This window comes from Shewanella sp. A32, assembly GCF_029167175.1.
Lineage (GTDB): Bacteria > Pseudomonadota > Gammaproteobacteria > Enterobacterales > Shewanellaceae > Shewanella > Shewanella yunxiaonensis.
The window spans coordinates 57,672-114,358 of sequence record NZ_JARFTS010000001.1; the positions used below are offsets into that span (position 1 = coordinate 57,672).

58 protein-coding genes (1 of these 58 only partly in view) are annotated in these 56,687 nt (G+C 47.5%); 42 read left to right on the forward strand and 16 right to left on the reverse strand.

Translation table 11 applies throughout. The features are described from left to right. The 3 genes in view from traD to PY479_RS00200 are tightly spaced (at most 9 nt apart) and all read left to right on the forward strand, a layout consistent with a single transcriptional unit that may run on beyond the window. A protein-coding gene (traD, locus tag PY479_RS00190) for a conjugative transfer system coupling protein TraD (protein WP_275482481.1) crosses the window boundary here: on the forward strand, positions 1-1,776 show its 3' portion. 45 nt of this gene lie to the left of the window's left edge; only the last 1,776 of its 1,821 coding nucleotides appear in the window; its start codon lies off the left edge, out of view; the stop codon is at positions 1,774-1,776. 9 nt (positions 1,777-1,785) lie between these two features. After that, on the forward strand, positions 1,786-2,346 hold the full coding sequence (locus tag PY479_RS00195) for a conjugative transfer protein (protein WP_216506106.1): 561 nt from the start codon (positions 1,786-1,788) through the stop codon (positions 2,344-2,346). After that, complete coding sequence (locus PY479_RS00200; RefSeq protein WP_275482482.1) at positions 2,333-2,968, forward strand: DUF4400 domain-containing protein; 636 nt, start codon at positions 2,333-2,335, stop codon at positions 2,966-2,968. Before PY479_RS00195 ends, PY479_RS00200 begins: the two co-directional genes overlap by 14 nt. Before the next feature lie 26 nt (positions 2,969-2,994). Here the strand turns inward: PY479_RS00200 and PY479_RS00205 are convergent, their stop codons facing one another. Further along, positions 2,995-3,582 (reverse strand): hypothetical protein, encoded by a 588-nt coding sequence (locus PY479_RS00205; RefSeq protein WP_005396800.1) that lies wholly within the window; start codon positions 3,580-3,582, stop codon positions 2,995-2,997. Between the two features lie 288 nt (positions 3,583-3,870). Between PY479_RS00205 and traL the strand changes: the two genes are divergently transcribed. The 6 genes from traL to traA all read left to right on the forward strand — a co-directional run bounded on the left by traL (position 3,871) and on the right by traA (position 7,977). After that, positions 3,871-4,152 carry a type IV conjugative transfer system protein TraL gene (gene traL, locus PY479_RS00210; protein WP_000433889.1) on the forward strand — a complete coding sequence of 94 codons (282 nt, stop codon included), beginning with the start codon at positions 3,871-3,873 and terminating at the stop codon, positions 4,150-4,152. Further along, positions 4,149-4,775 carry a TraE/TraK family type IV conjugative transfer system protein gene (locus PY479_RS00215; protein ID WP_134817802.1) on the forward strand — a complete coding sequence of 209 codons (627 nt, stop codon included), beginning with the start codon at positions 4,149-4,151 and terminating at the stop codon, positions 4,773-4,775. Before traL ends, PY479_RS00215 begins: the two co-directional genes overlap by 4 nt. Next, complete coding sequence (locus tag PY479_RS00220; RefSeq protein WP_275482697.1) at positions 4,759-5,658, forward strand: type-F conjugative transfer system secretin TraK; 900 nt, start codon at positions 4,759-4,761, stop codon at positions 5,656-5,658. Before PY479_RS00215 ends, PY479_RS00220 begins: the two co-directional genes overlap by 17 nt. After that, a complete protein-coding gene (locus tag PY479_RS00225) occupies positions 5,658-6,947 on the forward strand; it encodes a TraB/VirB10 family protein (RefSeq protein WP_275482483.1) in 1,290 nt (429 codons plus the stop codon). Before PY479_RS00220 ends, PY479_RS00225 begins: the two co-directional genes overlap by 1 nt. A gap of 74 nt (positions 6,948-7,021) precedes the next feature. After that, on the forward strand, positions 7,022-7,594 hold the full coding sequence (traV, locus tag PY479_RS00230; RefSeq protein ID WP_275482484.1) for a type IV conjugative transfer system lipoprotein TraV: 573 nt from the start codon (positions 7,022-7,024) through the stop codon (positions 7,592-7,594). After that, a complete protein-coding gene (gene traA, locus PY479_RS00235) occupies positions 7,591-7,977 on the forward strand; it encodes a TraA family conjugative transfer protein (RefSeq protein WP_000180225.1) in 387 nt (128 codons plus the stop codon). The genes traV and traA overlap by 4 nt, the downstream gene beginning before the upstream one ends. Positions 7,978-8,017: 40 nt before the next feature. Here traA and PY479_RS00240 read toward each other — a convergent pair whose 3' ends face one another. Next, the gene (locus PY479_RS00240) at positions 8,018-8,524 is read right to left on the reverse strand and encodes a GNAT family N-acetyltransferase (protein ID WP_238795826.1); all 507 of its coding nucleotides are present in this window, start codon (positions 8,522-8,524) and stop codon (positions 8,018-8,020) included. Continuing rightward, a complete protein-coding gene (locus PY479_RS00245) occupies positions 8,515-8,781 on the reverse strand; it encodes a DUF1778 domain-containing protein (RefSeq protein ID WP_001963895.1) in 267 nt (88 codons plus the stop codon). Before PY479_RS00245 ends, PY479_RS00240 begins: the two co-directional genes overlap by 10 nt. 368 nt (positions 8,782-9,149) lie before the next feature. On the opposite strand from PY479_RS00245, the gene PY479_RS00250 reads away from it, so the two are divergent. Genes PY479_RS00250 through traN form a run of 7 tightly spaced genes read left to right on the forward strand, consistent with a single transcriptional unit; the run spans position 9,150 to position 18,919 of the window. Beyond that, complete coding sequence (locus tag PY479_RS00250; protein ID WP_275482485.1) at positions 9,150-9,842, forward strand: DsbC family protein; 693 nt, start codon at positions 9,150-9,152, stop codon at positions 9,840-9,842. After that, entirely contained in the window at positions 9,842-12,241 is a 2,400-nt protein-coding gene (traC, locus tag PY479_RS00255) for a type IV secretion system protein TraC (RefSeq protein ID WP_275482486.1), read from the forward strand. The genes PY479_RS00250 and traC overlap by 1 nt, the downstream gene beginning before the upstream one ends. Next, complete coding sequence (locus PY479_RS00260) at positions 12,234-12,581, forward strand: plasmid-related protein (RefSeq protein ID WP_275482487.1); 348 nt, start codon at positions 12,234-12,236, stop codon at positions 12,579-12,581. The genes traC and PY479_RS00260 overlap by 8 nt, the downstream gene beginning before the upstream one ends. Continuing rightward, on the forward strand, positions 12,565-13,077 hold the full coding sequence (locus tag PY479_RS00265; protein WP_188708039.1) for a S26 family signal peptidase: 513 nt from the start codon (positions 12,565-12,567) through the stop codon (positions 13,075-13,077). The genes PY479_RS00260 and PY479_RS00265 overlap by 17 nt, the downstream gene beginning before the upstream one ends. A gap of 10 nt (positions 13,078-13,087) precedes the next feature. Continuing rightward, complete coding sequence (locus tag PY479_RS00270) at positions 13,088-14,212, forward strand: TrbC family F-type conjugative pilus assembly protein (protein ID WP_275482698.1); 1,125 nt, start codon at positions 13,088-13,090, stop codon at positions 14,210-14,212. Then, a complete protein-coding gene (locus PY479_RS00275) occupies positions 14,196-15,224 on the forward strand; it encodes a TraU family protein (RefSeq protein WP_275482488.1) in 1,029 nt (342 codons plus the stop codon). The genes PY479_RS00270 and PY479_RS00275 overlap by 17 nt, the downstream gene beginning before the upstream one ends. Positions 15,225-15,226: 2 nt before the next feature. Beyond that, positions 15,227-18,919, forward strand: a complete 3,693-nt coding sequence (gene traN, locus PY479_RS00280) for a conjugal transfer protein TraN (protein ID WP_275482489.1) — start codon at positions 15,227-15,229, stop codon at positions 18,917-18,919. Positions 18,920-19,018: 99 nt separating this feature from the next. On the opposite strand, the gene PY479_RS00285 is transcribed toward traN, so the two are convergent. Then, positions 19,019-20,059: an IS481-like element ISSod13 family transposase gene (locus PY479_RS00285; protein WP_275482490.1), complete on the reverse strand. Its 1,041-nt coding sequence runs from the start codon at positions 20,057-20,059 to the stop codon at positions 19,019-19,021. A 323-nt stretch (positions 20,060-20,382) separates the two neighbouring features. Here PY479_RS00285 and PY479_RS00290 point away from each other — a divergent pair, with 323 nt between their 5' ends. The 3 genes from PY479_RS00290 to PY479_RS00300 are packed head-to-tail and all read left to right on the forward strand — an operon-like array spanning position 20,383 to position 22,267. Further along, positions 20,383-21,210, forward strand: coding sequence for an AraC family transcriptional regulator (locus tag PY479_RS00290; protein ID WP_275482491.1), 828 nt, complete (start codon positions 20,383-20,385; stop codon positions 21,208-21,210). A gap of 34 nt (positions 21,211-21,244) precedes the next feature. Continuing rightward, positions 21,245-21,841, forward strand: coding sequence for a LysE family transporter (locus PY479_RS00295; RefSeq protein ID WP_206929422.1), 597 nt, complete (start codon positions 21,245-21,247; stop codon positions 21,839-21,841). 15 nt (positions 21,842-21,856) lie between these two features. Continuing rightward, on the forward strand, positions 21,857-22,267 hold the full coding sequence (locus PY479_RS00300; protein ID WP_206929423.1) for a DUF2000 family protein: 411 nt from the start codon (positions 21,857-21,859) through the stop codon (positions 22,265-22,267). Between the two features lie 154 nt (positions 22,268-22,421). Here the strand turns inward: PY479_RS00300 and PY479_RS00305 are convergent, their stop codons facing one another. Next, entirely contained in the window at positions 22,422-23,024 is a 603-nt protein-coding gene (locus tag PY479_RS00305) for a hypothetical protein (protein ID WP_275482492.1), read from the reverse strand. Between the two features lie 367 nt (positions 23,025-23,391). Here PY479_RS00305 and PY479_RS00310 point away from each other — a divergent pair, with 367 nt between their 5' ends. From PY479_RS00310 to PY479_RS00375, 14 genes are all read left to right on the forward strand, one after another. Then, on the forward strand, positions 23,392-23,718 hold the full coding sequence (locus PY479_RS00310) for a plasmid-related protein (RefSeq protein WP_275482493.1): 327 nt from the start codon (positions 23,392-23,394) through the stop codon (positions 23,716-23,718). 15 nt (positions 23,719-23,733) lie between these two features. Next, a complete protein-coding gene (gene ssb / locus PY479_RS00315; RefSeq protein ID WP_275482494.1) occupies positions 23,734-24,153 on the forward strand; it encodes a single-stranded DNA-binding protein in 420 nt (139 codons plus the stop codon). A gap of 79 nt (positions 24,154-24,232) precedes the next feature. After that, a complete protein-coding gene (bet, locus tag PY479_RS00320) occupies positions 24,233-25,051 on the forward strand; it encodes a phage recombination protein Bet (RefSeq protein ID WP_000414662.1) in 819 nt (272 codons plus the stop codon). Positions 25,052-25,132: 81 nt separating this feature from the next. Further along, positions 25,133-25,276, forward strand: coding sequence for a hypothetical protein (locus PY479_RS00325; RefSeq protein ID WP_015066581.1), 144 nt, complete (start codon positions 25,133-25,135; stop codon positions 25,274-25,276). A gap of 60 nt (positions 25,277-25,336) precedes the next feature. Then, a complete protein-coding gene (locus tag PY479_RS00330; protein WP_275482495.1) occupies positions 25,337-26,353 on the forward strand; it encodes a lambda-exonuclease family protein in 1,017 nt (338 codons plus the stop codon). A gap of 209 nt (positions 26,354-26,562) precedes the next feature. Further along, complete coding sequence (locus PY479_RS00335; protein ID WP_025441439.1) at positions 26,563-27,522, forward strand: AAA family ATPase; 960 nt, start codon at positions 26,563-26,565, stop codon at positions 27,520-27,522. Further along, positions 27,522-28,289, forward strand: a complete 768-nt coding sequence (locus PY479_RS00340) for a hypothetical protein (protein WP_275482496.1) — start codon at positions 27,522-27,524, stop codon at positions 28,287-28,289. Before PY479_RS00335 ends, PY479_RS00340 begins: the two co-directional genes overlap by 1 nt. Positions 28,290-28,387: 98 nt before the next feature. Continuing rightward, entirely contained in the window at positions 28,388-29,341 is a 954-nt protein-coding gene (locus PY479_RS00345; protein ID WP_169666748.1) for a DUF3150 domain-containing protein, read from the forward strand. A gap of 61 nt (positions 29,342-29,402) precedes the next feature. Beyond that, a complete protein-coding gene (locus PY479_RS00350; protein WP_170355911.1) occupies positions 29,403-29,843 on the forward strand; it encodes a hypothetical protein in 441 nt (146 codons plus the stop codon). 69 nt (positions 29,844-29,912) lie between these two features. Further along, a complete protein-coding gene (locus tag PY479_RS00355) occupies positions 29,913-31,568 on the forward strand; it encodes a VWA domain-containing protein (RefSeq protein WP_275482497.1) in 1,656 nt (551 codons plus the stop codon). Between the two features lie 83 nt (positions 31,569-31,651). Next, entirely contained in the window at positions 31,652-32,149 is a 498-nt protein-coding gene (radC, locus tag PY479_RS00360; RefSeq protein WP_234609249.1) for a DNA repair protein RadC, read from the forward strand. After that, positions 32,149-32,490, forward strand: a complete 342-nt coding sequence (locus PY479_RS00365; protein WP_275482498.1) for a plasmid-related protein — start codon at positions 32,149-32,151, stop codon at positions 32,488-32,490. Before radC ends, PY479_RS00365 begins: the two co-directional genes overlap by 1 nt. A 91-nt stretch (positions 32,491-32,581) precedes the next feature. Continuing rightward, a complete protein-coding gene (locus PY479_RS00370; RefSeq protein WP_275482499.1) occupies positions 32,582-33,649 on the forward strand; it encodes a primase-helicase zinc-binding domain-containing protein in 1,068 nt (355 codons plus the stop codon). Positions 33,650-33,737: 88 nt separating this feature from the next. Then, positions 33,738-34,445 (forward strand): hypothetical protein, encoded by a 708-nt coding sequence (locus PY479_RS00375; protein ID WP_275482500.1) that lies wholly within the window; start codon positions 33,738-33,740, stop codon positions 34,443-34,445. A gap of 429 nt (positions 34,446-34,874) precedes the next feature. On the opposite strand, the gene hmpA is transcribed toward PY479_RS00375, so the two are convergent. Further along, the gene (hmpA, locus tag PY479_RS00380; protein WP_275482501.1) at positions 34,875-36,059 is read right to left on the reverse strand and encodes an NO-inducible flavohemoprotein; all 1,185 of its coding nucleotides are present in this window, start codon (positions 36,057-36,059) and stop codon (positions 34,875-34,877) included. 224 nt (positions 36,060-36,283) lie between these two features. On the opposite strand from hmpA, the gene norR reads away from it, so the two are divergent. Continuing rightward, positions 36,284-37,822 (forward strand): nitric oxide reductase transcriptional regulator NorR, encoded by a 1,539-nt coding sequence (norR, locus tag PY479_RS00385; protein WP_275482502.1) that lies wholly within the window; start codon positions 36,284-36,286, stop codon positions 37,820-37,822. Positions 37,823-37,924: 102 nt separating this feature from the next. On the opposite strand, the gene PY479_RS00390 is transcribed toward norR, so the two are convergent. The 3 genes from PY479_RS00390 to PY479_RS00400 form a co-directional block, all read right to left on the reverse strand. Beyond that, positions 37,925-39,331, reverse strand: a complete 1,407-nt coding sequence (locus PY479_RS00390; protein WP_275482503.1) for an ammonia-forming cytochrome c nitrite reductase subunit c552 — start codon at positions 39,329-39,331, stop codon at positions 37,925-37,927. Then, positions 39,328-40,539 (reverse strand): NnrS family protein, encoded by a 1,212-nt coding sequence (locus tag PY479_RS00395; protein ID WP_275482504.1) that lies wholly within the window; start codon positions 40,537-40,539, stop codon positions 39,328-39,330. Before PY479_RS00395 ends, PY479_RS00390 begins: the two co-directional genes overlap by 4 nt. Before the next feature lie 206 nt (positions 40,540-40,745). After that, entirely contained in the window at positions 40,746-40,949 is a 204-nt protein-coding gene (locus PY479_RS00400) for a hypothetical protein (protein ID WP_275482505.1), read from the reverse strand. 540 nt (positions 40,950-41,489) lie between these two features. Between PY479_RS00400 and PY479_RS00405 the strand changes: the two genes are divergently transcribed. The 3 genes from PY479_RS00405 to PY479_RS00415 are packed head-to-tail and all read left to right on the forward strand — an operon-like array spanning position 41,490 to position 47,398. Beyond that, a complete protein-coding gene (locus tag PY479_RS00405) occupies positions 41,490-42,434 on the forward strand; it encodes a thioredoxin family protein (protein WP_248349125.1) in 945 nt (314 codons plus the stop codon). A gap of 2 nt (positions 42,435-42,436) precedes the next feature. Then, positions 42,437-43,825 carry a conjugal transfer protein TraH gene (locus tag PY479_RS00410; protein WP_025441470.1) on the forward strand — a complete coding sequence of 463 codons (1,389 nt, stop codon included), beginning with the start codon at positions 42,437-42,439 and terminating at the stop codon, positions 43,823-43,825. 3 nt (positions 43,826-43,828) lie between these two features. Next, positions 43,829-47,398, forward strand: a complete 3,570-nt coding sequence (locus PY479_RS00415; protein ID WP_275482506.1) for a conjugal transfer protein TraG N-terminal domain-containing protein — start codon at positions 43,829-43,831, stop codon at positions 47,396-47,398. 32 nt (positions 47,399-47,430) lie between these two features. Here PY479_RS00415 and eexR read toward each other — a convergent pair whose 3' ends face one another. The 7 genes from eexR to PY479_RS00450 are packed head-to-tail and all read right to left on the reverse strand — an operon-like array spanning position 47,431 to position 51,106. Continuing rightward, on the reverse strand, positions 47,431-47,862 hold the full coding sequence (gene eexR, locus PY479_RS00420; RefSeq protein WP_275482507.1) for an entry exclusion protein EexR: 432 nt from the start codon (positions 47,860-47,862) through the stop codon (positions 47,431-47,433). A 57-nt stretch (positions 47,863-47,919) separates the two neighbouring features. Then, on the reverse strand, positions 47,920-48,453 hold the full coding sequence (locus PY479_RS00425; RefSeq protein ID WP_000566753.1) for a FlhC family transcriptional regulator: 534 nt from the start codon (positions 48,451-48,453) through the stop codon (positions 47,920-47,922). After that, positions 48,450-48,749, reverse strand: coding sequence for a flagellar transcriptional regulator FlhD (locus PY479_RS00430; RefSeq protein WP_000210563.1), 300 nt, complete (start codon positions 48,747-48,749; stop codon positions 48,450-48,452). Before PY479_RS00430 ends, PY479_RS00425 begins: the two co-directional genes overlap by 4 nt. Continuing rightward, positions 48,746-49,294: a lytic transglycosylase domain-containing protein gene (locus tag PY479_RS00435; protein WP_000848909.1), complete on the reverse strand. Its 549-nt coding sequence runs from the start codon at positions 49,292-49,294 to the stop codon at positions 48,746-48,748. The genes PY479_RS00430 and PY479_RS00435 overlap by 4 nt, the downstream gene beginning before the upstream one ends. Next, on the reverse strand, positions 49,281-49,943 hold the full coding sequence (locus PY479_RS00440) for a DUF6475 domain-containing protein (RefSeq protein WP_275482508.1): 663 nt from the start codon (positions 49,941-49,943) through the stop codon (positions 49,281-49,283). The genes PY479_RS00435 and PY479_RS00440 overlap by 14 nt, the downstream gene beginning before the upstream one ends. Next, positions 49,930-50,799, reverse strand: a complete 870-nt coding sequence (locus tag PY479_RS00445; RefSeq protein WP_248354947.1) for a hypothetical protein — start codon at positions 50,797-50,799, stop codon at positions 49,930-49,932. Before PY479_RS00445 ends, PY479_RS00440 begins: the two co-directional genes overlap by 14 nt. 55 nt (positions 50,800-50,854) lie before the next feature. Next, complete coding sequence (locus PY479_RS00450) at positions 50,855-51,106, reverse strand: helix-turn-helix domain-containing protein (RefSeq protein ID WP_000451746.1); 252 nt, start codon at positions 51,104-51,106, stop codon at positions 50,855-50,857. A gap of 117 nt (positions 51,107-51,223) precedes the next feature. Here PY479_RS00450 and PY479_RS00455 point away from each other — a divergent pair, with 117 nt between their 5' ends. The 5 genes from PY479_RS00455 to PY479_RS00475 all read left to right on the forward strand — a co-directional run bounded on the left by PY479_RS00455 (position 51,224) and on the right by PY479_RS00475 (position 56,458). After that, positions 51,224-51,871, forward strand: coding sequence for a LexA family transcriptional regulator (locus tag PY479_RS00455; protein WP_000854920.1), 648 nt, complete (start codon positions 51,224-51,226; stop codon positions 51,869-51,871). 256 nt (positions 51,872-52,127) lie between these two features. Further along, a complete protein-coding gene (prfC, locus tag PY479_RS00460; protein WP_275482509.1) occupies positions 52,128-53,717 on the forward strand; it encodes a peptide chain release factor 3 in 1,590 nt (529 codons plus the stop codon). 55 nt (positions 53,718-53,772) lie between these two features. After that, entirely contained in the window at positions 53,773-53,937 is a 165-nt protein-coding gene (locus PY479_RS00465; RefSeq protein ID WP_212595647.1) for a hypothetical protein, read from the forward strand. Positions 53,938-53,977: 40 nt separating this feature from the next. Then, on the forward strand, positions 53,978-54,820 hold the full coding sequence (locus tag PY479_RS00470) for a TatD family hydrolase (protein WP_275482510.1): 843 nt from the start codon (positions 53,978-53,980) through the stop codon (positions 54,818-54,820). 141 nt (positions 54,821-54,961) lie between these two features. Continuing rightward, a complete protein-coding gene (locus PY479_RS00475) occupies positions 54,962-56,458 on the forward strand; it encodes a NupC/NupG family nucleoside CNT transporter (protein WP_275482511.1) in 1,497 nt (498 codons plus the stop codon). Positions 56,459-56,687 lie beyond the last annotated feature (229 nt).

Below are 56,687 nucleotides of genomic sequence, written 5' to 3' on the forward strand. Positions count from 1 at the left end.
GCCATGGCAGCAGCAGGTTGGCTGGTTGGGGCAACTGGGGCAATTGCCGCAGAAATGCTGACAGAGTTACCACCTGAGCCATTTTGGTGGATGACAGGGATTTCCTCGGGCATGGCGTTGTATCGCCTTCCTGAGGCTTATCGCCTTTATAAGTTGCAGATGGGGCTAAAAGGCAAACCATTGGCATTTATGGAGCTGTCGCATTTACAAAAAGTGATGGCAAAACATCCTGATGAATTGTGGTTAGGGTATGGCTTTGAGTGGGATCAACGTCATGCCCAACGCGCTTATGAAATCTTAAAGCGGGATAAGCAAACCTTGCTTAACCAAGGTCACGGCAAACAAATGGGTTCGACCTGGATTCATGGTGTTGAGCCCAAAGAAGAAGATGTGTACCAGCCAGTTGGTCACACTGAGGGGCACACCTTAATTGTCGGCACGACCGGTGCCGGGAAAACCCGATGCTTTGATGCGATGATCACTCAGGCCATTTTGCGTAATGAAGCCGTGATTATTATTGACCCTAAGGGAGACAAGGAACTTAAGGATAATGCGCAGCGAGCCTGTATTGCCGCCGGTAGTCCTGAGCGCTTTGTGTATTTTCATCCGGGTTTTCCAGAGCATTCAGTACGTCTTAATCCCCTGAGGAACTTTAATCGGGGTACTGAAATCGCCAGCCGAATTGCGGCATTAATCCCATCTGAAACCGGTGCTGATCCATTTAAAGCCTTTGGCCAAATGGCACTGAATAACATCGTGCAAGGTTTGTTGCTTACGTCACAACGTCCTGATCTGAAAACACTGAGACGATTCTTGGAAGGCGGTCCAGAAGGTTTGGTAGTAAAAGCCGTCACGGCTTGGGGTGAGCAGGTGTATCCGAACTTTAGTGTGGAGATCAAGCGCTTTACCGAAAAAGCCAACACATTAGCTAAACAAGCTATGGCGATGCTGCTTTTTTACTACGAACGCATTCAGCCCGTTGCCGCCAATACCGATTTGGAAGGCCTTTTGAGTATGTTTGAGCATGACAGAACCCACTATTCCAAGATGGTGGCCTCATTGATGCCGGTGCTCAATATGCTCACATCAAGTGAACTTGGCCCACTGCTATCACCGATTGCAAACGATGTGGATGACAGCCGGTTAATTACGGATTCTGGCCGAATTATCAACAATGCCCAAGTGGCGTATATCGGCTTGGATTCATTGACCGACGCCATGGTTGGCAGCGCCATTGGTTCGTTGCTTTTATCCGATCTCACCGCCGTGGCCGGTGACCGCTATAACTATGGTGTTGAAAATCGTCCCGTAAATATCTTCATCGATGAGGCGGCTGAAGTCGTCAACGATCCCTTCATTCAACTGCTCAACAAAGGCCGTGGTGCAAAAATGCGTTGTGTGATTGCTACTCAGACCTTTGCTGACTTTGCAGCTCATACAGGCAGTGAAGCTAAGGCTCGCCAGGTGTTAGGTAACATCAACAACCTGATAGCTCTTCGGGTGATGGATGCCGAAACTCAGCAGTACATTACCGACAATCTGCCTAAGACTCGGTTGCAGTACATCATGCAAACTCAAGGTATGTCGTCCAACTCGGACAGCCCCGCGTTATTTACCGGCAATCATGGCGAACGCTTGATGGAGGAAGAAGGCGATATGTTTCCACCGCAGTTATTAGGCCAGCTTCCCAACCTGGAGTACATCGCCAAGCTTTCAGGTGGCCGCGTGATCAAAGGCCGCATTCCTATTTTAACCAGCTCTACACAGGCAGCATAAGGAGTCTGTATGCATCATTCTGTCTGTCTGAAAATGACAACACTTACCAGTAAAGAAATGCTCGCTCAGTGGCAGCAACATAACCCCCAGTTCAAGGAAACCTTAAGACTGCTTGAAACCGACTGGCCTCATGCGTTGGCCTCGGTGTATTGCTTGGCAGACTACTTAACGGATGCGTTCACGTTAGATGGTCATTCCATCTTTGATTTGTGTCTGAGCAATGGCTTGGGTAGTTATGAAGAAGTCAGTTGTGATGATGACAGTGTACGCCTTTGGCATTTCATTGAGGCACTGACCTGGACTGCATCCAGTGCTTTAACGGGGATTCGGCTGCGTGACCCTGATCATTTCGAGTGGGCTGCCGTAGATGGTGTGTATTTCTACTCCTGGATTCGTAATCGTCCAAATCGGATGGCGTATTTGGCTGAAGGACGCATCGATGTGCGTTATGTCAGTGGTCATACGACGACAAAGCGGCTTCAACAAGTGATTAAAGCCCGGATTATGACGCCAACCGTTGCAGCCATGCTGGCGCGAGTTGAAGAGGATGTTTGGCATGAGCAAGCATAAGTCGGTTTGGCTACTGTGTCTGGCACTGATGCTAGAGATTATTGCTATTGGCGTGTTAGTGCCCGGTGATTGGGCTGGCCGGGTCATCAGTAAAGAGAAGCAGATGATCCAAAACCAATTGGGCGCACAAACAAGCTATTGGATTGGTCAAACTAGCCATCGCTGGTATCAGTCATGGATTGTGGATACGCAGATGGAGCAATCTGTGCGTGATTTTCTAATCCCCACTGAAGAGCAGCGACTGCGCTCTAAAGGGATGGAGAACATGGGTGGCTTTTGGTTTGTGTGGGTAGAAGACCGTATTCAGGCATTTTTTGATGTGCTGTACCAAGTGTTCACTCGATTTGCTTTGCTGATGGTCTGGTTGCCCTTTGCGTTTATTCTCATGTTACCGGCGCTGTGGGACGGCTTGATGACCTGGAAGATTAAGAAGACAACTTTTGATTTTTCGAGCCCAATCATTCACCGCTACAGCATGATTATCCTGGGCTCAGGTGTCATTTTGCTGTTTATGGGATTGTTCGCCCCGCTGGCTATTCCACCGGTGGTGTTACCGTCGCTGATCATCGGTTTGGCATTGATGGCGGGGTTGGCGTTAAGCCACTTGCAGAAGAAGATATGAGGCCTGTCAGGCCTCATCTTGTAGAGCTAAAACCTTACGCCTACGGTATTGCCGTTCTCGTCTTCAGCAGGCAAATGGTAAGTATCAATAAGGTGACCTTGAAGCCAAATATATTGCGGCATCCAAAACGAGTACTGTCGTATAAGAGACAATACTTCTTTTAACGGTTTGTTTGCATGAGGCTCGGCAAGACGGAAGTAAATGAATGAGCAATAATCTCGAAAATACTCATGAAGCTCTGAATCCGATAGCGTTTCTTTTAGCGGCCTGTTTTGTTCGTCGTCCTCATCAGGGGAATTGGCATAAATTTCAAATAGCTGCTTTTCAGTGAGCATCTCCAAGAAGTGGTCTTCAATTAAGATCCCATCACTGGTATCGACATCCATACCATCTTTGACATCAAAAGCCATGACACATCCTGAAGATAATGCCACTTCTGATGGTTTCAGTACGTCATTAGCTTGTACAACCTGATGCCAATGATTAAAACCAGCAGATACTGCAATTTCATCGAGTGCTTGAGTGTGTGGAATAGATTTTTCACGTTTAAGCTTTCGTGCTTTTTGCTTTAAACGTTCAACCGTGGCAGAGGAAATGATTTTAGTAATTTGCATTGAGTTTCTCCTATTAGCGAATACGGTGCCCACTGCCGAGGTCGCAGAAAAAACCTAAGCAAAAAATAAATTTGATATGCATGTCGTCCCGTCCGGGTTTGCTAAAGTGGGCAGCTGGTCTCGACACGACCAATATCCCCATCATATCAACCGCATCAAAAAGATCAATTGTTAGTATTGTCTGAGTAGAACCCTCAAAACCTTCAAGAATTCGGCATCTAGCTGACCACTGAAGCTGCCAATCCCGAGGCATTCTTCACTTCTCAATTCAAACAACGAGGAGTGACTATGGAACCTGTAAATATTCCATCCTATATCGATGACCCGCCGCACTTCCTGCTTTGGAGTGCCGATGAGATGGCTCCCATTCTGTTGGGGCTAGTGATCGGCATTTTTACCGGTAACGCCTTGGTTTTATGCCTGTTGGGGTTGGTGACAACCAAGCTCTATCGGCGTTTTCGTGATGGTCGCCCAGATGGTTTTATTCTTCACGCCATCTACTGGGCTGGACTGTTGCCAACCAAAGCCAAGACGATCCCTAACCCATTTATCAGGAGCTATCTGCCGTGAAGTTCGACGTGTTTTTAAAATCATGGCAAGGCACGCAATTAGAGAACCGATGGCAACGGTTTCTGATTGCAGTGCTGGTGCTATCTAACTTGCTGCTTGCGGTTGCGGCATTTTCTCGCAATACCGTAGTGGCCATTCAACCACCAACCTTGTCTGAAACGGCTGAAGTGTCACGAAACCAAGCTACTCAATCTTACCTTGAATCCTGGGGACTCTACCTGGCTGAGCTTATGGGCAACGTGACACCGGGTAATGTGTCTTTCATCCGGGTTGCCATTGAGCCGCTACTTTCTCCAGCGGTGTACCAGCAAGTGGTCGATGCACTGGAGATTCAGGCAAGGCAAATCCGCGAAGACCGAGTCACGCTCAAATTCCAACCCAGACAAGTGGAGTATGAGTATGAAACCGGCCATGTCTTTGTGACCGGTTATTCCTTGGTCTCTGGACCATCTGGAGATGAACAGCGCCAAACTCGCACCTATGAGTTTGACATCGATATTGAGCAATACCGTCCAAAGCTCAGTTGGATGGATACGTATGAGGGGCAAGCTAGAACGAAGCGAGTTCGTGAAAAGTTGACCCAAGAGCAAAACCGGAGGGTGAATGATGCGAACCAAAATTAGTCGATGGATGACACCAAGCTTAATCGCAATGAGCTTGAGTGGCGTTCTGTTATCACAAGCGTCGTATGCAGACGTGGAATTGCCGATTGTGCCAGCCAGTGTGATGAAGCAGTCTGCTACTGCAAATCCACCGGTTCAAAGCAATTCGGTTGCAACCGATGCGCCAACAACGCTACTGATGACACCGGGTGTTAATGAACTGATCCCTGTAGCACTTGGTCATCTGAATCGGATTGTAACGCCGTTTGAATCGCCTCAGGTGAGAACAACCAGTGATGCTCAGACGCAAATCAAGGGGAATGTTGTATATGTGGCCACGGACAAAGAATCACCGGTTTCACTTTACATCACTCCGCCTGGTCAGGAAGCGCCTGCGTTATCTGTCACCTTAGTGCCTCGTCGTATTCCACCGCGTGAAATCACCTTAGCTATTGATGGTCAGCAGTGGCCTATTAAGGGCGTCGTGAACCGAAAAGCCGCCACTTGGGAAACGGCTCAGCCATACGTCGATAGCCTACGTGATTTACTCAGACGACTTGCACTAAATGAACTACCACAAGGCTATGACATCCGTTTAGCTGGCCAAACTGACACAAGCCCGAAATGTTTTCAGCCTGGCTTAAAGTTTGGTTTTAAGCAGGGGCAAATTGTGACAGGACATTATTTCACCGTCTTTGTAGGACTGGTTGAAAGCTTTGCCGATGAGCCGATAGAAGCCAGTGAAATAGCCTGTCATGCACCAGATATAGTGGCAAGCGCCTACTGGCCTCGCAATATCTTGTTGCCGGGTGAAAAGACTGAGTTGTATGTGGTTGTTCGCAATCATCGTGAAGAAGCGGTGGAAAGTCAGCGACCTTCGCTTCTTGTGGGAGGTGAGCTTTGATGAAAGCACAATGGGAACAAATGAGCCCGAACATGAAGCGGGGTCTATCGGTTGCTGGTATTGCTGGTGGTCTCATCCTTATGGTGATGGTGTTTTCACCTAATCCTGACGATGGCTCAAGCAGTCGGAACCGGCAGGAAACGATCCGGCACATTCTTACGGATACCAATATTCGTGATGTTGGGGTCGATAGTTTGGCTGCGAACGTAAAACTACTCAGTGAGCGCAATGAACAGTTACGTCGTGAAGTTGAGCGCTTGCGTCGTGACGTCGATTCAGGACGGCTAAGCCCAGGTTCGCCTTCTATACCAAGTGAGGTCAATGCGGAGTTGGCTCGCCTTCGAGCGGAACTTGATGATGTTCGCGCTGGGGGAGATTCAGTAGTTGAAGGCACAAATAGCCGTTTTGAAGTGCCTTTATCTGCCATGGCATTGCCTAAAGAAGAAAAGCCACTGCCGTCTAACCCAGACGACTATTTTGCCAATGCGCCGCTGCCTGATCCGCTCTATCAGCAGCCAGTCAATGGTCAAGGTACACGAGCACGAGATGTTCCATTGCCGCCAATCACGATTCGTATGATTGAGCCTGAAGTGGTTGCTGAACCAGAGGTTGTTGTGCAAGAAGCGCCGCCTTTGTACCTACCGGCGGGCAGCATCATCTCAGGTACTTTGATCACGGGTTTGGATGCACCTACTCACGAGTCCGCAAGACGCGAACCTTTTCCTGCATTGCTGAGGATTCAAAAGGAAGCCATTTTACCCAACCGATTTAGAGCGGATATCAAAGAGTGTTTCTTGATCGCCGCAGGTTACGGTGATTTGAGCTCAGAGCGTGCCTATTTGCGAGGCGAGACCATTTCATGTGTGAGAGAAGATGGTGGCGTCATTGAAACACGACTGGATTCTTATGCCGTGGGTGAAGACGGCAAAGCCGGTATTCGTGGCCGATTAGTGTCGAAACAAGGCCAACTGGTGGCTAAATCGATGATGGCCGGATTCCTACAGGGCTTGGCAGGCGCATTTGATGTGAATCCTGTACCAACGATTCAGACGGGTAATGCTGGTGATACTCAGCTGTACCAGCAAGTCATGAGCCAAGAAGCATTACAAGGCGCTGCGATTAAAGGCACAGGTAAAGCATTGGATCGAGTGGCCAAGTTCTATTTGGACATGGCTGAAAATATGTTCCCAGTCATAGAGGTAGACGCTGCAAGGAAAATTGAAGTCATAGTCACTCGTGGGGCCTCGTTGTCATTGGCCACTTCACAAGGGGTAGGTGCAAGAAGATGAAAAAATCCTGCATGTTGCTAACCGATCGAAGTCCGTTTCAGACAATAAGATGTGTATCCAGAGGAGAGTTAACCATGACGACATCAATGCAGAACAACCCAAAGCACCAGTCAAAACAGTGGTCTAAAGCTGGATTACTTTTATTGGCAGTCGGCTCAACCTTATTGTCTGGCTGTAGTTCATTGGGTCTTGGGAGTAGTGAATATGGATGCCCAGGTATGCCTGACGGTGTGCGCTGTTTATCCGCTCGTGAAGTCTATGAGCTGACCAGTAATGGCGCTGCACCCAAGACGATTGATGCTGTGGCGACTCGAATTGGTTCTCCCTCTGGGTATTCACAATCTGATTTAGAGACAGGACTGCTGAGTCATCCATCATTACCTGAGACGCAGCAATCTGCACCTCTTCGCATTCCTTCAAGGGTGATGCGGATTTGGATTGCGCCTTGGGAGGATGACCGTGGAGATCTGAATTTATCCAGCTACGTGTTTACCGAAATTGAACCGCGCCGGTGGGATATTGGGGTGTCAGCACCTCGAACGGTTTCGCCAGTGCTACGTCCACTTCAGACTCAAAGTGATTCAGCCTCAGCGGGAGCTGATGGTAAGCGCGATAACTTGAGTATCTACGGAGAAACTAACGAATGACAAATGCAGTTCGCACCATTCAAACTCAGCGCTTAATGACCATTGGTGCGCTTGGTTTAATGGCGTTAATGATTTCGGAGCCCTCATTTGCGGGCACCGGTGGTGATGCTTTCACCGATGTGTGGGATACCCTAAAAGACTGGACCCAAGGTACTTTGGGACGGATCGTAGCGGGAGCCATGGTACTGGTGGGTATTGTGGGCGGTATCGCTCGCCAAAGCTTGATGGCTTTTGCCTTGGGCATTGGTGGCGGTATGGGGCTCTACAATACGCCAACAGTCGTTGAAAGTGTTATGTCTGCAACCTTACCCGTTGTTGCCAGCACTCAAGAAGTCATTGGCACAACAGTTCCAGCAATCAGCGCCGTTTTACTGGGCACCTGATAATATCGACGGCATCTCTTGTGAAAGGGGAGCCGTCATCTCAGTCTATCGACAATGATTTTTCGATATCGCAGATCCGTGCCATAAGTACTAAAGGGTCAAACGTCGATTCTTTGAAGCCAAATTTCTTGTAAAATGTTTGCGCACTGCTATCAATAGCATGGACTAAGATTCCTGCTCCACCGACAGCGTTCATTGCTTGTACTGAGCGAATGATACAATCTTTTAAAAGACCTGCCGCAATGCCTTGACCTTGATAGGCGTTATCTACTCCAAGCCTGGCTAGAATCACCATGGGAATGGGATCTGGACTATTTCTTCTTAGTGAACTGAATGCATGTTCTCTCGAAACTGAGCCCATGGCAATGGCATAGTACCCAACCACTTGATGGGCGTCAGTGTCATTGACCACATACACTCTCGCGGTTCCCCGCTTTTGACTCTTTAACGCCTGTTTTCTTAACCAAGTATCGAGTTCTTCAATGCCACAGTGAAAGGCGTTAATCTCGTGCTCATCAGTGAGTAGGGTTGGTGCACTTATTCCCAAGGCGCTTTCCTTTTAAACAGATCTTTCATGCCTTCAAGAGTCTGTGGCTCAGCACGAAGTTCGTTATCAAACGCTTCAAAAGCTTTTGCTTCAAGAACAAAATCCCGCTGTTCGGCCAGTACGTTATGCGCTTCATTGAGCGCGGCTTGCTGAATGAATACGGTTCTATCAACTTTTTTTAAACTTGCTGCGGCATCGATAATGTCTCTTACCGATGGCAGTACTCGCATGTTGATTGGCGCTGTCTTTGTAGCCATGACACCATCCTCTGTATATCTATTTAATACACAGTTTAAATGGCTTTTCCGTGTAGTCAATAGATATACGAATTATTGGGCGTGAAACTTTGAGAGTAGGTCAGTTTGATTTCGAGGGGATGTCACTCTTTCTGGTTTAAAACATTGCAAAAATTAACACCTAAGGTATGAAAAAAAGGAATCAGCTAAACCAGATGACTTGAGGGGAAGTCTGTAAGGCTGGCAGAATGAAAGCTATACCCTTACAAATAGTGCGTAACAACAAGTGGCACCCTAGCAAGGCATCCAATTCTTCAATCTATCTAACCGAGTCCACATAGGACAACTGCATAGACTGGAGCCTCGATTTACATTAACGAGGACTCCTCATGCGAAAACTTTCTCCAATCATTCTGGCGCTTGCGCTGTCTCCTTTGGTTCAAGCTGAACCTGTGTCTGAAGTGTCGCCCGTTGGCAAAATTGACGGCATGGTTTCTTTGCCGGTCACGGGTATGAAAGCGGTCGAAAGCAATGGCCGTATTGTTTTCATGTCAGACAGTGGCCGGTTCGTCATTGATGGCACGCTCTATGATGCCTGGTCCAAAAAGCCGCTTACCAGCCTTGAAGAAATTCGAGAAGCGGGAAACACGCTGGACTTAAGTCGTCTTGGCTTAAAAATGGATGATTTGAGTCCTCTGACGCTGGGTGAAGGCAAAAAGAAAGTGGTGGTCTTTGTTGACCCCCGGTGCCCGCATTGCCATGAGCTTTTGAAACAAGCCCTACCGTTAACCAAAGAATACACCTTCCAAATACTCCCTGTGCCAGTGCTTGGTCCAGATTCAGAGCGTCAGGTCCGCCAGCTTGGCTGTGCGCGTGACAAGAAAGCGGCCACCGATGCATTGCTGAATGGCCGGATTGGTAACCTAGAGCAGGATGATGCCTGCAACTTAGAGCCAATGCAGCGTACCTTGGTGACCGCTCAAATTCTGGGCATTCAAGGTGTGCCTTTCATCGTCGCCAATGATGGTCGCATCAGCCGAGGCCGTCCTTATGATCTTTCTGCTTGGTTGGAGGGGCGTTAATGAAAGCCACTCTGTATTCAGGGCAACGCGCTTCTGAGCTGTTGCCAGTATTGGCCTATTCAGACGATGAGCAACTGTTTTTCATGGAAGACCAAAGTGTTGGCTTTGGTTTTCTATGTGACCCATTGCCGGGTGGTGATGAGTCTGTTGCAGACAGGGTTAATGTTCTACTCAACAACGACTGGCCAAAAGACACTTTGCTGCAATTTGGCCTGTACGCCTCGCCTGATATTCAAACCGACCTTCAGCGCATGATGGGCTTACGGCATCGTCAATCCGATCCATTACTCAGGGCGTCGATACGCAAACGTGCGGATTTTCTCGATGGGGGCACGGTTCAACCGATAGAAGAATCGACCCAGACTCAGGTACGCAACTTTCAACTGATCGTCACCTGCAAATTGCCTTTGGAAAGTCCTATTCCGACGGAGCGTGAGTTGAGTCGAGCATCCGCGCTTCGGGCTTCTTTCTCGCAAGCGCTGGCAACGGTTGGTTTTCGCGTCACTGAGATGACTGACCGAAATTGGCTCGCAGCATTAAGTGCGCAGCTTAACTGGGGAAAAGATGCTTCTTGGCGTAATCCATCTCCAATCCGCAGTGAGGCAGATAAACCACTTCGAGAGCAAGTGTTGGATTATGACCGAGCTATCAAGGTGGATAGCCAAGGTCTGATACTGGGTGATTACCGAGTTAAAACCTTATCGTTTAAGCGCTTGCCTGAGCGGATCTGGTTTGGTCATGCCGCAAGTTTTGCGGGCGATATGATGACGGGCAGTCGCGGTTTACGCGGCAGCTTTTTGCTGAATGTCACCATTCACTTTCCTTCAGCTGAGGCGATGCGATCTCGTCTAGAGACGAAGCGTCAATGGGCAGTCAATCAGGCCTATGGCCCGATGCTCAAGTTTGTGCCGGTGCTTGCAGCCAAGAAAAAGGGGTTTGATGTTCTTTTTGAAGCCTTGCAAGAAGGTGATCGTCCTATTCGGGCAAATATGACTTTGACGCTGTTTTCACCAACGGAAGAAGCGTCCATCAGTTCTGTTTCAAATGCTCGAACCTATTTCAAAGAGCTCGGATTTGAGCTGATGGAAGACAAGTACTTCTGTTTGCCCATTTTCCTGAATGCCTTGCCATTTGGTGCTGACCGCCAGGCGATGAACGACTTGTTTCGATTCAAGACCATGGCGACACGGCATGTGATCCCACTGTTACCTTTGTTTGCGGATTGGAAAGGCACGGGCACGCCAGTGATTAACTTTGTTTCCCGCAATGGCCAGATCATGAGTGTATCCCTTTATGACTCGGGCAGTAATTACAACTGTTGCATCGCGGCGCAATCGGGATCGGGCAAGTCTTTCCTGGTGAACGAAATCATCTCTTCCTACTTATCTGAAGGTGGGCAATGCTGGGTGATTGATGTTGGCCGCTCCTATGAAAAGCTGTGTGAAGTCTATGACGGGGAGTTTTTACAGTTCGGGCGGGACAGTGGCATTTGCTTAAATCCGTTTGAAATCGTTGAGGACTATGACGAAGAAGCGGATGTACTGGTTGGGTTATTGGCCGCAATGGCCGCACCTACGCAGTCATTAACCGATTTTCAGATGGCCAACCTAAAACGTCAGACCCGTGAACTGTGGGAGAAAAAAGGTCGTGCCATGTTGGTTGATGATGTGGCAGAGGCTTTAAAAAATCATGAAGACCGACGTGTGCAGGACGTGGGTGAGCAGCTCTATCCGTTTACGACACAGGGCGAATATGGCCGCTTCTTTAATGGTCACAACAATATTCGCTTCAAAAACCGTTTCACCGTTCTGGAGTTAGAAGAGCTCAAGGGGCGTAAGCACCTGCAACAAGTGGTGTTGCTTCAGCTTATCTACCAAATCCAACAAGAGATGTACTTAGGTGAGCGGGATCGTCGCAAGATTGTGTTCATTGACGAAGCTTGGGATCTGCTGACTCAAGGTGATGTCGGTAAGTTCATCGAAACCGGTTACCGTCGATTTCGAAAATATGGCGGCAGTGCTGTAACAGTAACGCAGTCGGTCAACGATTTATACGACAGCCCTACAGGTAAAGCCATCGCTGAAAACTCGGCCAATATGTACCTGCTTGGCCAAAAAGCCGAAACCATCAACGCGCTCAAAAAAGAAGGCCGTTTGCCATTAGGTGAAGGCGGCTACGAATACCTGAAAACGGTTCATACCGTCACGGGTGTCTATTCCGAGATTTTCTTTATTACCGAGATGGGCACCGGGATTGGCCGCCTTATCGTCGATCCGTTTCACAAGCTGTTGTACTCGTCCCGTGCAGAAGATGTAAACGCGATTAAGCAGTTAACGCGCAAAGGCCTTTCTGTTGCTGATGCTATCTCCCAGTTGTTAAAGGAGCGAGGCTATGAATAAGACCACGCTTTGGCCATTTATGGCCTCTATTACTTTGTCTATTGCTGGTAGCGGTTTAATGACCAGTTGGCTTTTAATGAAAACAGTCGAACCCATCCACAGCCAGTTGGCGTTAAGTACGCCCATTGCAGTCGTGGATTTTGGGGAGGCGGTGTTGTCACTGGGCCCCAATGCCAGCGAACAAGACATCGAATCTAGGTTGCTTCAGACCAATCAGCAAATTGAAAAGCTAAAAGCAGCCGGTTTTATCGTGCTGGATGCCCAAGCGGTGGTGGGTGCAGATGATTCTGTATTCGTGCCAGTAGGCTCAAAGGAGGTGTCTCATGCAGATACTCCGTAAAAGAATGCCTTGGCGGCCATACCTCATCCGGTTGACTGTTCTTGCGTTAATCATGGCCTTGGTAGGCACCTACGCCATGATGCGCTACCGAATAGGTATTGATACCCAGCAAGAGCGCTGCCTGCCTGATACCACGGTGTATCTGATTGACCTATGGAATAAAGAGCCCGTTAAGGATGGTTTGTATGCCTTCCACTCAAAAGGACTCGCTCCGTTATATAACGACGGTACTCGGATGCTGAAACGCCTAACAGGGATGCCTGGGGATGAAGTCAATGTGACGCCTGAGCATGTGCTGGTGAACGGTGCTGAAGTCTCTACCGGCATGGCATTAGCCCAGCGTCTTGGTGTGGCCGAATCACAATTTAGCCGCTCATTGACGCTGCAAGAAAACGAATATTGGTTTTCCGGCGAGGCTGCAACGAGTTTCGACTCCCGCTATTGGAATGCCGTTAAGCGCGAGCAGATTGTCGGTCGCGCTTGGCCGCTTTGGTAGGAGGTAGATGATGAGAAGACTATGCCTCTTATTTTTGTTGGTTGCTCCATTGGCTTGGGTTCAAGTGTCCTGGGCACAAGAGCCTTATCCGTTGTCTGACGAGGACAAAAAGATCGTCGAAATGAGCCGCATCATTTTACAAAGTGCTGTGGATGGTTCATCTGAATTTATCGAGCCTTTTTCACCGATTGAACAACCTAAGTCGCGCAAACACAACGATGAATGGTTGATATTTGCGTCGTCTTCACTGGGGGATTCCTCACTGAAGCAGCTATTTAAAGAGGCCAGTGCTACCGGCGCTATTGTGTTGTTTCGGGGAATTCCTGAAGGAAAGACCTTGGGGGCGGCTATCCGTGATTGGCATACCCTGATGACGGGGCTTGATCCTGTTCCTCAGGTTCGAATCGATCCGAAAGCCTTTGTGCACTGGCGGGTGACTAGCGTGCCTGCCATTTTCCGCATAAAAGATGACAAGGTGACTGCAAGTGCACTAGGGGTTTACAGCAAGGACTGGTTGCAGCGTCAAATTGAAACAGGCAATACCGGTTCATTGGGTCAACGCGGTCCTATTCATTCGATTTTAGAACCGGATTTGATGCAAGTAGCGATGCAGCGTTTACAGTCGATTGATCTGGGCGCGTTAAAGAAAAAAGCCATTGAGCGTTTCTGGTCTCGCCAAACATTTACTGAGTTACCCAAAGCCACGCAGTATCGGATAAGAATGGTTGATCCAACCATCGTCATGCAGCGGCCACTATTGGATGCCAATGGCCGAACATTGATCCCAGCAGGAACGCGTATTAACCCGCTAAAAGTCTTGCCATTTACTCAGCAGCTCGTCGTGTTTAATGCATCGAACGCTGAAGAAGTTGACGCAGTTGCGCATTGGCTTGAGGGACAAGATAGGACACTGCGCCGCATTACGCTTATCACCACCCAGCTCGACCGTGCCCAAGGCTGGAATCGCCTCAATGCGCTCGAAAAGACATTGGACAGTCCGGTTTACCTTCTCAATGCCTCGCTAAAGCAGCGCTTTGATCTGCAAGTCACCCCATCGTTTGTTCAAGCAAAGGGGTTTGCGTTTGAAATAGAAGAAATTCCAGCAAAGGAGCTTGTTCATGAAAAAGCTCAATAATACGTATCGTCGGTTGCGTACTCTCGTTGTCATGCTTGTCCTGGGCGCATCTATTCCTGCTAAAGCCGAACTGACCTGCCCAGACGCGGGTTTATTGTCGGGTAAGTTGCTGACGGATGTTTGCTGGTCATGCATTTTTCCTATCCGGGTTGCAGGGCTTCCGCTTGGCTCTGGCAGTGTCCCAAGCGGCGCATCAAATAAGTCATTTTGCTTATGTGAAGACAACTTAGGCGTGCCAAGGCCAGGTATTGTTACCAGCATGTGGGAGCCAGCGCGTTTGATTGAACTGGTCAGAACGCCGGGTTGCTCGCCTTCCCTGGGAGGGATTCGTTTACCGTTAGGTGATAGGCGACTGCAAGGTGGTCATGGCGAGGGTGAATACGATACCGGTGATCTTGCTTTCTACCATTACCATTATTACGCCTTTCCGCTTTTGGTCATGCTCGATTTGTTCATGGATGGCAATTGCAATGCCGATGGTTACATGGACTTTGACTTGATGTATTTGTCCGAATTGGACCCAACATGGCTGAACGATGAACTGGCTTTTTTTACTCAGCCTGAAGCGGCGGCCGTTGCCAATCCATTGGCTATATCTGCTTGTACCGCTGACGCTGCCTCATCAACGCTTGGTAAACCCATCGACCAGTTGTTTTGGTGTGGTGGCAGTTGGGGGCATCTCTATCCGTTATCTGGCCATACCTTAGCCTTTGGCTCATTAGCAGAAAACACCAGCCATTTAGCGGCGCGAGCAATCGCGGCTCAACACAGGCGTGGTCTTGCAAGACGAACAATGGGGAACAGTGCGCTATGCCGACCTGTTATCGAACCCATGCTGCCGAAATCACAATACAAGATGAGTATGTTCTTCCCTGTACCGGAAACTGAAAGTGCGCATGTCATCGGTGAAAGCACCATGAAATGGGGAGAGTGGAGAATGATCCCCGGTGCCGGTGAAGATGCGCTCTACATTTTGTGGCGCTGGCAAGACTGCTGTAACTCGGGAGGTTAACCATGAAACCAACACTTTTTACCCGAGTTTTAGCGGGTATTTTATCAATCACTATGGCGTGCTTGCCCTTACATGGTGTGGCCGCTGATGTGCAGCGCCAATCCGGCCTAAGCGGACAACAAGAAGGTAAGCAATTACTGCAAAACTGGACGATGCCCGCACTTAACGGCAATACGTTGTCGGTGCCGAATGGCAGTGGTAATGAGACGATTAACTTGCAAGAGCTTTTCCCTGGTATGGATCAGGGCTCATTGGATGTCTTAACGGGCGTTTATGGCTCTGATGCCAGTATGAATCAATTGGGGACACAGCGCCAAGAGAGCATGGCATCCGAAAGTGGCGCTACGGGTGAAGCATTTCGTTCGCTACAGCAAATCAAAGACAGGTCTCGGCCAGATATGGTCAATGATCCGCTTTGGGCATTAACTGATGCGGTTCAAACTGACCCCAATCTATTAACACAAAGCTTCCCAGGCTGTGAGTCTCAAGGTGAAGGTAGCCCAAATTACCAGCAATGCGACAGGCTCAATACAGCGGTTAACAGCTGCACTATTACTCACGATTACACGGCAGGCATTATTGAGCATGTTTCAGGACCAATGAACCTTCGCTCTTGTGGAGAGGGATGTCTTGAAGTTTGGATTGGACGAATTGGCGACAACTACTGGAGTGGCCGTTGTAAAGTGTTTGAACAGGCCATCACACTCAAAGTCGTGAACCCCGATGCGATTACCTCAGCCGTACTTGAGTACGCAAAATGGGATGACTACATGCAAGTGTGGCTTGGCGATCAGAAAGTCTGGTCTGGGCCGAACAATAACTTTCCACCAGAAACGGCAGGTCGCTGCGAGCTCAGTACCAGTTGGGAGCGCAATCCAAATACCGATCTCACTGCCAAGCTAAAAGCGGTAGAACCAGGTTTAGAAGTGCCGGTAAAAATTCGCGTATCGGTTACGGGCAGTGGTGAGGGGTATGCACGCATCAAGGTGCGTTTTGATCCAACCAAGGTGGTGATGAATGATAGTTGGTCACCACAGTCCTGTATCGAACAAGCAGCGGATATCCCGACGAAGTTTTCAGACTACAGCATTCAATGCACGGATCAGCCGTCTTCAACCAACGGATGTACGGTGGTCAATGGTGTTTCAGTTTGTGAACCCTACTTTGCCCCAAGCCCTGTGGCTGGCATATCGCCTTTGTGTCGGCGTGTACAAGTGAGTGTGGATGACGAAAGCTATAAGGGGATTGAAAATCAGGCCTGCCATGTGCTTGAAGCGAACCCTTCCTGTGGCTTCATGTCGTCAGAATGTGCCGAGACCAATGATAAAGGTGAATGCATTCGTTTTACCGATACCTATGACTGTGGATTGCAAACCAGCGATCCAAAGTGCGTGGTATCCAATCTTATGCCGAGTAGTTTTGAAGCCTGTGAGCCTACTCAGACGATTACGCCATTTACTGAAACCAAGCATGTACCGGATTACCAGGTGTGCGAGAAGATCAGCACGCTTACTCAGTGTCAGTTAGAGCGACGTGTATCCGCTGAAACCCATCAACAAAGCTGGTCCATTGAGCGTGGTTGCTTTAGCTCCGAAACGCTCAGTTTTGTTCCACAGCACAGCAGTACTATGCAAACTGGGAACGCGATACTGAGAATTTTTGATAATCAAAATACTGAGATAAAAATTACCGAGTCGCCATCCAAGGCAAATGGTTGGAAAACGACACTCTCACTGACGGGCAATAAGGAAACGGTGACTGAGACGAAACCGTCCATTAAATACCCTGAAATGACCTGTCCAAAAGGAACCTTGGTTGGCTCATTGTGCAAGGTCGTTAATGGGTCGATTATTTCGTGGCATGAACCGCAGGAAGTCACGCGTTCCAGATGTGAGTCCGGCTGGAACAAAGTCGATTTCGATACTTGCAGCCGAGAAGTTCAGAAGTGTTTGGCTCCTGCGAAACTGAGCGCTTCATTGGCCTTCTCTGGCAAATACTTAGAGCAAGACGTTGTTCATCAATCAAGTGATCCGGGCATAGACCAATGCTTGATGCAAACGGATCAGTTTACTGCGGTTCAGTGGCGGTGTTTGGATACGGGCACAAAACGAATCGACGGGTTAACGGTTGGTAGTGGCGAGTTGGCCAATCTGGGAAGCCTTTATCCGGCGGTTGTTTCGTCTCCTGCTCATTTAACCAGTCGCGGCAGTTCTGATGGACTGGGGCTCTCATGCTGGAGGGCAAGAGCGACCTACAATGCTTCGACTTCTCATCCAGAGTTCAACATGGGCAGCTCAGATAGCTGGGTAGATGCCAATGGTAATACACAAACCATCGTTAATAACGGACAAAACACGACCACCAATACGTGTGCCGCGCTGGAGCAAAACCTGGCCTGCCAGTACGTCAGAACCGAATGCACTGAAGGCGGGGCTGGTCATGAAGGCTTCTGCTATATCCAAAGTTTGGTGTATGACTGCGGACAAAGCGTTGAAGTGCAAAATGCACGAATGGAAACTCAATACAACTGTGAGGGGCCAGTTCGCTGTATGGGCACAGATTGTTTAGAGCCAGAGTCAATCAAGCAGGCTAACTTTGCAGAAGCCGCAGCGATGCTTAATGCGGCGCAGTTTATGACCAATGATATGTCATGTACGGGAGCTGATGGCCAAGATAACGTCGAGTGTACGGTCTTTAAAGGTAATGCTGGCCAGTGCAAAAAAGCCGTTGGTGGCATAGTGGATTGCTGTGAAAAGCCAAGTGGCGTGTCGTTATCGGATTACATCACGATGATAGTGGCGGTTAACAAGCTTGATACGGCAGTCATGGCCATGAATCCGTCTTCGGCAATCTATGGTTCGTGGAATACGCTCAGGGAACCAATCACCAGTACCTGGAGTGCGGTTAAAGAGCCTTTTGTGTCTGCATGGGACTCTCTCATGGGGGCTGGGCCATCAACGGCTGCTGGCGCGGGAGCGGAGCAAGCTGCGACTGGCTTTATGCAGGTGTTGACCAACAAGACGGCTGAGTGGGTAGGCACGACCTTTGGTTCGGGGGCGCAATCGGCACTGTTTAGTAACGTTGGTGGCGCAGTTGGAGCCGATGGTGTCGTTTCGGGTGGTAACTTTGCGCTGGGTGGCGCTGCGGGCGCGGTTCTGAGTACGGTTATGACGGCCTACATGATTTACTCAGTCACCATGATCCTCATTCAGCTTATCTGGAAATGTGAGCAGAGTGAGTTTGAAATGAACGCTAAGCGGGTATTGAAGAGTTGCCACTATGTAGGTTCTTACTGCAAGTCTAGGTTCTTAGGTGCCTGTGTTGAAAAACGGCAGTCATATTGCTGCTTTACTTCGCCACTTTCACGGATCATTCAAGAACAAGTACGTCCTCAATTGGGTCTTGGTTGGGGCAGTGCCAAGTCACCAAACTGTGAAGGTTTGACCGCGAGTCAGTTAAACCAGGTAGATTGGAGCCAAGTCAATCTGGATGAATGGATAGGTATCTTGTCGATCACGGGCAACCTACCCGAAGTACCGTCACTGGATCTGGAAAGACTCACAGGCTCAGGAAGTACGCTAAACGTTGATGGAAACCGTCAAAGTGCCGCAGACAGAGCTATTGAAAGGCTAAACGGAATGGATGCTCAGAAATTACGCCAGGAGGCGACGGAAGAAATTTCGGGGAATAATTGAGCACGTCCTTCTAAAATAGCTGCGCCAATAATGTTCCATATTGTGTACTAGCTCAGACTTGATCTGACAGTTACCAGTTTTGTGCTGGTGTCTGTCAGATTAGATTCGAGTCAGATTCTTTTCTGCCCAAATCCGTTTCCCATCAATCAATGTGTCAACTGGCGTTCTGCCGTTGCACATTTTGCCCTGATGAGTGCGTTCATTGTTGTAGTAAGACAGCCACTCGTCCAGATCTTTTTGCAGCTCCTCCAGCGTTTGGTACAGCTTTTTGCGGAAGGTCACCTGATAAAACTCGTTCAGGAACGTCTTATGAAACCGCTCGCAGATGCCGTTGGTTTGTGGCGACATCGCTTTGGTTTTCGTGTGGTCGATATCATTAATCGCCAAATAAAGCTGGTAATCATGGTGCTCGACCTTGCCGCAATACTCTGTGCCACGGTCAGTTAAAATACGCAGCACTGGCAACTGCTGTGACTCATAAAACGGCAATACTTTATCGTTCAATAAGTCTGCTGCGGTGATAGGTGTTTTCGTGGTGTAGAGCTTACAGTGCGCGACTTTGCAGTACGTATCGACATAGGTTTGCTGATAGATACGACCAACGCCCTTGAGGTTTCCGACATAAAACGTGTCTTGCGACCCAAGGTAGCCTGGGTGCGCGGTTTCAATCTCACCACAGGCTTCATCGTCGTGTTTTTTACGCTCAAGTGCCGCAATCTGTTCATCGGTAAGCTGAATTCCATCGCGAGCAACCTTGGCTTCTAAGGCTTTCAGGCGCTTCTTAAAGTTCTCTAAATCGTGTCTCAACCAGATTGAACGGACGCCACTGCCAGACACAAACACGCCTTTTTTGCGAAGTTCATTGCTGGTTCTGTGCTGGCCGTGAGCCGGAAATTCAATTGCATAATCCATCACTGCTTGTTCAACAGCTTCTTCGACACGGTTCTTGATATTTGGACTTCTGCGACTTTTTTCGATCAGCGCATCAACACCGCCATCGTCCACCAAATCGCGGTAACGATAAAACGTATCACGAGACACACCCATCACTTTGCAGGCTCTGGAAACGTTGCTCAGTTCCTCGGCCAGATTGAGTAAACCAGTCTTGTGTTTGATGATTGGATTGTTACTATGGAGCATGAGAGTTACCTTTTTTGTTTTGATTAAGGATTCGACACCCACAATCAAAACTGGTAACTCTCACCTTTTCAAGGCGATATGTCAGATCAAGTCGAGACTAATTCACATATTGGTTACTTTAATGTGCTTTTCCGCTTTAAAGTAACCATTTTTGCACTTTGTGATCACAGATCGAACATATTTCAGCTAACGCGCTTTTGCCCCAAAGCTTGCTAGAGAGCAAAAAGTAACTGCTATGCATTTAGCAATTTTGTTCTATCTTCACTATCACTTGCTACCTATACTTTCATTATGTTTCCACTATGTAGATTGAGTCGGTCAGAATGCATGAACAATTTAGCTATCAACAAAGTGCGCACACGCTAGGGTTGTTTTCATTTTCAGCAAAGATGAAAGACTTTAGTTACGGTAAGCATGCGCATGAAGAATTCAGTATTGGTGTAACTTGCCGTGGACGACAGGATTTTTTTAGCAATGGTGCTTTTCATAAAAGTCAGGCAGGAAACGTAATCTTTTTTAGTCCAGAGCAGGTTCATGATGGGCATGCTGGAGATGGAAAAGATATGGAGTATGAAATGCTCTACATACCTGATTCTATAATGATGAGCCTGATGCAAAGCATAGGTAATGTATCTAAGGATCAGTCTCGGCTGAGAGAGGCATCCTTTTATGATCTGATTTTGCAACGACAGGTTATGTCTTTTTCACGTTCTATGAACTCAGAACAACCACTTTCTTCATTAGAGGAAGAACACCTCTTACTAGGCATTGCCCATTCGATAGTTCGTCTAGGTGGCGGTTCGTTTATTGAGAAAGTGGTTCATGGGCGAACAGAGATGCTCTTAGAGCGAGCAAAGGAGTTTATTCACTTCAACCTTAATCGAAAGATAGACATTGAAGAGATATCAAGTGCCGCCAATATGTCTAAATATCATTTCATTCGACTGTTTAGTAAACAGTTTGGCATGACGCCACACCAGTATGTACTTAGCAATAAAATCAACCGTGTAAAACGCGAGTTAGAGTTAGGTGACAACGCTGCGAATATTGCTTTTAAGTACGGTTTTTCCGACTTAAGCCATCTTAATCGTAACTTTAAGAACACGTTTGGCATCACGCCGACTCAATACCAAAAACAACTCTCGCTTTAGCTTCAACTAAAGCATCGACTAAAAGATAAAAACTATGCTGGACATAATTATTTATGCTCTAGGGGTCATGTATACCCCTGGGCCAGTCAATGCTATCTGTTTAAACAGTGGTATACAGAAACAAAGTTCAATATTTGGCTTTAGTCTCGGTGTCTCAATCGCCATGTTTGCATTATTCGGTACTGTTTCGCTGATTGGTGAGGCATTAATGAATGATGCTTTCTTACGATGGACGGCAATATTGGGCGCTATCTACATTCTTTGGTTGGCATACAAAATATTCTTCAGCCGAGTAGGTAAAGTTGAATCAGAGCCAAGCCAAAGCATGAGTCTGCAAGACGGTTTGATGCTTCAGCTGCTCAATCCCAAAGGCATTACGGTTGCATTGCCTATTGCCACCGTTCAATTCCCATCAGCAGGTATTACAGGCGGATATATCTATGTATGGTGCGCTATTTTGGCACTACTTGCGTTTGGTGCTCCTACTGCTTACTACATTGCTGGACGCCTAATTGGCAAAAAGATAAACGAAACTAACTATCTGGCTGTAATGAACAAACTAATGGCAGTGTTGTTGCTGTTTGTTGGTTTAAAGATGGGTGTACCACCTGTCATTGATTTAGTGTTCTGATTAATAAGAGGTTATATGCAATTTGATTCTAAGTTTGTCATTGTTGTGGCAGAGGATTTACCAATCTGGCAGAAATTGAATGTTGTCAGTTTTTTGTCTGGTAGTATCACTTCAACATCAGCGGTTGAGACTGGTGAACGATATGTAGATGGGAGTGACAACACCTACTTACCGCTTTGTATTCAGCCAACAATCGTACTAAAAGTGAAGAGAAATAAGTTGCCTACTTTTATCCAACGCGCTAATCGCGCAAATATTGAAACCGCAATATTTATCGAAGATATGTTCGCGACAGGTCATGATGAAGCGAATCGAAGTACCGTTCGATACTATGATACGGAAAGCTTGCCTTTGGTCGGTATTGCTATGTGCGCGGAGAAAAAAATAGTGGATAAAGTTGTCAAAGGTGCGAAGCTTCACGACTAGGTTTTAAGTAAGCTACACCTTTAACAATCCTAAGTCAGGGTGAGGAGTCAGAGGTAAGTCTGACTCACTTATGTCCAAAACTGTGTTTCAAAATCCACAACACTAAATTTCAATAGCCCCTTCAAGAGGGGCAGTGTGATGGGAGCCTAGCTGGCTAGTTGGAGGGGGTATCTGTTTCCTCTTCAGTGATATCGTCATCGGTTGACGGCACCGCTTGTTCAACTTCTGCTTCTTTACCCTTAGCTTGGGCTGATTTTCGTGCTCGAATTTCGATATCAATAATGCGCCGAGCCAGTTTGATGATGCGCTGTTGCCATGCGTAGTTACCATCAACACGTTGCTTGTTGCTAAGCACGCTAGACAACCAGAGTGTGTCCATTGAGATCATCAACGCATCGAGTTTGCGAACTAAGCCGACAAACTGGCCAACCTGGGGCGAGCTTATTTTTGCGTTGAAGGTTATCGGGTCGGTGTAGTCAGGTACTTCATCGATGCCGTTGGACTCCATCAGTTTGTCCAAACGAGCTTGTTCTTTGTCTACCGCTTTAGCGCAATCCTCGATCAACTGGCTAATGATTTGTTCCACTTCATCAATTTCGTTTTCATCGCCAATGATGCGCAGGATGACATCGATTCCGTAAAGCGCACTGACCGTCCGTCTAAAAACACGGTCAACGACACGTTGCGCCTGTAAGCTATTAATTGTGAATGATTGTTCAAAGATGGGTTTTGAGTAATTGGGTTTTGCTTGGGCCATAAGTTTGCTCCTGATATGACAATAATCAGCCCCTAGCCTAATCCTCTGTGCGGTAATGGCCTTTCAGCTAGGTGGAAGAATTGAGCATCTTTCTAACTATCCTGTCTGGATAAGACGGTTACACTGACTATCAAATATTGCTGATCTGTTTCAGTGATATCTACGCCTGAGAGCATGAGCTCAAAGGAAGCCCGCCGCTGAGAATTCTCAGTGGTACTAAGAGGTAGCTAGCCTCCTTAAACAAATAGCCTGCATGTTTTTACATGCTCAACCATGCGTTCCTTATGGTTCGCCTTTTCACCACCCAACTGGGGGAGTTTTCCCCAGTTGGGGGTGACTCCTTCAAAATCAACATAAGGAGTCACCAATGGAATATATCTTCGGATTTATTATCCAAATCGCAGGCGTTATGTTGCTTGCAAAACTGAGCTGGTCGCTTTTGCGATTGCTTGCTCGTCAATGCGTGCGCCCGTTTCGATTTGTACTTATTCAAATCAAACGATTGCTCACACCAACATCAAAACGTCGTCCAATGGCAGTGCCTAAAGCTCCTGGTATGCCCCGTTTGACATCTGCGTTTTACAAAGAGCCACATCAGTACGACATGGCTTTACTCGAAATACCAACCTATCTGCGTCGTCAGTCTTCTTTGCCCAGTCGGGTAGAAGCGACCGTGTGCACAGAGTTCAACTAAGACGAGGAGAACATCATGAAAAACCAAGTAACACTCATAGGCTACGTTGGCTCTGAGCCAGAGACGCGAGCCTATCCATCAGGTGATTTGGTGACCAGCATTTCGCTGGCCACTTCTGAGAAATGGCGCGACCGTCAATCCAATGAGCTCAAAGAGCATACGGAATGGCATCGGGTCGTTTTTCGAGATCGTGGTGGATTTAAGTTAGGGCTAAGGGCAAAAGATTTAATCCAAAAAGGAGCGAAGCTTTTTGTTCAAGGGCCTCAGCGCACGCGCTCATGGGAGAAAGATGGCATTAAGCATCGATTGACCGAAGTGGACGCGGACGAGTTTCTGCTTCTTGATAATGTGAACAGAGCATCTGAGCCATCACCGGCGGATGATGCAGGCTCCCAAACTAATTGGGCACAAACTTATCCTGAACCAGATTTTTAACCGAGCAAAAACGCTTTAACCCAGCCGGGAGTACTTTCCCGTCAGGGTCAGACTCCCACTTTGATTGTCGGAGTCCACAATGGAAAAACCAAAGCTAATCCAACGCTTTGCTGAGCGCTTTAGTGTCGATCCAAACAAACTGTTCGATACCCTAAAAGCAACAGCATTCAAGCAACGTGACGGTAGTGCACCGACCAATGAGCAGATGATGGCGCTCTTGGTGGTTGCAGATCAGTACGGCTTGAACCCTTTCACCAAAGAGATTTTTGCGTTCCCTGATAAGCAAGCTGGAATTATTCCAGTGGTAGGTGTCGATGGATGGTCTCGCATCATCAATCAACACGACCAGTTTGATGGCATGGAGTTTAAGACTTCAGAAAACAAAGTCTCACTGGATGGCGCGAAAGAATGCCCGGAATGGATGGAATGCATCATCTACCGGCGCGACCGTTCGCACCCAGTCAAAATCACTGAATACCTGGATGAAGTCTATCGACCGCCTTTTGAAGGTAACGGCAAAAATGGCCCTTACCGGGTAGATGGTCCATGGCAGACGCACACTAAGCGAATGCTAAGACATAAATCCATGATCCAGTGTTCCCGCATTGCGTTTGGCTTTGTGGGAATTTTCGATCAAGACGAAGCAGAGCGAATTATCGAAGGCCAAGCAACACACGTTGTTGAGCCATCGGTGATTCCACCCGAGCAAGTTGATGATCGAACCCGAGGGCTTGTTTACAAGCTTATCGAGCGGGCGGAAGCTTCAAACGCTTGGAATAGTGCATTGGAATATGCCAATGAACATTTTCAAGGTGTTGAGCTGACGTTTGCGAAACAAGAAATATTTAATGCACAGCAACAAGCAGCCAAAGCGCTCACACAGCCTTTAGCTTCTTAGCGCCACGCATTCATTTTACTAACCCTGGCGGGATTATTCTCCCGTCAGGGGGAAGGTCTCGTCTTTTTTTGGAGATCTTCCATGACTAAATCAGCCTCACTTTTTCGCTTGGTATTGGTTGTTGCCCTTGTCTTAGGTTCGATTCAAGCCGGTAAAGCGGCAATTGATTCGGTTCAAGCAAGTGTTGTTCAGCACCAAACAGCGTTAGCACAAGCTGCAAAGTAACCACTTAACCCTGAAGGGGAATTCTCTCCTTCGGGGGAGTCTCCCCTCAAAGGAGACAATATGAAGGTTATCGACCTATCACAACGTACTCCTGCATGGCACCAGTGGCGCATTGCAGGGGTTACGGCATCTGAAGCCCCAATTATTATGGGGCGTTCACCCTACAAAACACCTTGGCGATTATGGGCAGAAAAAACTGGATTCGTATTACCGGAGGACCTGTCTAATAATCCTAATGTGCTTCGCGGTATACGGTTGGAGCCTCAAGCAAGGCGAGCATTTGAGAATGCACATAATGACTTTCTTCTGCCGTTATGTGCAGAAGCCGATCATAACGCAATCTTTCGAGCCAGCTTTGATGGCATCAACGATGCGGGAGAACCCGTTGAACTGAAATGTCCTTGCCAGTCAGTTTTTGAGGATGTGCAAGCGCATCGAGAACAAAGCGAGGCGTACCAGTTGTATTGGGTGCAGGTACAGCATCAAATACTGGTCGCCAATAGCACGCGTGGTTGGTTGGTTTTCTATTTTGAGGATCAACTGATTGAGTTTGAAATACAACGAGACGCGGCGTTCTTAACTGAGTTGCAAGAAACAGCGCTTCAGTTTTGGGAGTTAGTACAGACCAAAAAAGAACCGTCAAAATGCCCAGAGCAAGATTGTTTTGTTCCCAAGGGTGAAGCTCAATACAGCTGGACATCGTTGTCTCGCCAGTATTGCTCAGCACATGCCGAAGTGGTCCGACTGGAAAATCACATCAAATCTTTGAAAGAAGAAATGCGAGACGCTCAGTCAAAATTGGTCGCTATGATGGGTAACTACGCTCATGCCGACTATGCTGGGGTCAAACTCAGTCGCTACATGATGGCGGGCACGGTGGACTATAAGCAATTGGCCACCGATAAGTTAGGCGAGCTGGACGATCAGGTTTTAGCTGCTTACCGAAAAGCGCCACAAGAGCGGTTGCGTATAAGCATCAATAAGCCAGAGCAGCCCGTTGAAACACCAATCAAAATCAGCCTTGAGCAAGAGATCTTGGTTCTGCCAGGTGACTCGCCGAGCTCATTTTACTTTTAACGTTCACTTGGAGCCGATTTCGGCTCCTTTCTCATGCACTTACATCGAGTGCATCAGAAAGCAGTTTCACTCGTAGCCAATGCTGGGTACGAATGATAGAGCGAGCTGAACTCTTACATACACAGCCATACCACAATCAACACACCACCCGACGGGGACTTCATTCCCTGTTGGGGCATGGGGCCTCGTCAAAACAGATGAGGTTTACCATGACTGAACAATCTCCATTTTTGGTTCAAGTGAATCAAGCGTTTAATGTCCCGGCTCCTGATGCTTTCGTTCTGGAAGGATTTAGTGCCGACACTACCCATCCAAACATTCCCGTTCGCAAGGACGAGTATGTTTTTAGAAAAGAAGACTTACGTGACATATTGGCGTTTTTGTCTAACCCAGACGGTGACGGTTTGTATATTACAGGCCCCACTGGATGCGGTAAGACCTCGCTAATTTGCCAAGTTGCTTCTCGATTGAATTGGCCTGTTCAGCAAATTACTGCGCATGGTCGATTGGAGTTGTCCGATCTTATCGGTCACCACACGCTGGTTAATGGCAACATGACTTTTGTGTATGGACCGCTGGCACTGGCTGTCAAGCATGGCCATTTGCTGATCATTAATGAAATGGATCTTGCTGAGCCTGCTGAACTGGCTGGGCTCAATGACATTTTGGAAGGTGCCCCGTTGGTCATCGCACAAAATGGCGGAGAGATCATCATGCCACATACCAAGTTTCGTTTTATCGCTACCGGCAACAGTGCGGGCAGCGGTGACCAAACGGGCTTGTATCAAGGTGTGCTCCAACAGAATTTGGCTTTCCTTGATCGCTTTAGAATCATTGAAGCGACCTATGCAGAGCCATCTGTAGAAGAAGCCATTCTGGAGAACGTTGCGCCGGGCTTGCCAGAAGTCTTTCGCCAAAAAATGGTGAAAGTAGCTGGTGACATTCGTCGTCTTTTTATTGGGGGCGCGGATGGCGGTGCAGAACTCAGTATCACCATGTCCACTCGGACCTTGGTGCGCTGGGCAAAGCTAACACTTGCTTTTAAAGGCGCTCCTAACGCAGTGGAGTATGCGCTGGTTCGGTCTTTGACGGCTCGTGCTGAGTTGGAGCAACGTGAAGCCATTCATCGTATTGCTGCTGATGTCTTCGGTGACCATTGGGAGGATTGATGATGGAAAAGTGCTTTGCTCTTTACCGTTACAGTCATTCTGATGGGACAGCCAAAGAATGGGCCATTTACGTTGGATTAGATACCCAGGTGATTGAAGTTCGGTTTGGAAAAGCCGGTCAATTGTCACAGCAGCGATTGATTGACTCGACTCATCCTAACGCTGAAGCAGACCGACGAATCAACGAGAAAATCAACAAGGGTTATCGATTGGTTGGACAAATCGGCATTGATCATCAAGGACGGCCATTTGAACTCTCAAATGCGCTAGATAGTGTCGCGTGCGCCAATAACGTCAGTTGGGAGTTTCGTACTCGCAAGGACGTCAATGGCCAAATATCGCTGGCGCAAAAAGCGTTGTTCGATATGGCAAAGCTGCTTGAAGCCTATGGCTTGGCTGTCATTGGTGATAACCAGGTCAGGATTGGAGAATGGTCATTAGGGTTTTGCAAAAGCGGATTACCTAGTACCAATCAAATCAGCATGGTGTCAGGTGAAGGCGCTGGCATTGTTAACACGGATGATGGCCCGTGGCCATTGTTGCTGTTACTGGCCTTTAAGCGTCAATTACCACCACTGTGTTTGCTCACAGTAGCGAGTCCTGAAGGGATAGAAGTATCCGACCAACTGAAGTTGGAAAAAGATGTATTGCGGTTGCTAGGCAGTGATTTAGAGCGGGTTCGCCCGATAGCTGAAGCACTGGACTTAATGCCTGTGAAAATCGATCTCAACCAATCGTCGCCTGATTCGCAAAATTACTATTTCTGATAGTGATGTTGCCATTAGCGCGTCAACTACTACCACCCAAACGGGGGCCATTGCTCCTGTTGGGAGTGGTGCGTCCCCATCTTACATGAGGATGCACTATGAGTATTCAAACCCTCGACAAACTCTTGATTTGTCACATCGACTGTTCCATCTGGAGCGGTAGAAAAAAACTAAGGCCTGAAGATTTCAGATTAGCCAATGGCAGCCAACTTCCACCGAAGGATGTTGCCAGCTTAGGGAGTAAAAAAATTTGCGCCCCAGAGGCATTGGCGAACTTTGAAAGGCTTAAGAAAGAAGCGCAGCGCTTGTGTGAGCAAGTCGGTGTGCGGTTTTTAGGTGGCTATGCCGTCCCTGAAGACCGAATTGATCAGATTGTTCCAGAGCTTGACCGGATCGGTCAGGAGTTTGCGCAGTGCAAGCAGTTGTTCTTGGACAACTATGATCAGGTGACGTTTGACTGGGTTGCAAAACACCCGGAATTTGCAGATGCAATCCGGCGTGCGCTGTCACCCATCGAAGACGTGGAACAACGGCTTCAGTTCGATTATGCCATTTATCGAATGCAACCAGCTGAACAAGCTGGTGGCTTAGATGACAAGGTCAATGGTATGGGACACACCCTCTTTAGGGAGGTGGCTCGTGATGCCAATGAACTGTTTGAGCGTTCCGTTGCAGGTAAGAATCAAATCAGCCAGCGAGCCCTTAATCCTCTCAAGCGATTAAGAGACAAGTTGGATGGTTTGTCATTCCTGGATCACCGAGTTCAGCCAATGGTTGAAGCGATGGACAATTTATTTGTTCGTCTGCCGAAGACCGGCCCTGTGACAGACAATCTCTATCACGAACTGATGGCGACCATTTTAATTTTGTCTGATCCAGACAAGATGAGAATGCACGGTGAAGGTCAATTGGATATCAGACAACTGATGCCCAAACCTGAACCTAAACCCGTACAGCCGGTATCTGCTCAGGCAGATAACTTACGTGCAATACCCCAACCAACCGTCAGACCAAACCTTGGTTCGACTGTACCAAACTCATTTTATTTTTAACGTCCTTGAGGGCATGTTGCCCTGAAGGGCGCATGTCCTCTTAACTATGTAAGAGGAAATTATGCAATCAACCATCCATAACCCCAGCCAACTGAAGCAGTTTGAAGCACATTTTCGTGGTGTGACTGATGCGGTTGAAAGTGAATCGATACCAGAAGTGGCGTGTTGTCGAACGTTAGTACAACGGTCGTACTCAACACATAGTGTCGTGATCCCAAAGAACCCTGTGCTGATCGCAGATGCGGACGCACAAGGAGCTTGGGTAACGGCCATGGTGTTTGTTCCAAACATGGCATTGAAGCAAACCGCTTTTGAGCGGGCTTGGCTGCAATATCAACAGGAGGTGTCTACTCAGTTACAAGACCAGTATGGTCTGACATTGGATGACATCCTGAGTTTAGACCAGCTTAAAACGTCATTTGAGCAGCACGAGAGTCCAGCTCAATTGGTGGCTTGGTTAGGTCAAAAATACGACCTGGATAAGCTAAAAGCACAGGTTTAAACATCCACATTCCCAGCGGGGAAACGCTCCCGCTGAGGGAGTATTCCCCCTAATGATTAGGAGACTCCCATGAATCATCCATTAAAAAACGCACTGCCAATCGTTGCCGCCGCTTATGGCGAAAAGTTTGGTGTGAAGGTGCTTATTCAAGGACAAGATGCGTTTACCGATGGTGAGCGGATTGTGATTCCAACAGCAAACCCAGACGACCCACACTATCAACAGATAGCTTGGGGTTATCTGGCTCATGAAGCGGCGCATATTCGGCATACCAATTTTGACATGGTGCAGAAGGCGTCGTCCAAGCCGATCCGTAAGGCACTTCTCAATATCATTGAGGACGTTCGCATTGAAAACGAATTGGCAAAGGATTACCCCGGAACCCGGCGCAGTATTTCGCAAGTGATTGAGTACATGGTGGACACACAGCAAATGTGTGTACCTGAACAGCTTGAGCCTGCATCTAACTTGCAAGCCTGGTTGTTGTTTCGCTTGAGATGCCACTTTCTGGGTCAGAAAGCGCTGACGCCATTGTACCAAGCGGTTGATGAAAGAGTGAGACAACTCTTTCCTGCCGCAGCAATGAGCCGGTTAAGCGCCATGCTGACGGCAGTGCCTAGCCTGGCCTCTACAGGTGAAGTGCTGAAACTTGTCGATGCCATCGTTGCCATGTTGGAAGAAGAATCTCGTCCACCACAGGATGAGTCGGATGCTGATAGCGGTAATGACATTGGACAAGATGCGAGTAATGACAGCAATAGCAGTAGTGACAGTCAAACCCCGGAAACTGGTTCGTCTGCAACAGGGGATGCTGCTGAATCGGGTGATTCTGATAACGCTGATCAAGCTGACAATTTGCGACAAGCCCTAGAGGCCAGTGCCGCTCACTTTGAACTCGATACCTTTGCCCAAGTGGCAGAAGTGTTGTCGGAACAAGCTGAAGGACATCAGGGCGTCACTCCACTCAGTTTGCCCCAAGCAGAGCAAGCTATGTTGGGTGATGAGGCCATCTTGACCTTATCGGCGTCTGAGTCTGCTCAAATTCGAGCCCGGCTTAGAGGTATGGTTCAGTCCAGTCAGGACAATCGGAATCATGCCAAACGGCACGGTCTTCGAGTTGCAACCCATCGTCTTGCCGCCTCACAAGCAGGTGAATCGAGATTGTTTATTCAAAGGCAGCCGCGCATTGCGCCCAATGCTGCTGTGCACTTGCTGGTCGATATATCGGGCTCAATGGGTAAGCCCATTGGTGAAGGTAATCGCAAGTACTTTCATGTTGCCAATGAAGCCGCTTTGGCTTTGGCCATGGCACTGGAAGGCATACCGGGTGTTGTACCTGCGGTCAGTTATTTTCCTGGTATTCATCAGGAAGTTTCTATCGCGTTATTGCCCAAGCAATCGGTTCGACATCGGGCCGCCTGTTTTGACCAAAAACCACGAGGTTGTACGCCTATGGCACAAGCAATGTGGTTTGCGGCAAACAGTTTGTTAGCGCAAAAACAGAAGCGAAAGCTAATGATAGTGCTAACGGATGGTGACCCAGATGATTGGGCTGCCACGCATGACATTGTTGACCGGTGCAGACGCAGTGGCTTTGAGCTGCTGGGGATCGGGATTCAAACACGCAGTGTTGAGAAATTCTTTCCTCAAAGCATTGTGATTAATGACGTCAAAGATCTAAAGCGTGAGTTATTCGAAGTAACACAACAACTGTTAATTCAGTAACCACATCAATTTTACCACCCTGCGGGGACGATTCCGTCCCCGTCTGGGCATGGGTTCGTCTCCGCTTTTTTTTGGAGACTCCTATGAAAAACAGAAAGTTCTTAGCTGGCGAAGAAGCCGGTTCTTACATCGTTCCTGAGCAAGTGACTGAAGCGGATATCTTAGATATGGCGCTTAAACTTGCCCGTGGTCGATTGAGTAAAGGTCGCAAAATTGAACAGCCATCATCGGCGTTCTCATACCTGCAAACTCTGATGCACGAGTATGAGCACGAAGTCTTTGGCGTACTGTTTCTTGATACAAAGCATCGCGTCATTCGATTTGAAGAGCTATTCAAAGGTACTTTAGATGCGGCAAGCGTGTATCCAAGGGAAGTAACAAAACGAGCGCTAGAACTTAATGCAGCAGCAGTGATACTGGTTCATAACCATCCATCGGGTGATCCTGAACCCAGTGAAGCTGATAAACGCATCACTCATCGACTCCGTGACGCCTTGTCACTTGTTGATATTCGAACGCTTGACCATGTCGTGGTCGCATCCGAGGGCTGCGTTTCGCTTGCCGAACGCGGTTATCTTTAATGAATGGGCGCATTGCCCATTCTCCTACATCACAAAAGCAGTCCCATCAGCACACATCAGCACAGCTCGAATTTCTATTTGAGTTTGATGATGCCCCAGTCACTTGGTCTGACACGGAAATCTGGCAGTTACGCGAAGGCATTCTATTGGATGCGATCCGTGTATTGCTGGACGGTCGTGTCAGTACTCGGTTGCGCAAGGATGTGTTGTCGTGGATTCAAAATGACGAAATAGCGCCATTTTGCTTTCGTGTTTGCGCGATGGCTGCCGTTGTCGATCCTGATGTGCTCCGTGATTCCATCATGTGGCTATTAAGACGACATGGTATCCAGCTTTACTAACGCTCCTGTATTAACCGTAAGGCTAATGCAGGACCTAAGCTGACTTTTACCACCTGTGTTAGGAGTCGGCATTTTTTTTTAAGGAGGTTATATGGCGTTACCTTTACAGATTGAAACAGTGAGGCCATATCTTAATGGCCAATGGCTTCAAATACTGGCGGCGTTGGTGCCAGAACTTGATGCCGCTATTGCTCGAAAAGGCCGTCATGTGGCTTGTCCTGTTCATGGCGGTCGTGATGGCTTTAGGCTGTTCAAAGATGCTGAATATACCGGTGGTGGCGTTTGTAATACCTGCGGTATCTTTCATGATGGCTTTGAACTGTTGTCTTGGATTAATGGGTGGAACTTTGCTCAGTCTATTGAAGCAATTGGCCAAGTTCTAGGTATTCAACCCGGACAAGTACCAACTCGGGCAATACCGAATAACGCTGTTGACTGGAAGACTAAAAAGCAGGTAGAGGACAAAGCGATTTTCCATCGTTTGAATCAAACCTGGGGAGAAACGTTATCTCTTGCAGATACTCGTGCGCAACCTGTTTGGAACTACTTGCATCGTCGTGGCATTGTGACGCGGCTTCGTCCTGAATGGGATTCGGTGCTGAGGTTTCATCCAAGCTTGCCTTACCATGATGAAGATGGTCTGTTTATCGATAGCTACCCAGCGCTGCTAGGTAAAATCGTTACTCAGCAAGGGCGTTCGGCCACGTTTCATCGGATCTACCTAAGTGAAGATGGATTCAAAGCGCCGGTTGAAAAGCCTAAAAAGATGATGCCGATACCAAGTGACAGAACAATCACAGGTGGTGCCATTCCGATAGGTGAGCCTGGTGAAGTACTAGGTGTTTCTGAAGGTATAGAAACGGCCCTAGCGGTAACCAGAGCAACGGGGCAAACATGTTGGTCGGTTGTGAATGCAACGCTACTGGCTAGGTTTGAACCACCAAGTAATGTGAAAATGCTGTACATCTGGGCAGACCACGATCTCTCTGAGACCGGCCTGAATGCAGCGAATGAACTCAGGAAAAAAACCTGGCAAAAAGGCATTCTGTCACAAGTCTTGATCCCTCCGATACCAACGTCACTCGGCGTGAAAAGTTGGGATTGGAATGATGTGCTGAATGTTTACGGTGCCATGGGCTTTCCGAAAGTTCATATCTGATCCAAGGGGCTTCGGCCCCTTTTTTTGCGCCTTGCATATTTGAAAAAACATGGAGAATGAAAAATAGATAACCAATAGGAGAACAAACATGATGGTATTAACCCTGTTAACAAAGCAGATTGATGATGAGTTTACGGTTTACTGGAAGACCGGCCTTCGAAGAGGTGGTGAGCTAAAGGTCGATTTAGGTGAGCAATACGACACGCTACCTGAGCAGCAAAAGCCAATTGCAGCTGAGCTCTATGCGATTCATCACCTACTGTCAGTGAAAGAGGTGATGGGGAGTAACCGAAGCGGCAATGGGCTTCAAATCCGAGTCAGTAAAGGAGCCATCAAAAAGTTACAGAAACAACGCTCAACTCAGCATTCACTTTACAGCCTGACCAGGTTCTTGCTCACTCGTTACCAGGAAGCACAGATATCGGTGGAAAAACGGGAAGAATGGCTCTCTCATTCCTTCGAAGAATACTGCGTCGATACTGCTACCGTGAGAGAAATCGATGAGGTAATAAATGTTCCGAACATTGGACCTGTCGTGGTGACTCGTCATGCACTGGAACGGTTTGTGGAACGGCTTTCAGACGGTGCTCCTAAGCATCCTTGGAAGGCTTTGTGCTCAAAGCTGCTATGCCCAAGGCTAACTAAAACCCAGTTACCAGAAAGCGTCACTTTCCAAAAAGCAAAAAAATATGCACAGGAGGCCGAGTTCTGGCAATACATGGGGAGCAAGATGTACTTTGTTATGGTTCCAAGTGGCTCAATTAAAACTTTGGTTACGGTTTTTGCAGTTAAGTGAGCTAATGTAGTATTCGCACTTCATGAATATCACTTATGTGCCAAAAGCTGGCCTTCAGCGTAACTCGTTTCTGCCCCATTCCTTGTTTCGGCGTCGTTCGCTGATAGCTACCGAGTCATGGTTGATGACCAAATTTTTGTAATGCTACAGAGGTGGCTACTTTGACTGTGGCAATTCAGTCGCTAGCAGAGTGTGAGGAGCTGTATTTTGAGGATTTCGAAAGTATCTAATTTTCTCGGGCCTTACCAGATTGACCGAATTTTAGTAATGCTACAAAGTGACTAGTTGATAAATGGCGATTCACCGTGGCAAGCCCGTTCGACTCGAATACAAAAAGACGCCCAACTAATTTAGTTAAGCGTCTTGTTATGTTTGAGCTGCTTTATAATGTTAAAAAGGGACTGCTCATGCTCCCTTTGGCTAAATGGTTTATACGCCGCCAGAACCAAAAGCTTCCGCGAAAATTTGCGTTTCTGGTACACCGTGGGCTTTTAACTCTGAAAGATAATGACGCATAAACGCAGCAGGACCGCACAGGTAATACTCTGCATCATGTGGTGCTTCAGGTAGGACATCGGTTAACGCAAATGGTGCGGGGCGGGCATGTTGATCCTGTGCGTCAGTTTGATCATAGAAGTAATGTACTTTTGCCCCGTTTTCGGCCAATGAATCGCTGACGTCTCTAAACGCATGTACATGACGGTTACGCGCTGAATGTACGAAATGGATATCACGCTTACCTTGTTGTGCCAACGTACGACTAATAGCAATCATTGGTGTAATACCGACACCTCCGCTGAGCAATACTACCGGACGTTCGGAAGATTGTTGTAGGACGAATTCGCCTGCTGGCGCAGATAACTCAACAATCTGCCCCACATCATATTGGCTGTGCAGCAGATTGGAAACTTTGCCTTCGGGTGAGGTTTCTCCGGCACCTTGGCGTTTAACTGAAATACGCAGTGCACTACCACCGGCAATGTCTGACAAGCTGTATTGGCGAGGTTGGAAAATCCCTAACTCTTCAACATATACTCGGACGCTAATATACTGGCCGGGTTGATAGTTCGGCAGACGGCCTCCATCAATAGGTTGCAGATAGAAAGATGTTATTTCGTCACTTTCAGGCTGTTTGCGCACGATACGGAAGGGTTTCCAGCCACTCCAACCACCAGTGTTATCAACACTTTGCTGATAAAGCGTATTTTCCAACCCAATAAACAATTGTGCTAATTCGCCATAGGCTGCCGCCCAAGCATCAATCAATTCGGCGGAGGCCGCGTCGCCGAGGACTTCTTGAATACTGGCCAATAAATGTTTGCCAACAATCGCATAGTGCTCAGCGCGAATACCTAAGCTCACATGTTTATGGGCAATACGTTCGACCACAGGGAGTAATACTGAGGGATCATCGATATGTTGAGCGTAGGCTAGCACGGCACCTGCCAGTGCTTGTTGTTGACGACCGGCGCTCTGATGCCCCTGATTGAAGATGTGTTTTAGTTCGGGATTATGGCTTAGCATCCGTTGATAGAAATGGCTTGTTAAGGCGACACCGCTGCTTTGTAATACTGGTATTGTCGCGCGAACCAAAGCTTTTTGCTGTTCATTCATAAACTTCAACTCCTGAAAATGAAAATGCAATCACCGAGATGTGATGCCAAAGCAGTGACGTCGTTACGGGGTAATTCATACTGAGGCGTTCACTGTTCTGCTTGGTCTATATCAAACGACGTGCCAAGTGTTAATTAGTTGAAATATATAGAAATGAATATTTTTATATGGTGAATTTTACCCTATAATTACGGGTATAATTTACCATTGGGGTAAAATAAACCATGTTATTCCCATTAGATTTTGGTGACTTAAAGCACGAGTTGTCACCGCCGGTTCGCTTACAGCGTTTCGTTGATCAGGTTCAACAGTTGTTAGACTGTAACGCGGTCGGACTGCTACAACTTGATGGCGACATTCTGAAACCTGTGGCGCTCGCAGGTTTAGTGACTACAACCAGTGGACGCCGTTTTGCAGTGGCTCATCATCCACGGTTGTCGGCCATTTTATCGCAACGCAAACTAGTACATTTTGCTCCCGACAGTGCTTTACCAGATCCCTATGATGGATTGTTAGCTACGCAGCAAGGAGTGCCGCTGCCGGTACATGACTGTATGGGCATTAGTTTATGGCCCGATGGTAAATGTTGGGGGGTGTTAACGCTTGACTCCCTGTATAAAGGCCATTTTAGCGCCGAGCAGATAGCGTTCATACCGCAACTTGCGGTGTATTGTGAAACTATCCTAAGAGTTAATCGACTTGAAAGTGAAATGCGGGCATTACGACAGTTTGATGAGCAACTGAAACAGGACAATGGTAGCATTTCCGCTAGTCAAGAGCTGATTGGGCAGCATCCACAGGTACAAAACTTATTGAAAGAGCTAGATGTTGTGGCGACTTCAGATCTACCTGTATTACTCCAAGGGGAAACGGGCGTTGGTAAAGAGCTATTTGCCTGGCGCTTACATCAGCGTTCCCAGCGTAAAGTTGCTCCAATGATCCACGTCAATTGTGCTGCTCTGCCGGAAACATTGGTTGAAAGTGAGTTGTTCGGCCATGTCAAAGGTGCATTTTCTGGGGCCGCATCAGAACGTGCTGGTCGCGTGGAATCTGCCGATGGTGGCACGTTGTTTCTTGATGAAATAGGTGAGCTGCCGTTGACCGTTCAAGCCAAGCTATTGAGAACACTACAAAACGGTGAAATCCAGCGCTTAGGCGCAGATAAACCAATAAAAGTAGATGTGCGTATTGTTGCCGCCACGAACCGGGACTTGGCAGAGATGGTCAAACGAGGAGATTTTCGTGCCGATTTATACCATCGCCTGTCCGTGTATCCGGTGGTCATTCCGCCACTAAGAGAACGCGGAGATGATATCCTGTTGTTAGCGGGTTATTTTGTGGAATTGAATCGTAGTCGCTTCAGTTTTCGCAGTTTACGTTTGGCACCTGCGACGGAGCAGTTGTTGCAGCGCTATCCATGGCCTGGGAATGTACGTGAGCTAGAACATGTTATCAGCCGAGCAGCTTTGCGTACTGTAAGTCAAGGTGCCAATAAGACCGAAATTGTGACCATTGAACCGCGTCATTTGGATCAAGAATTGCTTACGTATCCTCGTGATTTTAGTCAAGCTCTCGATAGCACGTCGCCTGAACCGTCAGTGCTCTCTGGACGTTCATTAAAGGACAGTATCGAAGATTTCCAACGTCAGTTTATCCAACAGACTTTGGCAGCAACACAAGATAATTGGGCGGAAGCAGCCCGTTTATTAAAGCTTGACCCTAGCAATTTACATAAGCTCGCGAGGCGGCTTGGACTGAAATGACATTTTTAAACATAATCAGTGTTAAAAAGTTGCAGAGGCATGAAGAAAATCCAGCTTATTCCCCATCCCTAAATATCAGGATGGGGAATATCATGCAGTTAGTTAGTAACCGCGCTGGGCAACCGGATCCCAGTGCTTATTGATTTCTTCCTCAATGAACGCCTTTTTCTCACGGACTAATTCTGCTTCATCTATCCCCACGGCTTGTTGGGCTTTGGCTTTGCTACTGATGTCGGGATAATAGACATGCTCGACTTTGAGTTGCTTCAATATTTTTGACAAAGAGCTACGTGCGCTCTTTGCCTGTTCGATAGCTTTATTGAGCAGCTGTCTACCTTCCTCTGGGTTATGAGCGTAAATTCCGTGTGATGACATGGCAAAATCCCAGCGCCATTGGCTGTGACGAATGTCCATTATGGCGTCATTCATCTGTTCCCAATTCGCGCCGGCGACCCATGCGGCTTTGGCCTCATAGTGCGCCTTAACCAGTAGTTCTTCTACGTCTTTTGCCATAGCATTTATCTCGTGCTTCAAGTTCGTAAGGCGTTGCTTCATTTTTTCTTGGCTGCTATGACAGCCTTTGCAACTGTTCTTAAAGTAGGGCATGGCCTTATCAACTTTATGGTTAGTAAATGCTTTACCATTTTCATCGATTGCTTCAGGCATGTGACAGGTGACGCAGGTTACACCAAGTTCCGCATGTTTACTGCGATTCCAGTGTTCATACTCTGGATGACGAGCTTTAAGCATTGGCGTTTTTGAAATCGGATGGATCCACTCATAGAATCGACGAGTGTCGTAATATTTTTCTATGTCATCAGCGGAATTACCAAAGATCCAAGGGATGTTAACAACATTGCTCTTTTCTGGGCGAAAATAATAAGTAACGTGGCATTGCCCGCAGACTTGAGCACCTTGAACTGTGGCACTTTGCTGTTCAAAGGGTTGATGGATTTTGGCCATCGCGTCACGGGCGTGAGGGCGCGGCAACGTTAGCTTTTCTGAGCCAGATTCATGACAGTCACTGCAATACACCACATTTTTTATTTCAGAGCCTAAATCGGTAAAGTTTTTCGCTGCATAACCTTCAAAGCCAAGTTCGCCTATCAGGCGTGGCGCATCCGGAGTTTTACATGTCCAGCAACTCGCAGATAGCCCTTTCTCTCCTGCCTTTGGCGCAACGCCGGTTCGGAGTGTATGACTCACGTCGGCTACAGCAAATTGATGGCCACGAGGTGTGTGGTATTCCTTGGCGTACGAAGACCCTGCCCAAAGAATGACATTTCGCGGGTTGTTTGCTAGTACATCTTCTCGCTCTGATTGCTCCTGCGTTGCTTCCCACGTTTTGTACTGCTTTGGGTAGGATTTAGCTATATCAGTTGTTCCATCGGTTGCAACAGCATTGCCGGAGGCACCAAGCAAAATGAATAACCACAGTTTTAGGTTCAGAGGCGACATTATTTTCATAGATGGTCTCACGTTCAATTTATCCAAAGTGTTTTGCATCATCCTGGACGTCCATCAACTCTTGGACGCGTTAAAATCTTGGTGTAGTGGTACACAAAAATGGCAAATGAACCAAACCAGAACACTGCTGCAAACCATAGCCAAAGGTGGGTTTGGCTGGGAAAGTAAATCGGCATGATGGCTCTAAAAATTGCAGCCAAAGGCAGACAGATAAATGCGATTCGCATGTTGGGTCCTTGGTAGATATTGCGCCCAGTGTGGCCGAGTGAAACTCGCGAAATCATTGATAGGCAAAGCATTGCCATGCCGCCAATTGCGAATAAGTGTAGCAGACAGCGATAAGCAAATTCGTCGTTAAAATACCAGCTCATCATCAGTAAGCTTATTGGCAACGTAAAATAAGCAATGTGTAAGGACCAAAGCAGTGGTTCCCTGAAAGATTTTAGCGGCATCCAGCGAGAAGCTCTGATCAGGTGGAGTACACCCGCAATGAATAGCAGCACTTGGATAAATGCACTTGGTAATAGCTCGAATAATGCTTGTAAAACCAGCGTGAGCATGATCAGTAATAACGGATATTCTACCCAAGGTAATGTGGGTTGCTTGATTGCATTCAATCTCATTGCAGTAAAGAAGCCAATCACTCGACCGCCAACAATCGTGATCAGTAACGAAAGCCACCAAAGCATCGACTGCCAAATTTGGTGTGCCAGAATAAAATCACGGACATACAATGAATAGTAACTGAGAATATTGATACATAATGCGACAATAATCATCAGTGGAAATCCAATATTGCGCCACTGTTTTACCTTATAAATACTCCTCCATAAGGTGGAGCCAACTATTCCTAAAAATAGTATGTCGAATACGGCGGGCAGAATAATGGGGAGCGGTGTAGGGATGAGCAAGCTCAAGCGTGCCAACGCCCAACAAGAAAATGTTAGCGCTAATGGCCAATTTTTAAGAGATGGCTGATTTGTCCAGTTTTGTACTGCTGTCAGCAAAAATCCTGACACAATTGCCATGGCAAATCCGAATAGCAATTCGTGAGGGTGCCACCACAACGGTAGGATTGGCGACCAGAATGTATCTTCAAATAAGGAGTATGCTGGTAGGAGCCAAGTTAACACCCACAAAGGGATGTAGAGAGCAGCAATAATCGCCCCACCAAGAAAAAAGGGCCGAAAACCTAAGCGCCAAATGGCCGGTGTTTTAGCAACTTTGCTTGGATCATCAATATTCAACATGTTCAGTTACTGCCAAAGCCATAAGGTGTATATATCATGCAGCTTATCGCTTTGGCATCACCATACCAAATCTAGGCTCCAATTTTGGTATCAACATCTCACTTTGATACATCCATTGAGATTTGGGTTATTTCTATTGATCCTGCGAATACTCCAGATGACCTTTGGCTCCTAGGGAACAATTTGTACTACTCAAAATACTCTCGTCAATTAATTATGTTTGTGTTTAGCCAAGGAAAATGTTCGCGAAATATCATTAGCTCGCTTTGGATAATTTCTTTTTCAACTTTGATTTCAAGTTGTCCAAGTTCATAAACGTAGCTGTTGGAGTGCCATGTGCGGACGTAGTCGAAAAGTGCATCCATACAAACTGGTGCTTCCTGCGGAATAGTTAACGCTAATGTCTTCATAACGTTTTCTCCGTCACGGAAATATCACAAAATTTTAAATTCTTGTATCATAAATGTAAGGATTGTGTGTTTTTGATACAAGGTTTTTTGGCTTTAATAAGTAAATTTATCTCTTTGTGGGTACAGCGTGAGGACTACAAAGTGGTGTGTTTTAAACAGCATAATTTCAGTAGTTACAAGTCGCCACTTGATATGAGACGGCCCTTACTCATTTTCCTAATGCTACAAGTGACTTAATGTAGAGGGAGTAATGCAAAGTACCAGTTTAACCGGGTGTTAATCCATAGAAATTTTTATCCGAAACAGATGCGTTAGAGTTAAGGACCTAACACGAAAATGTCCAAAAACGAGTTCATCTGACCGACCACTTATCGCTCAAAGCGGTCCAATAATAAATTTGGCTCGTTAAATTTAGCTGTTGTTACTGTTACTGGTCACAACAGCTAGTCAGAAACACACATAATTCCTTCATCTATCTGGCCAATGGCACTGACGGGGATCTTTAGCATGTTAGCTCTGTGAAATTTTCTGGAGCTGACAATGAGAACCCCCTTGTTACCTTGGTTCATCCTATGGGTGACCATCCCAATCATTATTTTCTTTCTATTCATCTTGCCCGCCCATGCCAGTGATGGGCCATTCTATCAGCGTGGTCAGGAAGGCTGGTTTTGGTATCAGGTCATTCCTGAACCTGAGCAGCCTGATGAGCTGATAGAGCCGGAAGCTGGTGTCGTGGAGTCCAGTCTGAGCGAACTAAAGCCCTTCAGTGCCGCATGGTTCCGAGAGCATATGCAATCGTTTATGGACAAGGCAATTGATGAGCCAACTAGTGAGAATGTCAGAGCCTATCTTTATCTTCAGCGCGTCATGATGGATAAGGGCTCACTATTTGCTGATGTTAGTCAGCAGGTGGTCATGGGCGATCCTGTTTTGGATGAAATCAGTCGCAGACCCTTGGCGACCTACGCTGCCAATCGGATGGACCGAGAAGCTGGCGCTCAACGGGATGTTGCTTTAGGTGAAGTAGCAAAGCGAGCAGGCTTGTTCTTTTTCTATCGTTCGGATTGCCCTTACTGCCACGCTCAAGCGCCTATAATCGAATCAATGGCTTTAAACTACGGTTTCGAGGTATTTGCTATTGCTGTCGATGGCTTGCCTTTACCGGGTGGAGAGTTTCCCAATTTCAAAGTCGATTCAGGACAAGCTCAATCATTGTCCGTTACGACTGTCCCTGCCATGTTCTTAGTTGATCCACCTAATGTCATCACTCCCATTGGCCAAGGTGCAATGAGCCTTGATGAGCTCAATAATCGAATTATTCTCGCAGCCCATCAAGCCGGTTGGATTGACGATCAAACTTACTATGCCACCAGACCTGTTCAACCCGGCGTGTCACTTGCGATGTCAGCCCAAGAGCTTAACGAAAAGATATTACAGGACCCTGAGTTCCTTGTTCGCTATCTGCGTGCACAAGGAGGGTTATAACGATGAAAAAAGTATTCCAAGTATCGCTAATCGCCTGTGCGATTGGTTTTTCATCTATGAGCCAAGCAAGCTTGCAACAGGAGATGAATCAGTTGTTTGGTTCAATGACCAACACCACTGCGCCTGGCGTATTCGAGAGTCAGCGGCGTGGCGTTATATCTGGTGGAAGTGTTGTTGTTCGTAACAGGATCATGAACGAAAACCTCGTCTCTATGGTGCCTCCGTCATTCCAAGCTGGTTGTGGCGGCATTGATATGTTCGCGGGAAGTTTGTCTTTTGTTAACGCGGATCAGTTTGTTCAATTACTTCGCTCTGTTGCTGCAAACGCCAAGGGGTACGCATTCCAATTGGCGCTCAGTGCTATGTGTGAGAAATGCTCTCAGCACATGGAGACACTGCAAAAGAAAATCCAGCAGTTGAACGAGTATTTTGGCAATTCCTGTCAAATGGCTCAGGGAGTCGTGAACGATACCCTGGCTGCTTTTGGTAAAAAGGGGCAAACAGAAGCCAGCATGTTGAGCTCACTTAAAGGGGCTGGAGACGTTTTTACCAGTTGGAGTGAGTCCAATGGTAAGAACCCATATGAGAACGCTTCGAGTGTCGCGGCATCTGATGTGAACAAAACGATTAAAGGCAACTTGGTTTGGCGAGCACTGAAACGTCATTCGGCATCAAGCTGGTTTGCATCGGGAGATGACCGTTTTCTTGAAGCGGTTATGTCCGTGACGGGCTCGATCATCGTTGGTGATTTAGCGAATGCCGCTGATGGCCAAGGTAAAGCCCCAAAACTGACCAGACTGAATGGCAATAAAGTGACTATTGAGCATCTAATTCATGGCGGTAACGTCGCTATGTACCGATGTGACACAGTGATACAAGACGGCTGTCTAAATCCGACAATCACTAACGTGACCCTAACCGGGTTATCAACTCAGGTCGAAAATTTACTTCTTGGTACAGGTTCGAGTAACGGCATTATTTTTAAGTTTGCTCGAAATACTGGGGCAGCTAGCACCACCGAAAAGGCTTTTATGGCCTCGGCTCCCGCGAGCATTGGCGGCATGATTCGAACACTTTCTGCATTAAATGAAGGTGCCGCTAGGTCGTTTGCTTCACGAGCAGCACCATTTATTGCTGTTGAGATGGCCCGAGCATTGGTTGAAGACATGCTCAATGCAGCTAGAAGCACCTCTGGTGTAGAAGATCATGCCTATGCGAAGTTGTTAACCGAAGACCTTGAACGTGCACGTCGCCAAATCAATGAGGAGTACGCCGCGTTACAGCGAAGATACGGCTCAGAGCAAGAATTACTGGCGCATTTTAATCAGGTGATTCAGACCATTCGCAAACAGCGTTATTACACCGTTAAATCTACGGCGCTGGGGGAATAGATAATGTGGGAAATCTATTCCATCGGGGATTCGGCTTTTTTAGAGCAGGTCCTGAATGCTGTCGCGATGATCACTGGTACAGGCGACTTTACTTCAATGGTTCGGATTGGCTTGCTCATTGGGGTATTGATGGTCTCTGTTCAGGCCTTAATGCAAGGTGGTCGTGGGATTAACTTTCAACACGTTTTAGTCTCATGGCTAGTCTTTGCAACCATGTTTGGACCCAGTACCCGAGTGAGCATTGAGGATGCGTACACGGGGCAAGTTCGAGTGGTTGATAATGTGCCCATCGGTGTTGCTGCCGCAGGTAGTACGATTTCGACTGTTGGCTTTCAAATCACGCGATTGTTTGAAACGGCGTTCTCAACTCCCGCCATGACGGAATACGGCTTTGCATCCAGTTTACAGTCACTGATTAAAGTGAGAAAACAGGTGATGGATCGCTCTGGTTTGGGTGATGCAAATCGTGTCGCCGGTTCGGACATCGAGCAATCGTGGTTTAACTACATCAAAGAGTGCACCTTGATTGGTATCGACATTGGACAAAAGAACCTCGATCAGGTGCTGAGTGACCCCAACCCGATGACTGCGATTAGGTTTGATTCGCGCATTTATGGCACGCGCATCATGCTCAGTGGTAGCAGTAGCGATCTGGACTGCACCGATGCCTATAGCCAGCTGAAACTCATGACAGAATCAACCTTCATTCCAAGGCTTAAACAGGTTCTGTCAGCCTCATTGGGGACTTCGTCTGCAACGGACACTGATGACGTTATCCGAAATGCACTGAATAACCTTGGTTTGGCTTCAGTAAACACCCAAGAGTACATGACCGCGTCGGTGCTTTTGCCTATTTATGAGCAAAGCGTGACGGGCAAGTATATGGATGATCAAGCTTTCACCGCAGCCGTCATGGTTAACCAAGCGATTGAGCAGCGCAATACACAATGGGCGGCGGAGCAGACCCTGTTCCAAAGTATCGTTCGTCCGATGATGACGTTTTTTGAGGGTTTCATTTACGCCATCACCCCATTGATGGCCTTTGTGATTGCCCTTGGCCAAATCGGGATGCGAATGGCCGGGAAGTACTTGTTAATCCTGCTTTGGATTCAACTTTGGATGCCTGTCATGGCCATCATTAACCTGTATATTCATTTAACCGTTGCAGAGAAAATGTCGGCTCTTGATGCCTTTGCAGGTACAGAAGTGCCATCTTTTGCTGGGATGATGCAGATGGATTCAGTGCTGCAAACCTGGATAGCTACTGGCGGCATGTTGGCGTCGAGTGTTCCGGCGATTTCGCTCATGCTCGTGTATGGCTCAGCAATAACCGCTACCCACTTGGCTGGACGTCTTCAAAACGGTGATGCCATTGATGAAAAGATGGCAAGTCCAGATGTCGCGAAAAATGCCCCGGTGATGCAATCACAGTCAATGTTCCAAAATTCAGCCCTCACAGGTTCTGCAATGACCGGTGCGTCAAACTTACTAAGCAGTTTCTCTGTCGGAAATGCGGTGGGTTCAATGGTCGGTTCTGCAAAAGAATCCATGACTCAGGCAACTCAAGCCTTTAGCCGTCAAGTTGGCAATACCATGAGTCGAACTTTTGGTGAAAAGCTAAGTTACGACAACCTTTCTTCGGTTGGACGTCAGATCGGTTCTTCTAATTCCGCATCTAGCGCCGTTGTTAATCAGGTTACTGATGACCTGCAAACACGGTATGGTTTCGGAGACGATAAAAAAGACGCTGTACGTGGCTTGGTATCGGGCGTGTTATCGGGAGGCCTTAGGGTCGGTGGAGATGGAACCATTACAAATACCGGTGATAAAGAAGTAGCAGATAAAGGGTTCTTGGGAAGATTACTTGGTACAGGGGGGAATGACTCCCCACAAGGCAACCTACCAGGAGTGGATAAGCCTGAATCATCAAGAGTGCCAAAAATATCACGGTTACGAGCAGGCTTGGATTTAGGTGGTAACTTTAGTGGCCAAGTTGAGTCATCAGAGGGCAGTTCTCGGTCAACGACCGCAAATACGCTCACTGGGGAGATGCAAAGCTTGGCATCAAGTGATTCACGACGTGCTGAGTATCGCGATGCAATGGTTAAGGACCTTTCAGATTCAAGACGCTCTGGCGTTGAGATGTCCTTGTCTAATCAAGACTATCAGTCACTTCAGAGTTCAGCACAAGACGTTATCACGGCATCAAACCGCTTTAGTGAGCTTGATCAGGCCAGCTACAGTCTATCAGGACAAAGGAACACGGATGGTGCGACGTTAACTCGATTAGCAGCGGATAATCCTGAAGTCATGGATTATTTAGGTCGCTATATGAACCAGCATGTTGAAGCAGGTAACCGATTACGTGAAAACCTTCCAATGTATCAGCGCTTGCTACCTGATGATAATCAGGCGTATGTGGCCGCAGCTATGGAGTCTTTAACCTATAGCAACTCCTCGACGCCCGCTGAACGAGACAATGACTATCAAGCAGCAATGACTGTTATGGCCATGGCTACCGGAGCCGATTTACGATCTATTCAGCCACGCTCTAATGAAGGCTTGTCATCAACTGCACCTACTTTTGGTGGCACTCAAAGCCAAGTGGAATCGGGTGTATTGGGCGGCTACGAGGATGCTGCAACTGTTCAAACTCAGTTCAACGCAGCTCAATCAGCTTACCAAACTAATTTGTCTGGTGTTGATGGACAACTAAATGCGCATCAACAACAAGCCCAACAGGCCGTAGTTTCTGACACAAGTACCTATCAATCTGGACTAAACAGAGAAGCTGGCTCTCAGTGGCGATCTCGCATTATGGCTGATGATAGCGGAGTTTCTGGTGCTGAAATGTTCTTCAACAGCGCCAGTGCTATTGGTGACTTCAGTGGCAAGCATATTGATGCAGCACTGCATACCTTGAATCACTTTGGCGAAGACTATGAGAGTTACAAGGAGCAAGCACTTGAAGACCCTAGCTCACGAGGTTTCTTGCACAACGCAACGGTGGCCAGTAAATCAACCTGGGATGGCTTAAAAGCAGCCGTTGACGCCGGAACCTCTTTGGAAAACCCATTGACGGCGTTTAATGATGCATACAGTGGATCGAGTTCGCAGTATGCCTCCGAAGTAAACTGGGGTACTAAGTCTGAAGCCATGTTGGCTGGGGCATTCGGTGCGGCAGTTAACAATCGATATGGTGAGTTCTTAGAACAGTACGCCGATGATTTTAAACAGGAAGCATACAGCGAAGGGCAGAGAATGGGATTGACCCCGATTCAAAGTCAAGTGTTCGCTCAAGCTTTCAATGAAGGTTTGGCGGGGCGTGTATTCAACTCTGAAGACTCATCGAGTTGGTCGCCTGAGATGCTTGGCCTAAGGGAGCAAATGCTAAATGAGTATCGTCAAAAGGATGAGAGTGGCGCTTACATCCCCGACAGTGTGTCCGAAGAAGATAAAGCATTTGTGGATAAGCAGATTGCAGTGATCTCAAATGCATCCCTTGCGGGAGATTATGCTCAGAACAACTTGATCGATATTAGGGCCTATAACCAGGCATCAGGAAGGAACTGAAAATAGAAGGTAGCCAACTTGTGGTGAGCTGGCTATTTTTTTGGCCTTTTGGGGAGGATAGATGAGCGACCATCTGCAAATTCGTTTACCCAGTACCAATATTTTTTTTCGCCCAGGCTTAGTTCTCGACCGGTATCTTTCAGTTGTCTTTGAAATAAATGGATTAGTCCGCTTAAGCCTAAGAAAGCTAAACCGACACATAAAATTGCCCAACTCGCTTGCCAATATGCGATTGCTACAAACACTAAGGTGATGGTTATAAGGCCGATAGAACTAGCAGTTGCTTTGAATCCCAAGTAGCTGAAAAAAACGATGGTGCAAATCAGAAATGGCAAAGCCGCTAACTTGGCAAATGCCGTTAATATTTCTGATGGAAAAAAATGAGCCGCGGCCAAAGTCGCCAGAAAAAGCCCCAGTGATATAAACCAGCAGCGTGCTGGTAAATATTTAAGTAAGTTTGTCATCTTCTTAGTACTCTCAAAGTGCACGGGAGGTGCACAATCAAATTATGTATCAGCATGTTAGTTCTCAAAAAGTGCTCTAGTGGTTTGCTCGGCCATAATTTCGCACACAGGACATTTAAGCTGAATGCGCTGTTGAGATACCGTCAAATACAGACTACCGCATCGACACCGGTGTAAGGATGCAAGCTGTGATCTTAAATCACGAGCTAGAACCCAACCTTCATTGATGGTTAGTTTTTTCCAGGGGATCTCAGCTGGAAGATCTGCTTCTTCTCTTGCAACCAAGTACGCATCGTAAGCCTTCATCAAAGCATCAATATTTAATTGCTTGTAGACATTGTCTCCACCAATATTGACATAAAGCGCCATCAGCAGGGAGCCTTCAACTAAGGCTCTTCTGCTTTTGACGATGGCATCAGATTCTGGCAATTGACCAGGACAAGGTGACTTGCCAGTCACTTCTTTGTGAAGCCTTCTGATAATGTGGATTGGCAAACCAGTATCGAGCGCGATAATGGTTGTTCGAAATCCGTATTTAATAAGCAGCGAGGCTCGGGTAAACAGCTCACTTTTGGACAGGTTATCAATCATGCATCCCCCTTGTTGTTTAGGGTTGATAATAGGTAAGCGATTCTTGGGATACCTGTGCCTTTGCTCTTCACCATCTCAATCAGTTGGCTTTGATTACCCCTTGGTTGAAACAGCATGAATGATGAGGTCGCCACTCGTTGCAGGTCGTCAACACCGGCATTAATCAGTGCATCAACCACATCGCGTGTAAGTCCAAAGCGCAAGACCGCCTCTTGCGGATCAATTCGCGCTAATTCGCGTGCTGCGTGTAGGTACGCCAAATTTAATTGATAGAAGTCTTGTTGATTGGTTGTCATTGACGGACCTCCAGTTCATGTAAAATATTGCGATAGATAGAAAGCACTCTTTGCCCATACCAGCGTGCACGCTCTTCGTTCCAACTGTGATAGCGGCCTATGCCAAGCTCTAAATCGTTTGGTGAAGACTTGATTGCTTCGGCCAAAATACTGGAGCCGACAGTAAGGTTGGTGATGGGGTCTAGCAGTTCTGCTGCTGAGCTCACCCGATGTCCGTGCCAATGCAAATTGATTTGCATAAGGCCAATATCGAGCTGGTATTTTTCACTCTCTTGCAGTGCTTGGTTTAACAGTTGCTCTGCTTCTGTCTTAGATTTGGCGTAGGTTGCATTTGAACCATTGCGAATTGCGTATGGCCATGGACTAGTCATGTTGAGACCACGATGTGAGGCGGACTCAGCCAAGGCAACGGCGTAGAGCATGACTGGATCAATACCAACACTTTGTGCTGCTTTTTCCCACTGATAGCCCGGAAACGCATAGACTGAAGTGCTTGCGGACATGGCTATCACTAGGGCAACGGTTTTTGCTTTAATCGTTTTCATTTTTGTCCTCTAATTGATTTCCGAGAAGCGCCTGAATGGCTTTCGGGCTTATTCTTTTCAAAGGCACTGCGCTAAAAGTGGCGATGCCTCTCGTGTAAACTTGTGCCGCTTTTGACCAGTCACCCACGGCAACAGGCGCTTGCATATCAAATCCTTTTTGCTGGTTCTGATGGTCTGCAATACCCTGTAATAGCCTTGGGTATTCACCCACTTCGTCCCGCAGCAAGTAAGCCTGGTAGCGTGTTAAAAACTCTTTTTGCTTAAAGGGGTATTCCCTGTCGTCAACCTTGCAGAGTTCAACCCATCCCCCCATGTCTGAAATAACGCGGTGAATAAACGCATCGTCAAACATCACGGATGTCCAAGCGCCAACCTGACGAACAGCCTTGTCAACTTTGTTCCAAGCAACCATGGCTCTTGAGCCAGAGTTGCCATCGATATGCTTGATGACGTCAGCGGGCTTTGGAAAAAATTGCCCAGTATCCGGGGATTGAATATGCCGAGTCAGACCGATTCGCACTTCTTCAATGCTGTAAGCACGAAGGGCTTCAAATGCGATGGATAGCAATTGCGGTGATACGCTTTTGCCATACATGGCCCAAGCTGCTCCCCAAATTTCAGCAAACTCGCGTTTATCAACCTCCTGCACTTGAACGAACCTCCCGAATACCTGGTCCGGCCCAGCTTTCAGCAATGCGGCGGTTGCTTTCTTCAATATTCAATTGGTGATTGCTGCCCTTTAGGCTCGTCGATGATTGCTGTACTTCATCAATGCGAACGTACTCGTCTTCCCATTGCCGGTTTAAAAGCCAGTTATGTGGCATAGGGGTCTTAGTCCGATCTTGATACTGCAATCGGTTGTCTCGTTGCTCTTTCCAGCGTGTTAGCACTTCCAAGGCGAGTTCATGGTCTTCATTGAGGCCCATGCGTAGCCATTCTTCTTTGGCTTTCGCTTTTTTTTCTTTGCGTATTTGTACATCCCAGAAGTCTTCAAACTGTATCTGGTCAACAGTTTTAACTGTTGGTTTATTGCTTCTCTCAGAGTCATCCGACCGTTGAGAGTCCCTTACCGGGTTGCCATCAGGCATAAACAATGATGAAAATTCTTCTGGAAGCCGAGCTTGAAAAGCGGCAAGAGATTTCAAAAGCGATGCCATACCAACGAAGTCGGCAGGTACATCTTTAAGCAACCGAAAGGCTGCCTTACCTTGGTTTGGGTTTTCGATTGGGTTGTGCTTCAGAAAGCTCCGAATCAAAGTCCAGCCGGATTCCTCGCAACGAATGAGGAACTGATCTTGTTCTAACTCATTTAGAGCCTTGGCAACCTGTTGCTCATCCCAGTTCAAGTCAGAAGCAACGTAACCAATCGGCAATCGAAAGCAGCCAAGCAAATTACAATGTGGGCATGTAAGCAAATACAGTCCTAGCAACTTCGCTGAGTCACTCCAGGACAAAACGTTTTGCTTTAGCCAAAAGCGGGTATAGACCTTGCCATAATCACGCATGGAGGAATTCGCTTTGTTGTTTACGTAAAATGCTGACCATTATTTGCCCTTAATCCTACTGGTTACTGGCTTTCAGCTCGCTTGGGCATTCCGGATAGATGTCCGGTCTTAACTGGGATCGGGTTACCTGTCCTTGCGTAGCTTGTTCGATGGGTAAAACGAATTCAGCGGGAACACGCCCTGATTTATTCAACCAAAACCAGACGTTTTGCTGTTTTGAGTTGATGGCTCGTGCTAATGCTGATTGCCCGCCGACCAAGTCAATGGCACGGCGGAGATGTTTTTGTGTCGTGTTGAACACTTCCATACCGTCTCCTGTTACAATAATAACTGTTACAAGATTGAATGTTACAGTTTAAACTGTAGATAAGTCAACAGTTAAAATTGTTGAAAGGCTACAGTTTTATTTGTAGAATACGGGCTTATGAAAACTTTATCCGAACGACTAAACCATGCCTTGCAGCTTACTGGGGTGACTCAGTCAGAGTTGGCTCGTCGCATTGGTATCAAACAGCAGTCGATCAGCCAGATTTGCTCTGGTAAATCGGCTAGGTCTCGTTACACCATGCAGATCGCGGAGGCGCTTCGCGTGAATGCTCATTGGCTCGCCACAGGTGATGGCGAGATTGGCTTGGGGGTCGGTAATGTAGAAGTTGGGCCTGACATTAAGGGAAGAATTCCTCTCATTAACTGGGTTCAGGCCGGTGATTGGACTGAAATAGCGGAGGGATTTGCCCATGAAGATGCTGAAGAGTGGCGTGAAGTCACTGGGAAAGCACATGAGGGTTGTTTCGCACTTCGCGTAAAAGGCGACAGTATGGAAAATCCAAGCGGGAAAAAATCCATACCTGAGGGGGCAGTGATCGTTGTTGATCCTGAGTTACCTTACTCTTCAGGTTCATTGGTTGTTGCGCGTTTGGATGATTCGAAAGAAGCAACCTTTAAACAGTTGGTCATTGATGGTGAACAGAAGTACCTAAAACCTTTGAACCCGCAATACCCTGCAATACCGATCAACGGCAACTGCACCATCATTGGTGTAGTACGACAAGCTATCATCGATTTTTGGTAGCGAAGGAATTTGTGGTTTAGCCACTGTTGTTCATGAGCTGAAGAAGCAACGATTGCAAACAGCTACAACTGAGCATTGGCGCACGCTGAGAGTAAATGGTAACAGATTAGATAACCATTGATTGTTTATAAAGTCAAGATCAGCGAAAATAGCGGCCAATTACGATTAACACGACGGATTTGACAAGCGAAGAACTGAAAAGAGAGTACTTCCAAAAGTGTGTACAAATCCGTGTACAAACTAAAAGAATTTATACATGGTAAACCAAGATTTTCTTAATGAAATCAATAAGCGAAGGACCTTTGCTATCATCTCGCACCCCGACGCCGGTAAAACCACCATTACCGAAAAGGTGTTGCTGCACGGACATCTGATCCAACAGGCGGGCACCGTAAAAGGTCGCGGCTCAGGTCAGCATGCTAAATCTGACTGGATGGAGATGGAAAAAGAACGTGGGATCTCGGTGACGACCTCGGTAATGCAGTTCCCTTATAACGACTGTTTGGTGAACCTGCTGGATACTCCTGGGCATGAAGACTTCTCTGAAGATACCTATCGTACATTGACCGCAGTTGATTCCTGTTTGATGGTCATCGATGCCGCTAAAGGTGTGGAAGACCGTACCCGTAAGTTGATGGAAGTGACCCGCTTGCGCGATACGCCAATCATAACCTTCATGAACAAACTCGACCGTGATATTCGTGACCCGATGGAGCTGCTTGATGAAGTAGAGAACGAGCTCAATATCATGTGTGCACCGATCAGTTGGCCGATTGGTTGCGGCAAGTCGTTTAAAGGTGTTTATCACCTGCATCGTGATGAAACCATTCTGTATCAGAGTGGCCATGGCCATATGATCCAGGAAGTACGCATCATTAAAGGTCTGGATAACCCAGAACTGGATACGGCTGTCGGCAGCGACTTAGCACAGCAGCTGCGTGAAGAACTGGAACTCCTGCTGGGTGCATCTAATGAGTTTGATGAAGAGTTGTTCCTCAGTGGTGAGCTGACACCGGTATTTTTCGGGACTGCGTTGGGTAACTTCGGGGTAGATCATATGTTGGATGGTTTGACCAAGTGGGCTCCTGCCCCTAAACCACGTCAAAGCAGCGAACGTATGGTGGTAGCTACCGAAGACAACTTTTCAGGTTTCGTTTTTAAAATTCAGGCCAATATGGATCCTAAGCATCGCGACCGTATCGCGTTCTTGCGGGTGGTCTCCGGACAATACACGCAAGGGATGAAGATGAAGCACGTGCGCATTGGCAAAACCGTGAGTATCTCTGATGCGGTAACCTTTATGGCGGGTGACCGTGAGCGTGCAGAGGAAGCGTTTGCCGGTGATATTATCGGGTTACACAACCACGGGACTATTCAGATTGGCGATACCTTTACTCAGGGCGAAGATCTGAAATTTACCGGAATTCCTAATTTTGCCCCAGAAATGTTCCGTCGTATCCGCCTCAAAGATCCATTAAAGCAGAAGCAGCTGTTGAAAGGTTTAGTGCAGTTATCAGAAGAAGGTGCGGTTCAGGTTTTCCGACCACTGGATAATAACGATCTTATTGTAGGCGCGGTTGGGGTCCTGCAGTTTGAAGTGGTGGTTGCGCGGTTGAAATCAGAATACAACGTTGAAGCAATTTATGAAGCGGTAAACGTTGCCACCGCCCGCTGGGTATATTGCAACGACGCCAAGAAGCTCGATGAGTTTCAGCGTAAATGTTCGTTGAACCTGGCGTTGGATGGTGGTGACAACCTCACCTACATTGCACCAACGATGGTGAATCTCAACCTGTCGATGGAACGCTATCCCGACATTGAATTTGCTAAAACCCGAGAACACTGATAAAAGGCGGAGTAATACTCCGCTTTTTTATTGAACGATTGAAAGGGATGGCAATATGAATAAACTGCTTTCGCTCATTACCCGAGGCTGGCAAAAATATACCTCCTGGTGCGATAAGATGGGGCTGACTGAAAACAGCCAACGCTGCTGTATGCCACGTTTGCAAGATCCGCCGCTTGAGAAAAAACCGCTTACAAAAGACACCGGCAAATCATCGTAGCTAACGCTGTCGTTACTGTGATTTTTTGCTGAAGCCTTTTATGCTAGCTAGCAGCGTGGATATGCTGATGCTGACTGATTCGCATGCACATTTTGATGCCCCAGAATTCGACGCCGACCGGGAACAGCTGTTTCTGGAGATGCGGCAGTCTGGCATTTCAGGTGCGTTAATTCCGGGAATATCACCGGCCAATTGGGCGCGGCAACGGCAGATAGCGATTGAGTATCAATGTGATTATGCCCTGGGGATCCATCCTTGGTATTGTCCTCCAGACATTCCGGCTGCGGTGGCTTTGTTGGAACAGCAACTGCAGCAGCATCTGAGCGATCCGTTCTTAGTTGCGATTGGGGAATGTGGCTTAGACAAGCCCCGGGCGCAGCTTGCTGATGACGATGCTCGTCGCGTCGACTGGGCGCAACAGGTTGCTTTATTAACGCCGCAGCTGGCATTGGCGCAAAAATATCAGATGCCAGTAGTGTTGCATGCCGTGCGTTGTCATCACGAGATGCAGGCGATATTACAGCAGTTTCCCAATTGTCATGGTGTCATTCATGGTTTTAGCGGTAGTTATGAAGTGGCGCTGAAATACTGGCAGATGGGGTTTCGACTAGGGATTGGTGGCTTGTTGCTCGACTCATCCGCCAAAAAATTACGCAGTGCGGTTAAACGCTTGCCATTGACGGCACTCCTGGCGGAAACTGATGCCCCGTCAATGACACCGGTAACTGCCAAAGACCGGCGTAATACCCCATTGACCCTCTTACCTGTCGTGGCCGAGATAGCAATCTTGCAAGGAACTTCCAATGTTCTGGTATCAGAACAGCTGGAAAACAATTTTGTTCAACTGTTTGAGCGTAAAACGGAATTAAGGGAACACCCGTGATGCTATTTGTAAGGTTTTGAAAAATAAACGCTAAATGGACATCAGTAGGCGATTTTTTGGCAACCCTCCGTTATAATGCCGCCCAAATAAAGGTCGGTTAACGCCATTAACACTGCAATTAACAATAAAAAGGGATAGTTAATGAGTATCGTCATGAGTTTAGTGGGAGTACTTGTCCTGCTGTTTGTTGGGTTTCTGTTTTCCAACAACAAAAAAGCCATTAATCTGCGTACGGTTGGCGGCGCCTTCCTGATCCAGGCCGCTTTCGGCGGCTTCGTGCTATACGTCCCGGTGGGTAAAGATATCCTCAAGGGGGTGTCTGATGCAGTTTACAGCGTCATTGACAAAGCCAACGACGGTATTCGTTTCCTGTTCGGTGACTTAGCCAATTTCAAAGTCGGTTTTATCTTCGTCATTCACGTGTTGCCGGTTATCGTCTTTTTCTCCTCTTTGATTGCGGTGTTATATCACCTAGGCATTATGCAGTGGGTTATCCGCTTATTGGGTGGCGCACTGCAAAAAGCCCTCGGCACCAGCCGCACCGAATCCATGTCAGCAACTGCCAATATCTTCGTTGGGCAGACTGAAGCGCCCCTGGTCGTGCGGCCATTCATTCCAACCATGACCCAGTCAGAACTGTTTGCCATTATGGTAGGTGGCATGGCGTCTATTGCGGGTTCAGTAATGGCGGGCTATGCCCAAATGGGTGTACCAATGGAATATCTGGTTGCGGCATCATTTATGGCCGCCCCAGGCGGTTTGCTGATGGCCAAACTAATGCATCCGGAAACCGAAGCGCCTCATGATGACATCGTAACGCTGCCAGACGAGCAAGATAAACCTGCCAACGTGTTGGATGCTGCCGCGAGTGGCGCTTCGGCGGGGATGCAGTTGGCACTTAACGTCGGTGCGATGTTGCTGGCATTTATTGGGCTTATCGCCTTAATCAACAGCATTATCGGTGGTATTGGTGGTTGGTTTGGTTATGGCAATGCGGCGTTAGCAACCACCTTTGAAGCATTAAAACACGCCGCCGCAGCCACCCCAGAATTACAGGCAGCGTTTAATACCAGCGTGCAGGCGTTAGCAGAACAAGCGCATGTAGCAGTCAATGCGTTGGTGATCACCGATATCGACCGGCAGCTGGTCATCGATCAGTTCAGTAAATTGCAGCAGCCACAGTTAGTCGCCGCGGCAAAATCCGTTGTGGATGCCGCCTCTGCACGCATATCGCTGGAAATTATTCTGGGTTACATCTTTATGCCACTGGCCTGGTTGATTGGGGTACCGTGGAAAGAGGCGATGCTTGCAGGCTCGTTTATCGGCCAAAAAATTGTTGTGAATGAATTTGTGGCTTACTCCAACTTTGCCCCCTATCTGAAAGATTTGGCTGAAGGTGGCAAGCTGGTGGCGGAAACGGGGATGGCGATGACAGATAAGACCAAAGCCATCGTGTCTTTTGCGTTGTGTGGCTTTGCCAACTTATCCTCTATTGCCATCCTGCTGGGCGGCCTTGGTGGCATGGCACCGAATCGTCGTCATGAACTTGCCAAGTTGGGCATGCGCGCGGTGGTTGCCGGCTCTCTCGCTAACCTGATGAGCGCCACCCTCGCTGGGCTATTTATCTCGCTGTCCTAACCGCTCTTGGCTGGCCGGACCGAGTGTCCGGCCAAGCGTCAATTTACTGCTACAGTTTTTTCTTGAATTGTTCGTGAATATGAACCGTTGGTTCTGGAAATGAAATTATCTGCGGTATATCATTGGCCGCCCTGCGAGAGTCTTTAGTCCATTGCTGTGCGGCGTATCAGTAATGGCGTAATGATTCCGCTATTTTCGCGCTAAAAAGGATTTTTCGCGGCAACAGAGA

What these genes read in the sequence shown, in the direction of transcription:
- PY479_RS00195 (WP_216506106.1), top strand. Translation starts at nt 1,786, where the DNA reads ATGCATCATTCTGTCTGTCTGAAAATGACAACACTTACCAGTAAAGAA.
- PY479_RS00200 (WP_275482482.1), top strand. Translation starts at nt 2,333, where the DNA reads ATGAGCAAGCATAAGTCGGTTTGGCTACTGTGTCTGGCACTGATGCTA.
- PY479_RS00205 (WP_005396800.1), bottom strand. Translation starts at nt 3,582, where the DNA reads ATGCAAATTACTAAAATCATTTCCTCTGCCACGGTTGAACGTTTAAAG.
- traL (WP_000433889.1), top strand. Translation starts at nt 3,871, where the DNA reads ATGGAACCTGTAAATATTCCATCCTATATCGATGACCCGCCGCACTTC.
- PY479_RS00220 (WP_275482697.1), top strand. Translation starts at nt 4,759, where the DNA reads ATGCGAACCAAAATTAGTCGATGGATGACACCAAGCTTAATCGCAATG.
- PY479_RS00225 (WP_275482483.1), top strand. Translation starts at nt 5,658, where the DNA reads ATGAAAGCACAATGGGAACAAATGAGCCCGAACATGAAGCGGGGTCTA.
- traV (WP_275482484.1), top strand. Translation starts at nt 7,022, where the DNA reads ATGACGACATCAATGCAGAACAACCCAAAGCACCAGTCAAAACAGTGG.
- traA (WP_000180225.1), top strand. Translation starts at nt 7,591, where the DNA reads ATGACAAATGCAGTTCGCACCATTCAAACTCAGCGCTTAATGACCATT.
- PY479_RS00245 (WP_001963895.1), bottom strand. Translation starts at nt 8,781, where the DNA reads ATGGCTACAAAGACAGCGCCAATCAACATGCGAGTACTGCCATCGGTA.
- PY479_RS00250 (WP_275482485.1), top strand. Translation starts at nt 9,150, where the DNA reads ATGCGAAAACTTTCTCCAATCATTCTGGCGCTTGCGCTGTCTCCTTTG.
- traC (WP_275482486.1), top strand. Translation starts at nt 9,842, where the DNA reads ATGAAAGCCACTCTGTATTCAGGGCAACGCGCTTCTGAGCTGTTGCCA.
- PY479_RS00260 (WP_275482487.1), top strand. Translation starts at nt 12,234, where the DNA reads ATGAATAAGACCACGCTTTGGCCATTTATGGCCTCTATTACTTTGTCT.
- PY479_RS00265 (WP_188708039.1), top strand. Translation starts at nt 12,565, where the DNA reads ATGCAGATACTCCGTAAAAGAATGCCTTGGCGGCCATACCTCATCCGG.
- PY479_RS00270 (WP_275482698.1), top strand. Translation starts at nt 13,088, where the DNA reads ATGAGAAGACTATGCCTCTTATTTTTGTTGGTTGCTCCATTGGCTTGG.
- PY479_RS00275 (WP_275482488.1), top strand. Translation starts at nt 14,196, where the DNA reads ATGAAAAAGCTCAATAATACGTATCGTCGGTTGCGTACTCTCGTTGTC.
- traN (WP_275482489.1), top strand. Translation starts at nt 15,227, where the DNA reads ATGAAACCAACACTTTTTACCCGAGTTTTAGCGGGTATTTTATCAATC.
- PY479_RS00285 (WP_275482490.1), bottom strand. Translation starts at nt 20,059, where the DNA reads ATGCTCCATAGTAACAATCCAATCATCAAACACAAGACTGGTTTACTC.
- PY479_RS00290 (WP_275482491.1), top strand. Translation starts at nt 20,383, where the DNA reads ATGCATGAACAATTTAGCTATCAACAAAGTGCGCACACGCTAGGGTTG.
- PY479_RS00295 (WP_206929422.1), top strand. Translation starts at nt 21,245, where the DNA reads ATGCTGGACATAATTATTTATGCTCTAGGGGTCATGTATACCCCTGGG.
- PY479_RS00300 (WP_206929423.1), top strand. Translation starts at nt 21,857, where the DNA reads ATGCAATTTGATTCTAAGTTTGTCATTGTTGTGGCAGAGGATTTACCA.
- PY479_RS00305 (WP_275482492.1), bottom strand. Translation starts at nt 23,024, where the DNA reads ATGGCCCAAGCAAAACCCAATTACTCAAAACCCATCTTTGAACAATCA.
- PY479_RS00310 (WP_275482493.1), top strand. Translation starts at nt 23,392, where the DNA reads ATGGAATATATCTTCGGATTTATTATCCAAATCGCAGGCGTTATGTTG.
- ssb (WP_275482494.1), top strand. Translation starts at nt 23,734, where the DNA reads ATGAAAAACCAAGTAACACTCATAGGCTACGTTGGCTCTGAGCCAGAG.
- bet (WP_000414662.1), top strand. Translation starts at nt 24,233, where the DNA reads ATGGAAAAACCAAAGCTAATCCAACGCTTTGCTGAGCGCTTTAGTGTC.
- PY479_RS00325 (WP_015066581.1), top strand. Translation starts at nt 25,133, where the DNA reads ATGACTAAATCAGCCTCACTTTTTCGCTTGGTATTGGTTGTTGCCCTT.
- PY479_RS00330 (WP_275482495.1), top strand. Translation starts at nt 25,337, where the DNA reads ATGAAGGTTATCGACCTATCACAACGTACTCCTGCATGGCACCAGTGG.
- PY479_RS00335 (WP_025441439.1), top strand. Translation starts at nt 26,563, where the DNA reads ATGACTGAACAATCTCCATTTTTGGTTCAAGTGAATCAAGCGTTTAAT.
- PY479_RS00340 (WP_275482496.1), top strand. Translation starts at nt 27,522, where the DNA reads ATGATGGAAAAGTGCTTTGCTCTTTACCGTTACAGTCATTCTGATGGG.
- PY479_RS00345 (WP_169666748.1), top strand. Translation starts at nt 28,388, where the DNA reads ATGAGTATTCAAACCCTCGACAAACTCTTGATTTGTCACATCGACTGT.
- PY479_RS00350 (WP_170355911.1), top strand. Translation starts at nt 29,403, where the DNA reads ATGCAATCAACCATCCATAACCCCAGCCAACTGAAGCAGTTTGAAGCA.
- PY479_RS00355 (WP_275482497.1), top strand. Translation starts at nt 29,913, where the DNA reads ATGAATCATCCATTAAAAAACGCACTGCCAATCGTTGCCGCCGCTTAT.
- radC (WP_234609249.1), top strand. Translation starts at nt 31,652, where the DNA reads ATGAAAAACAGAAAGTTCTTAGCTGGCGAAGAAGCCGGTTCTTACATC.
- PY479_RS00365 (WP_275482498.1), top strand. Translation starts at nt 32,149, where the DNA reads ATGAATGGGCGCATTGCCCATTCTCCTACATCACAAAAGCAGTCCCAT.
- PY479_RS00370 (WP_275482499.1), top strand. Translation starts at nt 32,582, where the DNA reads ATGGCGTTACCTTTACAGATTGAAACAGTGAGGCCATATCTTAATGGC.
- PY479_RS00375 (WP_275482500.1), top strand. Translation starts at nt 33,738, where the DNA reads ATGATGGTATTAACCCTGTTAACAAAGCAGATTGATGATGAGTTTACG.
- hmpA (WP_275482501.1), bottom strand. Translation starts at nt 36,059, where the DNA reads ATGAATGAACAGCAAAAAGCTTTGGTTCGCGCGACAATACCAGTATTA.
- norR (WP_275482502.1), top strand. Translation starts at nt 36,284, where the DNA reads ATGTTATTCCCATTAGATTTTGGTGACTTAAAGCACGAGTTGTCACCG.
- PY479_RS00390 (WP_275482503.1), bottom strand. Translation starts at nt 39,331, where the DNA reads ATGATGCAAAACACTTTGGATAAATTGAACGTGAGACCATCTATGAAA.
- PY479_RS00395 (WP_275482504.1), bottom strand. Translation starts at nt 40,539, where the DNA reads ATGTTGAATATTGATGATCCAAGCAAAGTTGCTAAAACACCGGCCATT.
- PY479_RS00400 (WP_275482505.1), bottom strand. Translation starts at nt 40,949, where the DNA reads ATGAAGACATTAGCGTTAACTATTCCGCAGGAAGCACCAGTTTGTATG.
- PY479_RS00405 (WP_248349125.1), top strand. Translation starts at nt 41,490, where the DNA reads ATGAGAACCCCCTTGTTACCTTGGTTCATCCTATGGGTGACCATCCCA.
- PY479_RS00410 (WP_025441470.1), top strand. Translation starts at nt 42,437, where the DNA reads ATGAAAAAAGTATTCCAAGTATCGCTAATCGCCTGTGCGATTGGTTTT.
- PY479_RS00415 (WP_275482506.1), top strand. Translation starts at nt 43,829, where the DNA reads ATGTGGGAAATCTATTCCATCGGGGATTCGGCTTTTTTAGAGCAGGTC.
- eexR (WP_275482507.1), bottom strand. Translation starts at nt 47,862, where the DNA reads ATGACAAACTTACTTAAATATTTACCAGCACGCTGCTGGTTTATATCA.
- PY479_RS00425 (WP_000566753.1), bottom strand. Translation starts at nt 48,453, where the DNA reads ATGATTGATAACCTGTCCAAAAGTGAGCTGTTTACCCGAGCCTCGCTG.
- PY479_RS00430 (WP_000210563.1), bottom strand. Translation starts at nt 48,749, where the DNA reads ATGACAACCAATCAACAAGACTTCTATCAATTAAATTTGGCGTACCTA.
- PY479_RS00435 (WP_000848909.1), bottom strand. Translation starts at nt 49,294, where the DNA reads ATGAAAACGATTAAAGCAAAAACCGTTGCCCTAGTGATAGCCATGTCC.
- PY479_RS00445 (WP_248354947.1), bottom strand. Translation starts at nt 50,799, where the DNA reads ATGCGTGATTATGGCAAGGTCTATACCCGCTTTTGGCTAAAGCAAAAC.
- PY479_RS00450 (WP_000451746.1), bottom strand. Translation starts at nt 51,106, where the DNA reads ATGGAAGTGTTCAACACGACACAAAAACATCTCCGCCGTGCCATTGAC.
- PY479_RS00455 (WP_000854920.1), top strand. Translation starts at nt 51,224, where the DNA reads ATGAAAACTTTATCCGAACGACTAAACCATGCCTTGCAGCTTACTGGG.
- prfC (WP_275482509.1), top strand. Translation starts at nt 52,128, where the DNA reads ATGGTAAACCAAGATTTTCTTAATGAAATCAATAAGCGAAGGACCTTT.
- PY479_RS00465 (WP_212595647.1), top strand. Translation starts at nt 53,773, where the DNA reads ATGAATAAACTGCTTTCGCTCATTACCCGAGGCTGGCAAAAATATACC.
- PY479_RS00470 (WP_275482510.1), top strand. Translation starts at nt 53,978, where the DNA reads ATGCTAGCTAGCAGCGTGGATATGCTGATGCTGACTGATTCGCATGCA.
- PY479_RS00475 (WP_275482511.1), top strand. Translation starts at nt 54,962, where the DNA reads ATGAGTATCGTCATGAGTTTAGTGGGAGTACTTGTCCTGCTGTTTGTT.